Annotated in this window: 60 protein-coding genes and 1 riboswitch (2 of these 61 cut by a window edge); of the genes, 13 read left to right on the forward strand and 47 right to left on the reverse strand. The window is 38.2% G+C overall.

All coding sequences use genetic code 11. The annotated features are described in order from the left end of the window. The 4 genes from H561_RS0111495 to H561_RS0111510 form a co-directional block, all read right to left on the reverse strand. Positions 1 to 926, reverse strand: partial view of a homocysteine S-methyltransferase family protein gene (locus H561_RS0111495; RefSeq protein WP_027387145.1) — the 5' portion only. It extends 94 nt beyond the left edge of the window; 926 of the gene's 1,020 nt are visible here — the first part of the coding sequence; its start codon is at positions 924 to 926; its stop codon lies off the left edge, out of view. A gap of 62 nt (positions 927 to 988) precedes the next feature. After that, positions 989 to 2,149 (reverse strand): O-succinylhomoserine sulfhydrylase, encoded by a 1,161-nt coding sequence (locus H561_RS0111500; protein WP_027387146.1) that lies wholly within the window; start codon positions 2,147 to 2,149, stop codon positions 989 to 991. Between the two features lie 104 nt (positions 2,150 to 2,253). Further along, positions 2,254 to 3,795 (reverse strand): ACT domain-containing protein, encoded by a 1,542-nt coding sequence (locus H561_RS0111505; RefSeq protein WP_027387147.1) that lies wholly within the window; start codon positions 3,793 to 3,795, stop codon positions 2,254 to 2,256. Positions 3,796 to 3,797: 2 nt separating this feature from the next. Further along, positions 3,798 to 4,736, reverse strand: coding sequence for an alpha/beta fold hydrolase (locus H561_RS0111510; protein WP_027387148.1), 939 nt, complete (start codon positions 4,734 to 4,736; stop codon positions 3,798 to 3,800). A 61-nt stretch (positions 4,737 to 4,797) separates the two neighbouring features. Further along, positions 4,798 to 4,906: riboswitch (SAM riboswitch) on the reverse strand. 187 nt (positions 4,907 to 5,093) lie between these two features. Between H561_RS0111510 and H561_RS0111515 the strand changes: the two genes are divergently transcribed. Together H561_RS0111515 and H561_RS0111520 are read left to right on the forward strand one after the other, a co-directional pair. Then, positions 5,094 to 7,706, forward strand: coding sequence for an MGH1-like glycoside hydrolase domain-containing protein (locus tag H561_RS0111515; protein WP_027387149.1), 2,613 nt, complete (start codon positions 5,094 to 5,096; stop codon positions 7,704 to 7,706). Positions 7,707 to 7,947: 241 nt separating this feature from the next. Then, positions 7,948 to 9,627, forward strand: a complete 1,680-nt coding sequence (locus tag H561_RS0111520; RefSeq protein ID WP_081411658.1) for a T9SS type A sorting domain-containing protein — start codon at positions 7,948 to 7,950, stop codon at positions 9,625 to 9,627. An 81-nt stretch (positions 9,628 to 9,708) separates the two neighbouring features. Here H561_RS0111520 and H561_RS0111525 read toward each other — a convergent pair whose 3' ends face one another. From H561_RS0111525 to H561_RS0111560, 8 genes are all read right to left on the reverse strand, one after another. After that, complete coding sequence (locus H561_RS0111525) at positions 9,709 to 10,134, reverse strand: OsmC family protein (RefSeq protein WP_027387151.1); 426 nt, start codon at positions 10,132 to 10,134, stop codon at positions 9,709 to 9,711. 15 nt (positions 10,135 to 10,149) lie between these two features. Beyond that, positions 10,150 to 10,647 (reverse strand): YegJ family protein, encoded by a 498-nt coding sequence (locus tag H561_RS0111530; RefSeq protein WP_027387152.1) that lies wholly within the window; start codon positions 10,645 to 10,647, stop codon positions 10,150 to 10,152. Positions 10,648 to 10,654: 7 nt separating this feature from the next. Beyond that, positions 10,655 to 11,977 (reverse strand): DUF58 domain-containing protein, encoded by a 1,323-nt coding sequence (locus tag H561_RS0111535; protein WP_027387153.1) that lies wholly within the window; start codon positions 11,975 to 11,977, stop codon positions 10,655 to 10,657. A 71-nt stretch (positions 11,978 to 12,048) separates the two neighbouring features. Continuing rightward, complete coding sequence (locus H561_RS0111540; RefSeq protein WP_027387154.1) at positions 12,049 to 13,080, reverse strand: AAA family ATPase; 1,032 nt, start codon at positions 13,078 to 13,080, stop codon at positions 12,049 to 12,051. An 83-nt stretch (positions 13,081 to 13,163) separates the two neighbouring features. After that, positions 13,164 to 14,318 (reverse strand): hypothetical protein, encoded by a 1,155-nt coding sequence (locus tag H561_RS0111545; RefSeq protein WP_027387155.1) that lies wholly within the window; start codon positions 14,316 to 14,318, stop codon positions 13,164 to 13,166. A 2-nt stretch (positions 14,319 to 14,320) separates the two neighbouring features. Next, a complete protein-coding gene (locus tag H561_RS0111550) occupies positions 14,321 to 15,121 on the reverse strand; it encodes a DUF4129 domain-containing protein (protein ID WP_027387156.1) in 801 nt (266 codons plus the stop codon). Continuing rightward, complete coding sequence (locus H561_RS0111555; protein WP_027387157.1) at positions 15,114 to 16,076, reverse strand: DUF4013 domain-containing protein; 963 nt, start codon at positions 16,074 to 16,076, stop codon at positions 15,114 to 15,116. Before H561_RS0111555 ends, H561_RS0111550 begins: the two co-directional genes overlap by 8 nt. Then, positions 16,060 to 17,043 (reverse strand): stage II sporulation protein M, encoded by a 984-nt coding sequence (locus tag H561_RS0111560; RefSeq protein ID WP_027387158.1) that lies wholly within the window; start codon positions 17,041 to 17,043, stop codon positions 16,060 to 16,062. Before H561_RS0111560 ends, H561_RS0111555 begins: the two co-directional genes overlap by 17 nt. Before the next feature lie 26 nt (positions 17,044 to 17,069). Between H561_RS0111560 and H561_RS0111565 the strand changes: the two genes are divergently transcribed. Further along, positions 17,070 to 17,819 carry an RDD family protein gene (locus H561_RS0111565; RefSeq protein ID WP_027387159.1) on the forward strand — a complete coding sequence of 250 codons (750 nt, stop codon included), beginning with the start codon at positions 17,070 to 17,072 and terminating at the stop codon, positions 17,817 to 17,819. 152 nt (positions 17,820 to 17,971) lie between these two features. Further along, the gene (locus H561_RS0111570; protein ID WP_027387160.1) at positions 17,972 to 18,262 is read left to right on the forward strand and encodes a GNAT family N-acetyltransferase; all 291 of its coding nucleotides are present in this window, start codon (positions 17,972 to 17,974) and stop codon (positions 18,260 to 18,262) included. A 73-nt stretch (positions 18,263 to 18,335) separates the two neighbouring features. Here H561_RS0111570 and H561_RS23960 read toward each other — a convergent pair whose 3' ends face one another. The 6 genes from H561_RS23960 to smpB all read right to left on the reverse strand — a co-directional run bounded on the left by H561_RS23960 (position 18,336) and on the right by smpB (position 23,338). Beyond that, a complete protein-coding gene (locus H561_RS23960) occupies positions 18,336 to 18,515 on the reverse strand; it encodes a hypothetical protein (RefSeq protein WP_155845784.1) in 180 nt (59 codons plus the stop codon). A gap of 115 nt (positions 18,516 to 18,630) precedes the next feature. Then, the gene (locus H561_RS0111580; RefSeq protein ID WP_027387162.1) at positions 18,631 to 19,602 is read right to left on the reverse strand and encodes a glycosyltransferase family protein; all 972 of its coding nucleotides are present in this window, start codon (positions 19,600 to 19,602) and stop codon (positions 18,631 to 18,633) included. Beyond that, positions 19,599 to 20,426 (reverse strand): UDP-2,3-diacylglucosamine diphosphatase, encoded by an 828-nt coding sequence (locus H561_RS0111585; protein ID WP_027387163.1) that lies wholly within the window; start codon positions 20,424 to 20,426, stop codon positions 19,599 to 19,601. Before H561_RS0111585 ends, H561_RS0111580 begins: the two co-directional genes overlap by 4 nt. Before the next feature lie 55 nt (positions 20,427 to 20,481). Further along, positions 20,482 to 21,222: a YebC/PmpR family DNA-binding transcriptional regulator gene (locus tag H561_RS0111590; protein ID WP_027387164.1), complete on the reverse strand. Its 741-nt coding sequence runs from the start codon at positions 21,220 to 21,222 to the stop codon at positions 20,482 to 20,484. A gap of 92 nt (positions 21,223 to 21,314) precedes the next feature. Then, positions 21,315 to 22,802 carry an OmpA family protein gene (locus tag H561_RS0111595; RefSeq protein ID WP_027387165.1) on the reverse strand — a complete coding sequence of 496 codons (1,488 nt, stop codon included), beginning with the start codon at positions 22,800 to 22,802 and terminating at the stop codon, positions 21,315 to 21,317. A 77-nt stretch (positions 22,803 to 22,879) separates the two neighbouring features. Further along, positions 22,880 to 23,338 (reverse strand): SsrA-binding protein SmpB, encoded by a 459-nt coding sequence (gene smpB / locus H561_RS0111600; RefSeq protein ID WP_027387166.1) that lies wholly within the window; start codon positions 23,336 to 23,338, stop codon positions 22,880 to 22,882. Positions 23,339 to 23,453: 115 nt separating this feature from the next. On the opposite strand from smpB, the gene H561_RS0111605 reads away from it, so the two are divergent. Beyond that, positions 23,454 to 25,076 carry an ABC-F family ATP-binding cassette domain-containing protein gene (locus H561_RS0111605; protein ID WP_027387167.1) on the forward strand — a complete coding sequence of 541 codons (1,623 nt, stop codon included), beginning with the start codon at positions 23,454 to 23,456 and terminating at the stop codon, positions 25,074 to 25,076. A 77-nt stretch (positions 25,077 to 25,153) separates the two neighbouring features. On the opposite strand, the gene H561_RS0111610 is transcribed toward H561_RS0111605, so the two are convergent. Then, complete coding sequence (locus H561_RS0111610) at positions 25,154 to 25,969, reverse strand: M48 family metalloprotease (protein WP_027387168.1); 816 nt, start codon at positions 25,967 to 25,969, stop codon at positions 25,154 to 25,156. Between the two features lie 111 nt (positions 25,970 to 26,080). Here H561_RS0111610 and recJ point away from each other — a divergent pair, with 111 nt between their 5' ends. The 6 genes from recJ (at position 26,081) to H561_RS0111640 (ending at position 33,377) form a co-directional block, all read left to right on the forward strand. Continuing rightward, a complete protein-coding gene (gene recJ, locus H561_RS0111615) occupies positions 26,081 to 27,793 on the forward strand; it encodes a single-stranded-DNA-specific exonuclease RecJ (protein WP_027387169.1) in 1,713 nt (570 codons plus the stop codon). Positions 27,794 to 27,827: 34 nt separating this feature from the next. Continuing rightward, on the forward strand, positions 27,828 to 28,409 hold the full coding sequence (gene nadD / locus H561_RS0111620; RefSeq protein WP_027387170.1) for a nicotinate (nicotinamide) nucleotide adenylyltransferase: 582 nt from the start codon (positions 27,828 to 27,830) through the stop codon (positions 28,407 to 28,409). 5 nt (positions 28,410 to 28,414) lie between these two features. Then, positions 28,415 to 29,218: a hypothetical protein gene (locus H561_RS0111625; RefSeq protein WP_155845785.1), complete on the forward strand. Its 804-nt coding sequence runs from the start codon at positions 28,415 to 28,417 to the stop codon at positions 29,216 to 29,218. A 6-nt stretch (positions 29,219 to 29,224) separates the two neighbouring features. Then, on the forward strand, positions 29,225 to 29,563 hold the full coding sequence (locus H561_RS0111630) for a DUF3817 domain-containing protein (protein ID WP_027387172.1): 339 nt from the start codon (positions 29,225 to 29,227) through the stop codon (positions 29,561 to 29,563). Positions 29,564 to 30,095: 532 nt separating this feature from the next. Further along, on the forward strand, positions 30,096 to 32,366 hold the full coding sequence (locus H561_RS0111635) for a TonB-dependent receptor domain-containing protein (protein ID WP_027387173.1): 2,271 nt from the start codon (positions 30,096 to 30,098) through the stop codon (positions 32,364 to 32,366). A 162-nt stretch (positions 32,367 to 32,528) separates the two neighbouring features. Further along, positions 32,529 to 33,377, forward strand: a complete 849-nt coding sequence (locus H561_RS0111640) for an alpha/beta hydrolase (RefSeq protein WP_027387174.1) — start codon at positions 32,529 to 32,531, stop codon at positions 33,375 to 33,377. 50 nt (positions 33,378 to 33,427) lie between these two features. Here H561_RS0111640 and H561_RS22405 read toward each other — a convergent pair whose 3' ends face one another. The 12 genes from H561_RS22405 to H561_RS0111700 form a co-directional block, all read right to left on the reverse strand. Next, entirely contained in the window at positions 33,428 to 34,642 is a 1,215-nt protein-coding gene (locus H561_RS22405; protein ID WP_051349364.1) for a serine hydrolase domain-containing protein, read from the reverse strand. Positions 34,643 to 34,813: 171 nt separating this feature from the next. Beyond that, complete coding sequence (locus H561_RS0111650) at positions 34,814 to 36,571, reverse strand: discoidin domain-containing protein (protein ID WP_027387175.1); 1,758 nt, start codon at positions 36,569 to 36,571, stop codon at positions 34,814 to 34,816. Between the two features lie 29 nt (positions 36,572 to 36,600). Beyond that, a complete protein-coding gene (locus H561_RS0111655; protein ID WP_027387176.1) occupies positions 36,601 to 37,626 on the reverse strand; it encodes a hypothetical protein in 1,026 nt (341 codons plus the stop codon). Then, positions 37,623 to 39,107, reverse strand: coding sequence for a flavin monoamine oxidase family protein (locus H561_RS0111660; RefSeq protein WP_228372261.1), 1,485 nt, complete (start codon positions 39,105 to 39,107; stop codon positions 37,623 to 37,625). The genes H561_RS0111655 and H561_RS0111660 overlap by 4 nt, the downstream gene beginning before the upstream one ends. A 79-nt stretch (positions 39,108 to 39,186) precedes the next feature. Beyond that, complete coding sequence (locus H561_RS0111665) at positions 39,187 to 40,701, reverse strand: polyamine aminopropyltransferase (RefSeq protein WP_027387178.1); 1,515 nt, start codon at positions 40,699 to 40,701, stop codon at positions 39,187 to 39,189. Then, positions 40,694 to 40,909, reverse strand: a complete 216-nt coding sequence (locus tag H561_RS0111670; RefSeq protein WP_027387179.1) for a DUF350 domain-containing protein — start codon at positions 40,907 to 40,909, stop codon at positions 40,694 to 40,696. The genes H561_RS0111665 and H561_RS0111670 overlap by 8 nt, the downstream gene beginning before the upstream one ends. Before the next feature lie 12 nt (positions 40,910 to 40,921). Next, positions 40,922 to 41,122: a hypothetical protein gene (locus tag H561_RS0111675; protein WP_027387180.1), complete on the reverse strand. Its 201-nt coding sequence runs from the start codon at positions 41,120 to 41,122 to the stop codon at positions 40,922 to 40,924. Then, positions 41,122 to 42,384: a DUF4178 domain-containing protein gene (locus H561_RS0111680; protein ID WP_027387181.1), complete on the reverse strand. Its 1,263-nt coding sequence runs from the start codon at positions 42,382 to 42,384 to the stop codon at positions 41,122 to 41,124. Before H561_RS0111680 ends, H561_RS0111675 begins: the two co-directional genes overlap by 1 nt. Continuing rightward, the gene (locus H561_RS0111685; RefSeq protein WP_027387182.1) at positions 42,385 to 42,744 is read right to left on the reverse strand and encodes an S-adenosylmethionine decarboxylase family protein; all 360 of its coding nucleotides are present in this window, start codon (positions 42,742 to 42,744) and stop codon (positions 42,385 to 42,387) included. Positions 42,745 to 42,765: 21 nt separating this feature from the next. Then, positions 42,766 to 43,689, reverse strand: coding sequence for a citrulline utilization hydrolase CtlX (gene ctlX, locus H561_RS0111690; protein WP_027387183.1), 924 nt, complete (start codon positions 43,687 to 43,689; stop codon positions 42,766 to 42,768). Between the two features lie 12 nt (positions 43,690 to 43,701). Continuing rightward, a complete protein-coding gene (locus tag H561_RS0111695; protein WP_027387184.1) occupies positions 43,702 to 44,373 on the reverse strand; it encodes a CPBP family intramembrane glutamic endopeptidase in 672 nt (223 codons plus the stop codon). 13 nt (positions 44,374 to 44,386) lie between these two features. Next, complete coding sequence (locus H561_RS0111700; protein ID WP_027387185.1) at positions 44,387 to 45,301, reverse strand: dimethylarginine dimethylaminohydrolase family protein; 915 nt, start codon at positions 45,299 to 45,301, stop codon at positions 44,387 to 44,389. A 296-nt stretch (positions 45,302 to 45,597) separates the two neighbouring features. Between H561_RS0111700 and H561_RS23965 the strand changes: the two genes are divergently transcribed. Continuing rightward, entirely contained in the window at positions 45,598 to 45,759 is a 162-nt protein-coding gene (locus H561_RS23965; protein ID WP_155845786.1) for a hypothetical protein, read from the forward strand. Positions 45,760 to 45,939: 180 nt separating this feature from the next. On the opposite strand, the gene H561_RS0111710 is transcribed toward H561_RS23965, so the two are convergent. The 7 genes from H561_RS0111710 to H561_RS0111745 all read right to left on the reverse strand — a co-directional run bounded on the left by H561_RS0111710 (position 45,940) and on the right by H561_RS0111745 (position 52,513). Further along, positions 45,940 to 47,229: a citrate synthase gene (locus tag H561_RS0111710; RefSeq protein WP_027387186.1), complete on the reverse strand. Its 1,290-nt coding sequence runs from the start codon at positions 47,227 to 47,229 to the stop codon at positions 45,940 to 45,942. 89 nt (positions 47,230 to 47,318) lie between these two features. Then, entirely contained in the window at positions 47,319 to 48,611 is a 1,293-nt protein-coding gene (gene eno / locus H561_RS0111715) for a phosphopyruvate hydratase (protein WP_027387187.1), read from the reverse strand. 385 nt (positions 48,612 to 48,996) lie between these two features. Further along, entirely contained in the window at positions 48,997 to 49,518 is a 522-nt protein-coding gene (locus H561_RS0111725) for a hypothetical protein (RefSeq protein WP_155845787.1), read from the reverse strand. Between the two features lie 227 nt (positions 49,519 to 49,745). Further along, positions 49,746 to 50,438, reverse strand: a complete 693-nt coding sequence (locus H561_RS0111730; protein ID WP_228372262.1) for a sensor histidine kinase — start codon at positions 50,436 to 50,438, stop codon at positions 49,746 to 49,748. A gap of 88 nt (positions 50,439 to 50,526) precedes the next feature. After that, positions 50,527 to 51,174: a hypothetical protein gene (locus H561_RS0111735; RefSeq protein WP_027387190.1), complete on the reverse strand. Its 648-nt coding sequence runs from the start codon at positions 51,172 to 51,174 to the stop codon at positions 50,527 to 50,529. Beyond that, positions 51,174 to 51,875 carry a hypothetical protein gene (locus H561_RS0111740; protein ID WP_027387191.1) on the reverse strand — a complete coding sequence of 234 codons (702 nt, stop codon included), beginning with the start codon at positions 51,873 to 51,875 and terminating at the stop codon, positions 51,174 to 51,176. The genes H561_RS0111735 and H561_RS0111740 overlap by 1 nt, the downstream gene beginning before the upstream one ends. Positions 51,876 to 51,880: 5 nt before the next feature. Then, a complete protein-coding gene (locus H561_RS0111745; protein WP_027387192.1) occupies positions 51,881 to 52,513 on the reverse strand; it encodes a response regulator in 633 nt (210 codons plus the stop codon). A 168-nt stretch (positions 52,514 to 52,681) separates the two neighbouring features. Between H561_RS0111745 and H561_RS0111755 the strand changes: the two genes are divergently transcribed. Beyond that, positions 52,682 to 53,101 carry a hypothetical protein gene (locus H561_RS0111755; protein ID WP_027387193.1) on the forward strand — a complete coding sequence of 140 codons (420 nt, stop codon included), beginning with the start codon at positions 52,682 to 52,684 and terminating at the stop codon, positions 53,099 to 53,101. 67 nt (positions 53,102 to 53,168) lie between these two features. Here H561_RS0111755 and H561_RS0111760 read toward each other — a convergent pair whose 3' ends face one another. From H561_RS0111760 to secY, 9 genes are all read right to left on the reverse strand, one after another. Then, entirely contained in the window at positions 53,169 to 53,993 is an 825-nt protein-coding gene (locus H561_RS0111760) for an N-acetylmuramoyl-L-alanine amidase (protein ID WP_027387194.1), read from the reverse strand. Positions 53,994 to 54,113: 120 nt separating this feature from the next. Next, positions 54,114 to 54,629, reverse strand: a complete 516-nt coding sequence (gene rplQ / locus H561_RS0111765) for a 50S ribosomal protein L17 (RefSeq protein ID WP_027387195.1) — start codon at positions 54,627 to 54,629, stop codon at positions 54,114 to 54,116. A gap of 6 nt (positions 54,630 to 54,635) precedes the next feature. Further along, positions 54,636 to 55,631 (reverse strand): DNA-directed RNA polymerase subunit alpha, encoded by a 996-nt coding sequence (locus H561_RS0111770; RefSeq protein ID WP_027387196.1) that lies wholly within the window; start codon positions 55,629 to 55,631, stop codon positions 54,636 to 54,638. A gap of 33 nt (positions 55,632 to 55,664) precedes the next feature. Beyond that, complete coding sequence (gene rpsD / locus H561_RS0111775) at positions 55,665 to 56,273, reverse strand: 30S ribosomal protein S4 (RefSeq protein WP_027387197.1); 609 nt, start codon at positions 56,271 to 56,273, stop codon at positions 55,665 to 55,667. 19 nt (positions 56,274 to 56,292) lie between these two features. Further along, positions 56,293 to 56,682 carry a 30S ribosomal protein S11 gene (gene rpsK, locus H561_RS0111780; protein ID WP_027387198.1) on the reverse strand — a complete coding sequence of 130 codons (390 nt, stop codon included), beginning with the start codon at positions 56,680 to 56,682 and terminating at the stop codon, positions 56,293 to 56,295. A 12-nt stretch (positions 56,683 to 56,694) separates the two neighbouring features. Further along, positions 56,695 to 57,072, reverse strand: coding sequence for a 30S ribosomal protein S13 (rpsM, locus tag H561_RS0111785; RefSeq protein ID WP_007839478.1), 378 nt, complete (start codon positions 57,070 to 57,072; stop codon positions 56,695 to 56,697). A gap of 9 nt (positions 57,073 to 57,081) precedes the next feature. Continuing rightward, positions 57,082 to 57,198: a 50S ribosomal protein L36 gene (gene rpmJ / locus H561_RS23640; protein WP_007839480.1), complete on the reverse strand. Its 117-nt coding sequence runs from the start codon at positions 57,196 to 57,198 to the stop codon at positions 57,082 to 57,084. 62 nt (positions 57,199 to 57,260) lie between these two features. After that, positions 57,261 to 57,476, reverse strand: a complete 216-nt coding sequence (gene infA, locus H561_RS0111790; protein ID WP_027387199.1) for a translation initiation factor IF-1 — start codon at positions 57,474 to 57,476, stop codon at positions 57,261 to 57,263. A 3-nt stretch (positions 57,477 to 57,479) separates the two neighbouring features. Next, positions 57,480 to 57,671, reverse strand: partial view of a preprotein translocase subunit SecY gene (secY, locus tag H561_RS0111795; protein WP_027387200.1) — the 3' portion only. Its footprint extends 1,188 nt past the window's final position; 192 of the gene's 1,380 nt are visible here — the last part of the coding sequence; the start codon falls outside the window, past its right edge; its stop codon occupies positions 57,480 to 57,482.

The following is a 57,671-nucleotide window of genomic DNA, read 5'->3' on the forward strand; positions in this document are numbered from 1 at the left end:
CAACCTCCGATGATGTTAATCAGTCCCTTCTCAACATATTCCCGGATCTGCTCCGCCATAAATTCCGGGGACTCGTCATATTGACCGAAGGCATTCGGCAAACCTGCATTCGGGTATGCCGAAACATAAAATTCTGAATTATGGGCCAAAGTTTCCAGATATGGTGTGAGCTGATTGGCTCCCAAAGCACAGTTAAATCCAACGCTTAATAAATTCAAGTGTGATACGGAAATTAAAAACGCTTCTGCCGTCTGTCCGCTCAGTGTTCTTCCTGAAGCATCGGTAATGGTTCCGGAAACCATAATCGGAATTTCGATTCCTCTTTCTTCCTGAATTTCATCGATGGCAAATAAAGCGGCTTTCGCATTCAAGGTATCGAAAATGGTCTCCACTAAAAGAATATCTGAACCCCCGTCTAACAATGCCTCGCACTGTTGTTTGTAAGCTACCCTCAAATCTTCGAAAGTGATGGCCCGGTAACCAGGATCGTTAACATCCGGGCTCAGGCTTGCCGTTCTGTTCGTCGGGCCGATGGAACCGGCGACAAATCGTGGCTTATCAGGATTCTTTTCGGTATATTCATCACAGGCTTTGCGGGCAATTTTTGCTGACTCGTAATTCAGTTCATACACCAGATCTTCCATGTGATAATCAGCCATGGCAATGGTGGTTCCCGAAAATGTATTGGTCTCAATGATATCAGCACCGGCTTCGAGATATTTTTTATGTACTTCTTCGATGGCATGGGGCTGGGTCAATGACAATAAATCATTGTTTCCTTTGACAGGGTGCTCCCAGTTTTTGAAACGTTCGCTACGGTAATCTTCTTCCTCAAATTTATAACGCTGCAGCATCGTCCCCATGGCTCCGTCGAGAATTAAAATTCTTTCGGATAGTGCTTTGTATAATTGTTCTGAATTTTTCATTTTTAATTTGATCTTAATTTTGACTGTAGTCTTATCAGGTTTTTGAACCTTGAAAAGATCCATTATTCCAATGCCTGCTTCAAATCTGCAATGATATCTTCCACATTTTCCAAACCTACGGAACAGCGGACTAAACCCGCAGTAATACCCACTTCATTCCTTTCTTCCTCTGTTAATTTTGAATGAGTGGTTGAAGCCGGATGTGTCACAATGGTTCTGGTATCGCCCAGATTTGCAGATAATGAGCACATTTTTATTTTATTCAAGAAATTCCTTCCGCCTTCAATGCCTCCTTTTATTTCAAAGGCGACGATATTTCCTCCCAGTTTCATCTGCTTTTTGGCAATTTCATAGCCCAGATGAGAGGGTAAAAATGGGTACTTCACCAATTCTACATTCGGTTGGCCTTCTAAAAATTCTGCTACTTTCAACGCATTTTCACAATGTTTTTCTACACGCACGGCTAATGTTTCCAAACTTTTGGACAACACCCAGGCATTGAAAGGAGACATGGCCGGACCCGTATTTCTTGCGAAAAGATAAATTTCCCTGATCAGGTCTTCTCTTCCGACTGCTATCCCGCCTAATACCCTTCCTTGTCCGTCAATCAGTTTTGTTGCAGAATGCACGACAATATCCGCTCCATATTTAACCGGTTGCTGAAGATAAGGCGTTGCAAAACAATTGTCTACAATGAATATCAGGTTGTGATTTTTAGCGATTTTTCCGAAAAATTCCAGATCCAATACTTCAATGGCAGGATTGGTCGGGGTCTCAAGGTATAGGATTTTTGTGTCCGGCCGGATATATTGTTCTACATTTTCTGCATCTTCAGCTTTGAAATAGCTGGTCTGAATATTCCATTTCGGGAAATATTTGGTAAACAGCGTATGTGTAGAACCGAAAACCGACTGACAGCTCACGATATGGTCGCCCGCATTCAATAAAGCCGCAAAGGTTGAATATATGGCCGCCATTCCTGTTGCAAAAGCATATCCTGCTTCTGCTCCCTCCATTTTTGTAATTTTATCTGTAAATTCCGTTACATTCGGATTTGAAAAACGGCTGTACAGGTTCTTGGGTTTTTCTTCGGCAAAGCTCGCCCGCATATCTTCGGCATCTTCAAAAACAAAGCTTGAAGTTAAAAACAGCGGTGTTGAATGCTCGTCAAACTGGGTTCTTTCAGTCTGCGTCCGTATAGCAAGGGTTTCAAAATTTTCCATAAAAATTAAATTTAATATAACAATGTATCAGTTTAGCAGTTCACCAATTCATGGTATCATTTTTTGATTTTTACAATGATACATTGTTATATTGTTACATTTATTTATTTTGTTTCACTGAGTCTTAAAATATCTCCGAAAACACCTCTTGCGGTAACCTGGGCTCCGGCTCCGGCTCCCATAATAACGATCGGATGCTCTCCATAGCTTTCAGTGTAAATCTCGAAGATTGAATCTGAGCCCTTCAGCTGCCCTAAGGCTGAACCTGCGGGGACAGAAATCAGCTGTACATCCAGTTCGCCTTTGTCCTGCTGCAGATCTCCGTGCAGGTCACCGACATATCTCAATACATGGCCAGGCTCCTGGGTTCCTTTAATTTTCTGATATTCTTCATTCAATTCTTCAAGTCTTGTAAGAAATTCCGGTTTGGAAACGGAAAGTAAATGCTCCGGCACCAGATTCTGGATTCTGATATCATCAAATTCATTGATCAGGTCTAATTCCCGGGCTAAAATCAGCAGCTTTCGGGCAACATCATTTCCTGACAGGTCTTCTCTCGGGTCCGGCTCAGTATATCCTTTTTCCAGTGCTTCATTGATAATGACAGAAAACCGATCATCCCTCAAAGAAAAATTATTGAAAACGTAACTTAAAGTTCCTGAAAACACCCCTTTGATCCTCGTGATATTCTCACCTGAAAGATGTAAAAGCTTAATGGTATCAATCAGCGGCAGACCTGCGCCCACATTGGTTTCATATAAGTACCGCCTGTTGTTTTTGTTTAAGGTATACCTCAGTTTACGGTATTCCTCAATCGGAAGGGTATTGAAAATTTTATTGGAAGACACCAGGTCAAAACCATTTTCTGCCAGCGCATGATAGTTTTTTACAAAGTCTTTGCTTGCCGTGTTGTCTACCACAATCAGGTTTTCCAGCTGGTTTTCTTTTGAAAACCTGATCAGGGTATCGATATTTGAAGGACTTTCAGCAGTCAGCACCTCATCATTCCAGTTGTTTCCGAACCCTTTTTTACTGAAGGCAATTTTTCTGGAGTTGGCTACTGCCACAACTTTAAGATCGATATTTTTACGTCTTTTAATTTCTTCCGAAGATTCCAGAACCTGTTTTATCAATGTTTTCCCAACGTTCCCATGACCGATGATGGCTAAATGCACCGTTTTCGGTGTTTTATAAATTTCGGATTCAATGATATTTTTTGCTTTTTCGCTTTGTGAAGAGGTCACCACAATGTTCACTCTTTTTTCACTGGCTATCTGATTGAGCAGCAATGGGAACACATTATTCCTGGCCAATTCCGACAGGACTTTATTAAAATCCTCTGCAACAAACCCTAATACCGATACATTATTAATACTGTAGATCTGAGAAACTTTCCCGGATTTCCGTTCTGCCTCAAATTCATCAATCAGGCAGTTGACTGCTTTTTCAGAATCGCTTTCCTGCACCAGAATAGACAATCCGTTTTCAATAGCCTGCTGGGAAATTACCCCGACACTGATCCGCGCCAAGGTAAGCGCTTTGAAAATCCTTCCGTCAATCCCGATTTCCCCCAGGAAATCTTCTCCTTCAAACTTAATGATGGACCTGTTTTTTAAAAATTTTATTTCGTTGGCACTGTTCTTCATCTTTACAAAATATTTTTAATGATCGTATTTAATTGTTCATATTCCATCAGGAAGGCATCATGCCCGTGTATGGACTGTATTTCATGATAAAATACCCGGTTTTTATTCTTTTTCAGGTTCCCGCAGCACATCCGGATTTCTGAAACCGGAAAAAACAGATCGGTATCCACTCCAATCAGATGGATGTCTGCTTCTATCCTGTTCAATCTGTCTTCATCAGCATTGATATTCATCAGCAAATGGTTCATCAGCCGGTATGCTTTCAGACTAAATCTTTCGTTTAATGCATTTCCATGATAAATCAGCCAGTCTTCGGATGCCAGCCGTTGTTTTTCATTATTGTATGTATTCTGAAACCGGTCATTCAGAGACTGGGGTGTCCTGTAACACAGCATGGCATGGATCCTGGCCTTTTGCAGAGGTTCATCGTTCTGATTCAATAAAAATTTTTGAACCAGGCACTGGGCATGAAGCCAGTCGTGGGTTTTATAATCACAGGCAACTGGAATGAAAATTTCAGCAAGTCCTGGATTTTTCGCCAGCATTTCCCATCCGATCCCACCTCCCAGAGATCCTCCGATTATGGCATATAAACGCGTAACTCCTAATATTTCCAAGCTTTTTAAAAAGATATTGGCTATATCCGAAGACGTAAAATCTTCATATTCATCCAATAAAAAACCATCATAGCCGTTTCCTGGAATATTGAAGCACAGAACGGTGTACTTATTGGTATCAATGATGCGGTTTTCGCCGATCAGATTTTTCCACCAGCCTTTTTCTCCGGCCACGTCTGAATTTCCGGTTAACGCATGGTTAATTAAAATAAGAGGTGCTGAAAAGAGGGCTTTTCCGAAAAGCTGATAGCTTAACGGAATATGATATTCCTTTTGAGAATCGGTATGGTACGAAAAATGAATATGGTTCAGTTCTGTTTTCAATTCTATTATGCTTTATAATACAATTGAAAATGCCACGAGAATGGCTGAAAGAAATTTCAGTAAGTTATCTGTCCAGAAATAAATCTGGTAGAACGTAGCACCTTCTTTGCTTGCACAAAGGGTTGCTAAGGTTTCATAGGGTCTAATCCCTCAACCTTTCTTGATAACATTTTCAATATGCGAATGAACGAATGGTGCAAAGATAGAACATTTTTTTAAATATGCATATAAATTTAATTTAATATAACAAACCCTTATCAATAAAGGATTTTAAAAGTTATATTATTAATAATTCAAATGTAAGAAGTTGGAGTTTTTTCTTAAAAAAACTAACTTCGTATGGAAAACAGGTGAGATATGAGTGCAGAAAAACAAAGATTACAGGATAGCAACTGGAAGAACTGGGGACCTTATGTAAGTAACCGGCAATGGGGAAATGTTAGAGAGGACTACAGTTCAAACGGCGACGCATGGAATTTCGCCAATCATAACAATGCAGAAAGCTACGCCTACCGTTGGGGTGAAGAGGGAATTGCGGGGATTTCAGATGCAAAGCAGCTTTTCTGCTTCGCGCTCTCTTTCTGGAATAAGAAAGATAAAATCGTTAAAGAGCGCTTCTTCGGGCTCAGCAACCCTCAGGGAAACCATGGGGAAGATATCAAGGAAATTTTTTACTACCTGGATAATACGCCTACGCACAGTTATATGAAAATGCTGTATAAATATCCCATCAATGAATTTCCTTATGACGATATCCGTGCTGAAAATGCAAGACGCAGCAAAAAACAGCCTGAGTATGAAATTTTTGACACCGGAATTTTCGACCATGATGAATATTTCGATATTTTTATTGAATATGCCAAAGCAGATCACGATGATTTTCTGATACGGGTAACGGTGTGTAACCGAAGCGAGGCAGATGCACCTATCATTGTGGCCCCCACCGTATGGTTCAGAAATAACTGGAAATGGGGCTACAACACCTATAAAGGACAGACCAATGCTTCTCATGAAGGATGTATCAATATTAACCATGACAGCGTTCCCGTCAAAAAGCTTTATTCGAGAAACATGAATGCTGAAAGTGCTTTTTGTGATAATGAAACAAACAATCCGAAATTACGCGGAGCACCCTATCCCGGCAACACTTATTTCAAAGACGGCATCAATGATTACATTATTTACGGAAGCAATACCGTCAACCCTGAAAAAAGAGGGACAAAGGCTTCGTTTTTAATTGATGAAACTATTAAAGCAAGCCAATCAAAAACATTTGATTTCAGATTATCGCCCCACGAGTCGGATAAGCCTTTCCAGGATTTCGACAAAATACTGGAAACAAGAATTGAAGAAGCCAATGAGTTCTATAGCGAGGTGCAGAATGATGTGGAAAGTGAAGATGAAAGAAATGTTCAAAGACAGGCTTTTGCAGGATTGTTATGGAACAAACAGTTTTACCATTATAATGTCGAAAAATGGCTGAAAGGAGACCCCAACTACGAAGCGCCGAGGGACTTTAATAATTACGTAAGAAATACGGAGTGGAATCATCTTCATAATAAAGATATTATTTCAATGCCCGATAAATGGGAATATCCGTGGTATGCAACATGGGACCTGGCCTTTCACTGTGTGCCGTTAGCCATCATCGATGCAGAATTCGCAAAAGGGCAGCTTCTGCTATTAACCAAAGAATGGTATATGCATCCCAACGGGCAGCTGCCGGCCTATGAATGGAATTTAAGCGATGTTAATCCGCCTGTTCATGCATGGTCATGCTTCCGGGTCTTTAAAATTGATGAAAAGCAGAATGGGAAACCTGATCTTTTATTCCTGGAAAAAGTGTTCCAGAAGTTACTTTTAAATTTTACCTGGTGGGTTAACCGAAAGGATAAAAACGGCAAAAATATTTTCGGAGGAGGCTTCCTTGGGCTTGATAACATCGGGGCTTTTGACCGGAACATGATATTAAAAGACGGGCAGCACCTGGAGCAGGCCGACGGAACCAGCTGGATGGCCATGTATGCACTGAATATGATGCGGATTGCCATGGAACTTGCCCAGTACTATCCGGTGTATGAAGATATGGCCATTAAGTTTTTCGAGCATTATCTTTATATTGCCGAAGCCATGGAAAACCTGGGTGACGGCACCAAAGGACTGTGGAATGAGGAAGACGGCTTTTTCTATGACGTTTTACAGCTGGGTGACGGCGACAGCGTTTCACTGAAACTCAGAAGTATCGTGGGATTGATTCCTATGTTTGCCGTAGAAATTATCGACCATCACCTGCTCGATAAAATGCCTAATTTCATGGAAAGAATGGAATGGGTCCTTAAAAACAAACCTGAACTGACCAAACTGGTGTCCCACTGGGAAGAAGAAGGCCAGGGAAGAAAACACCTGATGAGCATTCTGCGTAAGAACAGGCTTTCAAAAGTATTATCAAGGATGCTTGACGAAAAAGAATTCCTGAGCGATTACGGAATCCGGGCGATGTCTAAAGTGTATGAGGAAAATCCATTTGTTTTCTCGGTGCACGGGACTGAGAACGTGGTATATTACACTCCAGCAGAAAGTGACAGCCGGATGTTCGGAGGGAACAGCAACTGGAGAGGGCCGATCTGGTTTCCGATTAATTTCTTAATTGTAGAAAGCCTGCAAAGGTTCCATTTTTACTATGGCAACAGCCTTAAGGTCGAACTGCCTACCGGAAGCGGCGATAAGAAAAATCTCGATGAGGTGGCACAGAATATCAGCAACAGGCTGTGTTCTATTTTCCTTAAGGATGAAGTAGGCCAACGGCCTTTTAACGGGGGCAACTCCAAATTCAATTATGATGATAATTTTAAAGATTATATTACCTTTTTTGAATATTTCCACGGCGACAACGGCCGGGGTGTAGGGGCTTCCCACCAGACCGGCTGGACAGCAACCGTTGCAAAACTGATGAAGCCCAGATTAGGATAACATCATAAAATCATATTCACTTCAACCTCTATAAGCCTCTTTATCAAGAGGCTTTTTCCTATCTGTCACGCAATAACATTTATCAGATTAAGAGAAAGGAATTCGCTCTAACTGAATTTCAATTAGCACTACGGCATTGTTTCTATAATTTAAGTAAAAATTAAATATCAAAATTCAAATTTCATTAATGTATTATTAATTTATTCCCTATATTAGCATAATAAATCTAATAATTAAATTTATGAAAAGAAAATTACTACCTCTTACCGCTGTGGTATTTGCAGCAATGTTTACCAACCAGTTTAATGCTCAGGAATATCAACCAATGCAGATTCAGGGCGGATTTAACGCTGATGTTATCGCTAACGGAGTCGGTGCGGCTGCATCTTCTACCAATAATGATGTAGATGGAGTAAGCTATGCATTTATCTCGCGTGATTTTCAATTGACATCAAGCAGTACTCCGCTTACCTATGGACTTCCTGTCAACGGAATTATTAATTCTGCGGTTTCTTCTACATCCGGATTATCTTACAAGATGGCTTCTTACAGCTCCAACAATTCACTGAGGCTTTTAGCTGCAGGGGATAACGGTACTCTTATGTTCACCACGCCTCTTTCCGTAAACAGCTTATATATACTGGCTACTGGAGGAAGCGGAGCCTGTACGGTGGACGTAGATGTAAATTTTACAGATAATACTTCGCAAACCTTTACAGGGATCAGCATTTCAGACTGGTATGGCGGAAGCAGTTATGCTGTACAGGGAATCGGAAGGATAAATATTACAAACAATAACCTGGAGTCAGGAAGCGGTACCAATCCCAGATTATATCAGATTCCTTTAGCAGTAGACCCTGCCAACCTATCCAAAAGCGTTAAAAGCGTAACCGTGACCAAAACAGGAACCGGAGGAATCCCTAATATCTTTGCCGTTTCTGCAGACGCTTATAATGCATGCGGATCTCCGTCCAATCTTACATACACTTCTACCATGACAGGTGCGACTGTAAACTGGGATGCTTCTGCAAGTGCACCGTCTTCAGGGTATCAGTATTATTACAGCACCTCACCTGCTGCGCCTACCGCAACAACCGTTCCTACGGGAAGCGTTCCGGCAGGGACCACTTCGGTAACGCTAAATAGTCTTGCTACGGGGGAAACCTATTATTTCTGGGTGAGAGCCAACTGCGGATCCGGCCAGAGCTTCTGGAAAATGAAAGAGATAGCGACGGGACAGATTTCCTCAACTTATACCCTCGGGGATATCAATACGATGTTTAATAATACAAGTGTCACCACTTCATCGACAACCAACTGCCCGGGAAGCCTTAGCATTACCGTTCCGGCTGGATATAAAATAAAATCAACGGCTGTATCTTACAATATGTCAACGGCCGGTAACGGCTGGATGACTGAACAGAGAAGTCTGCTTGCCTGTACAACCAACGGCAATACGGAAGCTGCAGTATCTTCGGGATCAGGATCAAACACCGGAACATTTTCTTACAACAGGACCGGCCTTACTTTAGCAAATGATCTTACGGGAACAGTTGACTTTGAAATGAGAGCATGGAGAACATATGGAGGCTCTGACTGCAGTGCAGCTTACAATAAAGTGGATAACGGCACTTTCACTGTAACAGTAACACTTCAACCTTTGGTTCTGGCTACCAGTGAAGTCAATGCAAAAGAAAAAGAAAGAATTGCTTATCCGAATCCGTTTATTGACACTTTACATATTGAAAAACCGGAAAATGTAAAAAGAGCAGTGATAACGGATCTTTCGGGAGTTATCGTAACAACAGTAGAAAATCCATCTTCTGAATTATTCCTGGGAGGAGTAAAATCGGGAATGTATATCTTAACTTTAACCATGAAAGACGGTTCTGTAAAAAGCATGAAAACAATTAAAAGGTAAATTAATACACCTATTCATATTAAAAAATGCGGATAAAAATTGATTTTTATCCGCATTTTACTTTTTTATTAAGATTGACTTTTATGACTGAACGATTTCTCCGTTCACATAAACATCATATCTTATTTCAACATTCGGTTCCAGTGTCTTTGACACAGAACAATACTTTTCAAAAGACAGCTGTGTCGCTTTCTGTGCTTTTTTAGGGTCAATATTTCCTTCCAATAGAAATTTAACTTTAATTGATTTGAAAGGCTTAGCTTCATCCACCGGAATCCTTTCTCCTTCCACCTCGGCTTTAAACCCTGTAATTTCCTGCCGTTGTTTTTTCAGGATAGAAACCACATCAATGCCGCTGCATCCTGCCACCGCCATCAGAACACTTTCCATCGGTGAGACTCCTCTTGCACCAAGTTCAGAAGTATTATCCAAAAGAATTGAATTTCCATGAGCATTGGTACATTCAAATAAATAATGGTCGTTGATTCTGTTGAGTGTTATTTTCATTTAACTGATATTTGTTTATTCATAAATTAATCCTTCCGCATCCATTTCCTTTTTTTCTTCAGGAGTCATATGATTCCTAAGGACTTTGATGGTATATCCTCCTTTGACCAAATTTTTATCCTGATACATCCAGTCACTCAGCCTTTCAGGAGAAATCTTAACTGAATCACCAAGTTTAACCTCCGCCACATCAACCGGAACATTCTGAACAATCCCGTAATATCCGCCTTCCTTAGATTGCAAATCACCGATCCAGATATGCTCGCCTCCGCCGTCTGATGTATCAAATTTTTGCTTTATACTAAAATTGGAATAGTCAGGATTATCATTATTGAATGCTGTCTGGAAATCAGAAAAAGTTTCTTTAGCCTTTTTAATAGCTGCATTCATTTCCTGGTCTGAGTTCTGAACATACAGAACATCCCGCTCTCCTGTCCTTTTTAATTTCTGTTCTTTATCCTGGCAGCTTATCACCAGAAACGACAAAAGGCATATGCTTATTACTTTTTTCATCTTAAAATTATAAAATCCCTCTTGCTTTGATCTCCAGGTATTTATTGATCACATCAATACTTAAATTTTCAGGCAGGGTATAAACTGTATAAATCCCATATTTACGAAGCTCCTGGATGATCAGTTTTTTCTCAAACTCAAACTTTTCTGCAATAATTTCATCATAGATTTCCTGCATGCTTTCAGGATTTTTATGGATGATTGTCTGAAGCTCTGCATTCTTAAAGAAAACCACAACCAATAGATGATTTTTAGCGATCCCGCGCAGATATTTCAACTGACGGTTCAGTCCGTCCAAAGTTTCAAAATTGGTAAATAATAGAATTAAACTTCTCTGGTTTAATGAATACTTTACATCCTGATATAATCTGTTGAAATCACTTTCAAAAAAGTCGGTTTTAATATTGTAGAGGGTTTCGGAGATTTTTTTAAGCTGCCCCGATTTATTTTCTGCGGCAATCTTATTTTCTGTTTTTTTGGAAAAGGTCATCATTCCCGCTCGGTCACCTTTTTTCAGGATAATATGCGACAGTGCCATGGTTGCATTGATGGAATAGTCCAGCAGGCTCAATCCTTTAAAGGGCATTTTCATCGTTCTTCCGGTATCGATCAGCATAAAAATCCGCTGTGATTTCTCATCCTGAAACTGGTTGACCATTAGCCGGTTGGTCTTGGAGGTCGCTTTCCAGTTAATGGTTCTGATATCGTCTCCGGGAACATAGTCTTTGATCTGCTCAAATTCCATCGTATGCCCCAGCTTTCTTATTTTTTTAATCCCGCCCAGCAGAAATTCGCTCTGAAGCGCCATCAGCTCATATTTTCTCAAATGAATAAATGAGGGATATGACGGCAGGGCAGCATCTTTCTGGAATGTAAACCTTTTCGAAACGAAGGCTAAAGGCGATGAAACATATACATTCAGGTTCCCGAAATGATATTCCCCCCGCTCTCTCGGCTCTAAGATATACTGGAAAAAATTATTTTTCCCTGATTCAATCTGTTTTTCAATTAAAAAGTCCCTCTTCTGGAACTGGAACGGAATTTCATCGATGATTCTGGCATTAATTGTAAAACTGTAGTTATTCTTAATATCAATTTTCACCGGGTTTTCATCACCGTTCGACAGTTTTTCCGGTAAAATCCTCTGGGCCGATATGCCATCCTTCTGATTAAAAACAAAAAGATAATCTACCATGGTCGCTAAAAAACATAACAGTAAAAGGACATGTGCCGCTATCATCAGGACCGGAAAGAAAAATGCAAAAACATACAGAACCCCCACTCCGATGAGTGCGAAAAAAAAGCGTGTATTGATGTATAGGTTTTTCATTGGCAATAATCGGTAAGCAATAGGCAGTAAGCTAAAAAATATAGTTGACAGTTCTTAACCGACATTTATTTCTATCTCGGAATTTCTATTCCCTCTAAAATCTGTCTGATGATTTCGTCTGCGGTTAAACCTTCCATTTCTCTCTCCGGTGATACAATCACCCGGTGCCTCAATACGGCATAACTCGCTTCTTTAATGTCTTCAGGCGTTACAAAATCCCTTCCTCTTAAGGCGGCAAATGCTTTGGAAGCGGTTAACAATGCCAGGCTTGCTCTAGGAGAAGCGCCCAAGTACAGGAACTGGTTTTCTCTGGTATTGACAATGATCTTCGCAATATATTCGATCAGCTGGGTCTCAACAATGATTTCTTTTACCAGATGCTGGTAGTTCTTCAGCTGCTGGGACGTAATCACTTTACTGACGCCTTCTGTCTTATCTTCTTTCTTGCTTTCGTGCTGGTTTTTAATGATGGTGATTTCATTTTCAAGAGTCGGATAGCCTACATTTATCTTGAACAGGAAACGGTCCAGCTGGGCTTCAGGAAGCCTGTAGGTTCCTTCATGCTCAATAGGATTCTGAGTGGCAACCACCAGAAAAGGCTCATCCATGGTATATTGCGTCCCGTCCATCGTAATCTGTCTTTCTTCCATTACTTCAAACAAGGCAGCCTGGGTTTTCGCCGGTGACCTGTTGATCTCATCGATCAGAATAAAATTGGAAAAAATAGGTCCCTGTTTAAACTCGAATTCTGAATTCTTTACATTGAAAATCGATGTTCCCAAAATATCCGAAGGCATCAGATCCGGTGTAAACTGAATCCTGCTGAATCCTACATCAATTGTTTTAGCCAGCAATTTTGCGGTAATCGTTTTGGCAACTCCGGGAACCCCTTCGATCAAGACGTGGCCATTCGATAATAAGGCGGCCAAAAGATGCTCCACCATGTTTTCCTGGCCTACGATTACTTTGGCTATTTCAGACTTCACTTTATCCAGGCTTGCCCGGAGCTCGATCATATCAATTCTCGACTCAAACTGTTCTTCTTTTTTGTCAAGATTAATAGAACTCAGCTTCTCTGTATTTTGGTTTTCAATATTTTCCATACTTTTATTTAATTTAACAATACAACAGTGTATCAATTTACCAATTAAAAATTTTTACATTATTATATTCAGGTCGTTACATCTCAAATTATCTGATCAAGCAGTTTATTCATTTTCGCCAGGTCCTCTTTCATGACGGCAGCATAAGGGTCCAGTGCTTTTTTGATGAAATGAGTCGCTTCGCTGATCATCTCCATCGGTTTTCCGGTTTTGAGCTGAAGTTTCTTTTCAAATTCTTCATCCAGCTTCTGGGTATCAATAAGAAGGTCCATCCTTACTTTGTTCAGGAAATACTGGGCTTTTTTCGCCATCATATCATGGAAATCACCTTCCTGTAAATATAAATTCCCGATACTTTTCACAAAATCTACCGAGGTATTCTTTAACGGCTCTACTATCGGAACAATACGCTGTTTCCTTTTTGCATTGAAGAAAATGAATAAAACCAACCCGCCTAGAAATATCCACCAGGCATATTTCAGTGCAGGATTCGAAAGGATAAATCTCAGGAAAAACTGCGAAGTTTTAGAGCTGCTTTTCACAAACCAGACCGTTTCCCTGTCGTCAAGGTACGAAAAAACATCCTGCGCATACTGCACGCTTCCGCGTTTCAGCAGGTAGTAATTGGTAATAAAAAGAGGCTCGCAGTGAACGTATATACTTCCTTTCCCAAACTTGACCTTAATAAAATTCGCCTGGTCTGTATTATTTTTTTCAACGGTTTTCCCTAAAACTTCTACGCCGGGTTTGACGAATGTGAAGCCTTTTCCTGACGGAAACTTATCCAGTTTAATAAAATCATTCTGATATTTGGTATCGGTAAGTTTTAATACATTTTCGTCTTCAAAAGAGATCTTGGAGTCGTAGTACCCGATGCTGTCTGAAATATCTTTCGGAACATCAGTGACAATCACCATGGCATCAGAACCGCTGGAAACCTGACTCAGGATTTTATTCCACGATTGTTTGTCAAGACCATTTTCAATGACTAAAATATTATGCGGCTTCTTTTTATTCCGGTTGTAATAGTCGTAAGGCGTCTGGTCAATTCTTTTTACTTTATTTTTAAAAAGATCGTTGATTTCGTTAGTAAAGACAAATAATCCGAACGGCGATTTCTGATTGGTATCAAAATTTTTCCTCCAGTCCGTACGCTCCGTTTTATTGACTTCAAACAACGCCAGAATAATCATCACAACAATGAAAATCACAGCATATATTTTGAAAGTTTTATTCATGATTACGGTTTAAAGGATTGATACTGGTTTTTAAATTTCAGATAGCTCTCTTCAGTGATGCTTAATTCTCCATACCAGACATAGTCAAAAATATACGAAAGATTATAGAATTCATTTTTCAGATGGGGAGCTTTCAGTTCTGCCACATAATCTTTATTGGTTTTTTCCGGGTTCCACGCAATCAGCTTTTTATCACTCAGCTTTTTTAAGGTAAACAGAAACTGATATCTTACGGCTGAACGGAAGTCACCGGATCTTTCAAACTGCAGAATACTTTCAGGGAAATTGATCTCATGGATATTTTCGTGCAGCTCTTCGTCCCTGATATTCACTTTCTTGTTTTTCTTTCCAAAAAATAAATTCCCTTCTTTTCCTATGAGATACCTGATAATAAAATACAGCAGGAAACCTACCAAAAGAATCGCAAACAGGCGGATCAGCACTTCGGCAATACTCCCTGATTTTGCAAACACGGTTTCACCGAAAATGCTTTCAATGATTTTGTAAACTTTCTGCATCAGCTTATCCCAGAAAGACATCCTGGGTTTTATAGTAGTATAGTCAAATTCTTTCTCCTTGTATCTTGACGGTATATTTTCTTTGAATTTTTTCGGATACAGTTCATTTTCCGTCACCGGATTTTTAGACAAAACAGAATCTGCACGGTACATATTTTTGTAATGTCCCGTATTTAACGAATCGATATACACCTCATCGAATGGCTCCGGCGGATCGTCATCTGTCTGCGCATAGGTATATCCGGCAGAGAAAAAAATCAGTAAGAAAAAAAGGATTTTATTCATTGATTCCAATGGTTTCTATTTCTGCCAGCTCCACTTTCTGGTGAAGATCTGTTCTGCTGTCATAATACATCAATCCCGAATTGATGTATAAAACATTCATCAGCAGCATGGAAAGTAATGAAGAAATTCCGTAAAGAAAAAATATCAGTATCCCGAAATTTCCTGTCATAGGGTTTTGCTCAAACTGGGCATCAGGAGCCGTAGTCGTTAGTTTTGTCATGAACAAGATCAAAGGAATGGCTGAAAATACTCCGCTCACGATATAAAACAGAATTCCCATAACAATGGTTGAGCCCCAGTATTTCCAGTACGGAGAGCTTTCTCTTCCGTTTGTATAGGAAAACTGAGCCCTTATCGCATAACTCAGACTTTCAAAAAAGCCTCTCTTCCCATTAAAATAATCATAGCACAGGAATGTAATGATGTTAAACAGGGTAGGAGCAACAAAAAGAATCAGTACAATTCCGATCAGGATAATGATCAGGAAGTAGGAAAACCCGAAAATAACGGTCGCAACCGGCATAACCAAAAAGGTCAACCCGAAATAAGCAGTGATCACTTTCTTCCAGTTAGCTTTGAAATCACTTATGATATCATCTGTTTTTACATCTTTGCTTCCTTCTGCAATTCTTCTCATATAAAAAACGGGGAAAAGAAAGTTAATCGTCATTAAAGCTGTGTAAAGAATGAACAGCAGAATTCCTGAAATAATGAACAGCCCGAGATTATCGGTAAAATACTGCTCAAGATAATAGCTTTCCCCACTCATATTCGAGCCGAAAAGCACTCCGAAAAATTCTCTGAACCCTAAGATAATGACTATGACCATCAAAATCAGCAATAAGCCGTTCAGGAGAATAAAATTTTTAAAATAATTTTTACCGTATACTTTAAAAAAAGCGAAACTGTCGCTGATAAAAGTTCCGAAATCCCTTTTTTTATATAATTGCATCATTGATCTGGTTATTAATTTTTTTATTGACAATTGAAGGATACAGGAGATAATAAAATCCTATGACCGCTAAAGATCCGAAGATAATGATCAGGTTTAAAAATAACGGCATCTTCAGTGCATGTCTTGTCACATACCCCTCGATAATTCCGGCACAGACCGTAAACGGAACGGTGCTTAAAAAGATCTTAAAGGAATCCCTGAATCCGTTTTTAAATGAGTTAAATCTTGAAAAAGTTTTAGGAAATAAAATGGATGCCCCTAAAATCAATCCGCACATGGCTTCCACCACCATGGAAAATATTTCGAAAACGCCGTGAAGCCAGATTCCCCTGGCACTATCCTTCAAAGCCCCGTAATCATAGAAGAAATATTGGAAAGCTCCCAGCATCACGCTGTTGGATAAAAGCGCCCATAAAGTCCCCACACCTCCGAAGATTCCATAGATATAGAGCTTGGCCCCCACTCCGATATTGTTGAATATAATTCCGATGGTAGTTCCCCAGGTTGAACCGCTCTGGTATATGCCTACCGCATTTCCGGATTTGATATTTTCTATGGTCTGATTGACATAGTCTTTCCCTAATATGATATTGGCAAAATCCTTATCATATATCGCAGAAAGCACTCCGATCAGGGTAAACAAAGTAAAAAAGAGAAAAGCGTAGGCTAAATACCTTCTGTACTGATAGACCAGCAAAGGTACTTCTGTACTGAAAAAATAAAGAATCCGGTTTTCCTCTACCCTTTTTGTTTTATAGATTTTCTGGAATATCTGTGCAGACAAATGATTCAGGTAAACGGTCGTATTGCTTTTCGGGTAATACGTCTGGGCGAAAGAAAGATCATTGACCAGGTTAATGTACAGCGACGAAAGGTCATCAGGATTTTTTTTAATTTTACCCTGGATAACCTGCTCGATTCCCAACCATTTTTCTTTATTTTGTTTAATAAAATAAACTTCTCTCATATTGTAAGGCTAAAATAATAAAAATTATGTCTCAAATCGCGATTAATACCTCACAAAATGTAAATATTAATTTCAGCACGGCCAGTGTGGGAGACCGGATGATTGCGTTCATCCTCGATCTTCTGATCAAAATCGCATATGGAATTGTCGTTTTTTACATTTTTTTTAAAGTGCTTGATATGGGCTATATACTAAACGGACTTGATCAGTGGTCGGTTATGGCCGTGTTTATCATTCTTCTTTTTCCCATAGTGATCTACCCCGTCGTTCTTGAAAGCCTGATGGAAGGGCAGACTCCCGGTAAAAAGGTAATGAAGATCCGTGTGGTAAAAATAGACGGTTATCAGGCCGGTCTGGGAGATTATATGATCCGGTGGGTATTCAGGATTATTGATACTTCTTTTGCAGGAGTCATCGGCTTGGTCTCTATGGTCGTTTCAAAAAACAACCAGCGCCTGGGAGATATGGCAGCCGGGACAGCAGTCATTTCTTTAAAAAACAACATCAACATTTCGCATACGATTTTAGAAAATATTCACGAAAGCTACCTCCCTACTTTTCCTCAGGTTATTGCTTTAAGCGACAATGATATGAGAATTATCAAAGACAATTATTTAAAGGCGTTAAGGGTTGATGACCGGCAGATTATCAATAAGCTTTCGGATAAGATCAAAAGCATCTTAAAGGTAGATATTGATGCGACAAAAATGACCGAAAGACAATTTATCGGGGTTGTGATTAAAGATTACAACTATTATACCGGCAAGGATAACTGATATACATCCAACATTTAAATGTCGCTTTTTAAGAATGTGACAGCAAGGTAATATTTTATATTTTACATTGGAGAATTAGCCTTAACGCTCCTAATCCTGTTCAACACCGCATCGGTGTGGTTTTTGTATTTTAATTCTGTAAATATTAACATATGAAATTTGAAAATAATAAATCAGGAAACGGCGGAGTCATTACATTAAGTAATGAACTGAAAGAAGTGGGAAGGCTTACCTATACCATTTTTCCGGAAGACAGCAGGCTGGTTATTTCTTTCGTTCTGGTCCATCGTGAGTTTGAGGGACGGGGAATGGGAAAATTTTTAGTTGAGGAAGCCATCAGGTTTGCAAGAGAAAACAGCTGGAAAGTCTATCCTCACTGTTCTTACGCCAGGGCTGTAATGCGCAGAATGAATGATGTAGAAGATGTTTTTTTAAATAACTGAGAATACTAATACTATTTACTTTATACATCCATCAGGAAAGACCGTCAAAAGCGGTCTTCCTGATGGATAAATTTTATTTAGGCAGGACCGGCCCTCCCGGACACTGCACCCCATTGCAATTAACAAATCCGCATGGAGGTAACTTTGGATCACAGCATGAAATAACACAGGGAGGATTTTTATCTCCTGCATACAGATTTTTCAACTCATTTTTAGACAGAATTTTAAATTCTGGAATTTCTGATCTTTTCATTTTAATTAATTTTTTGGTGTTAATAAAATCTTAGTTTTATTATAGTAAATATAATAATTCTTTGTTGATAATATTAATATCTGAAAAATTACGCATAAAAAAAGAATCAGTCCTGTTAAAAATTTAAGACCTCATTGACAAGAATTTCTTCAATATTGTCCGGATAGTTAACTTTAAGGTGCTGCCCGGACGCTACCCACTTTTGTATTTCCTCTAAATTCAGGACCTTGGAATTCGGGATTCCCATTTTATCCAGCGCACAGGCATTGCATTCCTGTTCATATTGATTATGAATAGGAATGACAAACAGTTTCTTATTCATAAAAAGAGCTTCAGCAGGAGTTTCAAACCCGGCACTGCATAAAATCCCTTCACAGCCTTCAAAAGCCTTCAGGTATTGAACCTCATCAATCGGAAAGATTTCAACATTGAAATCTTTATACTGAATTTTGCTGTATCCGGAGAAAATCTTCCAGTCTACATGAATCTGCTTTAAGATTTTAATGATATTTTCATCGGCAAAGCTTGGTAAGTAAACAATATAAAACCCTTTTTTTTCAGGGCAGAGGTTTCTTATTTTTTTTCTGATCACAGGCTTTTTAATCTGTGGATGATAGTTGTCAAAATGAAAACCTATTCTTTTGCTACTCGGCACGTAATATTTCAGCACCAGCTCTCCGAAAAAATCTTTCTTTTCAGGTTTCGGGGTTTCTTTAAATAACATCGAAGCCTGATGGCTTAATTCAATCATCGGATGCTTGTTAAGCTTACATGCCCAACCTGTTAAAGGCTCATAATCATTAATGATCAGATCATAGCCCGAGAGCTCAATTTCTTTGATGACTTTAGCCGCTTCCAGAAAACGATTGCCTGTGAGTGTTTTTCTATAGGATAAACCTCCTTTTTTGTTATAAAGCAGGGAAACGCCTTTGTGCTGGAAATTTACATCAAAATCAGCTTTTAATTGAGACTGATGCCCACTGATCAAAGTATCGACTAAAGCATGTTTTTTAAGGAGAGGAACTATTTCCTGTGCCCGGGCTATGTGGCCGTTTCCTGTCCCCTGAAAAGCGTATAGGATTTTCATATCGTGAAATTGGTTACCATTTTTAAAAGCTCGGTATTGTCCACTTCCTGAATTTCCTCTGCTTCTTCATCTTTAAGCAGATGTTTATGATCTTCGTAATAAAAAATTTTCCATTCTTTATTATGATATTCAAGGGCAGAAAGATTTTCAATCCAGTCGCCGGAATTTAAATAGGTACAGGAGCCTTTTTTATTAATCACTTCACGGATCTGAGGCTGATGGATATGTCCGCAGATGACATAATCATAATGATTGTCAATGGCCAGTTCAGAAGCAGTCAGTTCAAAATCACCGATGTATTTTACCGCTTTTTTCACATTGTTTTTGATTTTTTTTGAAAATGAATATTTCTCTTTACCCATTTTATCTAAAAACCAGTTCACAACATTATTGATGACAATCAGAAGGTCATAGCCCTTCCCACCCAGTTTTGCAATCCATTTTGAATGCTGAACCGATGCATCAAAAACATCGCCGTGGAAGATCCATGTCTTTTTGCTGTTAATTTCGAGGCAGATTTTATTGCAGACTTTGAGTTTACCCAGCTGAAAATCGGTAAACTTCCGGAACATCTCGTCATGATTTCCGGTGATGTAATACACCTCCGTATTTTTGGTAGCCAATGAAAGGATCTTTTTGATCACTTTCAGATGGTTCTTAGGGAAGTAAGACTTTTTGAATTGCCAGATATCAATAATATCACCATTCAAAACTAAAGTTTCAGGCTGTATAGAATTAAGATACCGGAGCAATTCTTTAGCCTTACATCCGTAAGTTCCTAAATGAACATCCGAAATAACAACTAATTCAACGTTTCTTTTCATAATTTATACAAAGAAACCAATTGAAAATTAACTGTATATGAATGCTATATTATTTTTATAAAGAGTTCATCAGCTCTTCACTGATTTCCATGTTGTGGTAGACGTTCTGTACATCATCATCTTCTTCGAAGCGCTCAAGCATTTTCATATTGGCCTTAAACTGCTCTTCGTTCACTTCTTTCGTATTGTTAGGAATTCTCTGAAGTTCCGCACTTTTCGCTTCAATTCCCAGTTCATCCAGTTTATGGGAAAGAGAACCGAAATCTTCAAATGCTGTAGTGATCATGACCTCCTCTTCATCTTTTTCTACATCTTCTGCGCCGCCGTCGATCATTTCCATTTCAAAATCTTCCCAATCCATTTTAATCTGGGCTAAATCAAGCGTAAAGATCCCCTTCCTGTCAAAGATAAATGCCAGTTCACCGTTCTTTCCCAGGTTACCGTCAAACTTATTGAAAATGGCTCTTACATTGGCTACCGTTCTGGTGGTATTATTGGTAGTACATTCTACAAAAAACGCAACACCACCTTGTCCGTAACCTTCGTAGTTGATTTCTTCATAGTTTTCAGCATCTGCACCACTTGCCTTCTTGATCGCTCTTTCTACGTTATCTTTAGGCATATTCGCTCCTTTTGCATTTTGAATGCATCTCCTTAAGGCAGGATTTGCTTCTACATCAGGTCCACCTGCTTTTACCGCGAGTGCGATATCTTTACCTATTTTAGAGAATGTTTTGGCCATCTTATCCCATCGGGCCATTTTAGACGCTTTTCTATATTCGAATGCTCTTCCCATTTTAAATTTTAATTTTCAACAAAATTAATTAAAAGTCAACGAAAAAAAAATACCCTCAGAAAACTGAGGGTATTATATTTAGAAAAATTTAATTATTTTCTTTTTTTAGCTGGAGCTTTTTTCTTAGCTGGAGCTTTCTTTTTAACTTTTACTGGAGCCGGATCTTCATAGTCTCTCTTTTTAAGAGATTCCCACTGAGCCGCATCTTCAATAGCTGTTACCACTACTTTTCTGTCAACTTGTCTTTCAGCATCAGAAGCCTTTTCAGGAACTGTAGCTTTAGCCTCACCAACACCGATAGATTTAAGAGCATTAGCATCTACCCCTCTTGCATCTAAAGCAGCAACTACAGCAGCAGCTCTTTGTCTAGATAATTTAAGGTTATAAGCTTCAGCACCTTTAGCATCAGTTCTACCTTCTAACAAGTAGTTACCTCCGTCTTTTTTGATTAACTCAGCAGCATTATCTAAAGCTCCTTTAGACTCAGCTTTGATAGTCGCTTTATTGAAATCAAAGAATACACTGCCAAAGGTAGTTTGTAATTCTTCAGCAGTTTTAACTTTAGGCTTAGGACATCCGTTGTATTCTGGAAGACCTGGAACCGTAGGACAAGCATCATCTTTATCTAAGATACCATCACCGTCAGTATCTGGCCAAGGACAACCGTTGTTTTCAGCAGGACCTGCAACTGTAGGACAAGCATCATCTTTATCGATTACACCGTCACCATCAGTATCTGGCCAAGGACAACCGTTGTTTTCAACCGGACCAGCAACATCTGGACATTGGTCATCTTTATCTGGAACTCCGTCACCGTCAGTATCAGGACATCCTTGGAATTCCGGTAAACCTGGGGTATCTGGACATAAATCATCTTTATCTAAGATACCATCCTTATCTCTGTCTCTGTTCCCGAATCTGAAGTTAAGGGAAGCAGAAGCCTGCCAGAAGTTCGCAACATTAGATTTATCAGCTGGAGTAGATACATAGTCTCCCTGAACTCCTAAACCGAAGTTTTTAGTCAACCAGAAGTTAACACCGGCACCTGCTGCAACTGTAAAGAAGTTAGCTTTACCGTTCTCGTTACCGTTTTCTCCGTTAGAAACCATGTTGCCATTAGCATCCATTCTCGGGAAAGTAAGAGAAGTATAGTCATGTCTCAAATAGTTAGCACCTACTCTTAAATACGGATCGAACCAAGATTCTTCATCCCATAAAAGCCCTGCAGCTTTAGCCTGGAAACCAAGACCTGTCATCAACATGAATTCTTTACCCATGTTAAATCTCTTGTTCTCAACGTTTCCTACAGTAGTCTGCCAGTCAATAACCAAACCTTTACCGATGTTTCTTGCCACTGTAAGTTTGGATAATGGTGGAGTGATAGAGAAGTTGTTCATATTGAACATGGTCTTCGTCAAATTTTTAGCAGCAAAAGTATTACTGAAATTACTTCCCTGTGCCAAGTGGTTTTCCGCATGAGCACCAACCCCGATTAACCACGGATTGTTGGTAGTCTGAGCGAACACAGTAGAAGCAACAGTAAGTGCCAATGCTGAAATTCCTAATTTTAGATTTTTCATAGAATTAAATGATTAAATAATTGATAATGCAAAATAAATATAATTTTTCTTTATAAACAAAGTTTTTAAGATGATTTTTAACTTTTCTTTAATATTCTGTCGAGGGTCCGTTTATTTTCTCTATCTTTTATGCTTTCCCTTTTATCATAGAGCTTTTTACCCCTTCCCAAAGCTATTAAAACCTTCGCTTTCCCCCCGTCATTGATGTACAGTTTTAAAGGGATAATTGTATTTCCGGCATCCTTTAACTTCTTTTCAAGTTTCTGCAGTTCTTTTTTGTGCAAGAGCAATTTCCGTTCCCTTTTTGTTTTATGATTATAAAATGTCCCCAGCTTATACTCATCAATCATCATGTTGATAATGTACAATTCCCCATCAATAAACTGACAGAATGACTCTGCAATAGATGCTTTTGAAGAACGTAAGGATTTGATTTCCGTACCGGTTAAAACCATACCCGCTTCCACCTCCTCAATAATTTCATATTCAAACCGGGCCCTTCTGTTTACTATACTGACTGTCTTTTCAATCTTCATCTTGAATTTCTTTTATGAAATATATAAAAAATACCCCACATTAAAAACTTGAATATTACATTATTACGAAATACCCAAATTCTTTTCGTATTTTTGCGCCAAATTTACAAACTATATGTTAACAGTATCTAACTTATCTTTACAATTCGGGAAAAGAATTCTTTTTGATGATGTAAACATCATGTTTACCAAAGGAAACTGCTACGGAATCATCGGAGCAAATGGTGCAGGAAAGTCTACATTCCTTAAAATACTAACAGGAAAGCAGGATCCGACGACAGGACATGTATCTCTGGAACCAGGGAAAAGAATGTCGGTTTTGGAGCAGGATCACTTTGCCTATGACCAATATACTGTTCTGGAAACCGTTTTAAGAGGAAATACAAAATTATTTGAAATAAAAGAAGAGATGGACGCTTTGTATGCCAAAGAAGATTTCTCTGATGAAGATGGCATCAAAGCAGGTGAACTTGGTGTAGTTTATGATGAAATGGGGGGCTGGAACTCAGAATCTGATGCCCAGACGATGCTTTCTAACGTAGGCATCAAAGACGGTATGCACTGGCAGATGATGAGCGAACTTGAAAATCAGGACAAAGTAAAAGTCCTTCTGGCTCAGGCGCTTTTTGGAAATCCTGATGTACTGATCCTGGATGAACCTACGAATGACCTTGACATCGAAACGATTGCCTGGCTGGAAAACTTCCTTGCAGATTATGAAAATACAGTAATTGTCGTATCTCACGACCGTCACTTCCTGGATACGGTATGTACGCACATCGGAGATTTAGATTATGCTAAATTAAACCTGTACACGGGTAACTATTCTTTCTGGTATCAGGCTTCTCAGTTAGCGACAAGACAAAGGGCTCAGGCTAACAAGAAAGCTGAAGAGAAGAAAAAGGAACTTCAGGATTTCATCGCACGATTCAGTTCAAACGTTGCCAAAGCCAAGCAGGCAACAGCAAGAAAGAAAATGATCGATAAATTGAACATCGATGACATCAAGCCATCTTCAAGGAGATATCCGGCCATCATTTTTGAAATGGAAAGAGAAGCGGGAGATCAGATCCTGGATGTAAAAGGTCTTGAAAAAACGAAAGACGGCGAACTGTTATTTTCAAATATTGATTTGAACCTTAAAAAAGGTGATAAAGTGGCTGTACTTTCCAAAAACTCATTGGCGATCACCGAGTTTTTTGAAATTTTAGCAGGAAACAGCGCAGCAGACAAAGGAAGTGTTGCATGGGGCGTTACGACCAATCAGTCTCACATGCCTTTAGACAATACAAAATTCTTCCAGGAAGACATCAGCCTGGTAGATTGGTTAAGACAATTCACGAAAAATGATGAAGAGCGCCATGAAGAATTCATGAGAGGATTTTTGGGAAGGATGCTTTTTTCAGGGGATGAAGCCTTAAAATCCTGTAAGGTGCTTTCAGGAGGTGAAAAGATGAGATGTATGTTCAGCAGAATGATGCTTCAGAAAGCCAACGTTCTTTTATTGGATGAGCCTACCAATCACTTGGATCTTGAAAGTATCACGACATTGAACAATTCATTGTCAAATTTCAGAGGCAACCTTCTGTTATCATCCCATGACCACGAAATGCTTTCAACGGTCTGTAACAGAATCATTGAACTGACTCCACAAGGAATTATCGACAGGGAAACGGCCTATGACGATTATCTTGCTGATAAAAAAGTAAAGGAATTAAGAGAGAAAATGTATTCGTAAGACTTCATTTTACTGATCATAAAAAAATCCTCAGGCTAAACAGTCTGAGGATTTTTATTTGAATAGATAAATATCAATTATTTTGTCAGCTTTGAGGTTGGCAGGCTAACTGTTCCCGGATCTTTCCACAATCCGTCTTTTTCAGCTTTCTTTTTAATGGCTTCCGCCCGTTTATTGCTGTCCGGGTGAGAATTAAACATTTTCTGAAATCCTGACTGTGCAGCACCGCCTTCAGATAGCAATGCTAATTTTTTAAATGCCGTATACGCTCCTACCACATTGTAATTATTGGCTTTCATAAAATCGTAAGAATAAGTATCCGCTTCAGACTCCTGTTTTTTACTGTGGGAAGCATCCAGGAAAGCATTGGCCATTTTTCCTACCTGACTGTCATTAAGGGTAGCCACCGTTGATGAAGCTGAAGATGCCGCATCCAGTGCTGCTGCTTTCAGATACGCTGTTTTCATCGCATCTTTGGTGTCCTGATTTTTAACGTGTCCGATTTCATGGCCGATCACAGCCAGTAACTCGCTGTCTGTCATGATATCCATCAATGAGGAAAATACACGCACACTGCCGTCAGCACAGGCAAAAGCATTGATATCTTTTACTTTGTACACCTTGTAATTAAGGTTAAGGCCGTCCTGAGTTTTGTGTTTTCCGAAAAGCTTGTTAAGCCTTACGGTATAGGGATCTTTAGCACCTGCCACAGCATTATTCTTATCCATCCACTCTACGGATTCTTTGGATAATCTGATGGCATCCTGATTGGTAAAAGTCAAAGCTTTGGCACCGCTGGAAACAACACTTGCCGCTTTCCCAAGATTGATTTTTTGTGCATCTGCGAAATGCATCGCCCCGATTAACATCAGGCAGACTGTAATTTTTTTCATAATTTTTATTTCGAATTTGAATCGTGAAGATAACTATTTTTTTAACAATCTTAAAATCAAATCTTAAGGTAAGGATTTCAGAATGCTGTTTTTTTTCCCTATTTTTGTGAAATGAGTCAAAAATGGATTTACAAGCCTGAACCCGATGAAGAGATTGTGGATGGACTAAGTTCGTCACTTGGTTTTGGAACCTTTGAATCTAAGCTTCTTGTAATGAGAGGAATTGACAATTATCAAAAGGCCAGAGAATTTTTTAAACCGAACCTTACTGACATCCACAACCCGTTTTTAATGGCAGATATGCAGAAAGCTGTAGAACGGATTGCCAATGCTATTGAAAACGGTGAAAAAATAATGGTATACGGCGATTATGATGTGGACGGCACCACGGCCGTTGCCCTGATGTACTTATACCTAAGCAAAATTGTCCAGAAAAAATACCTTGATTTTTATATTCCCGACAGAAATTCCGAAGGGTACGGTATTTCTACTGAAGGTATTGATTTTGCCAAAGAAAACGGCTTTTCATTAATCATCGCCCTGGATTGCGGAATCAAGGCCCTGGATATGATTAATTATGCCAAAAGTCTGGCTGTTGATTTCGTTATCTGCGACCACCATTTACCCGGTGAAGAAATTCCGGAAGCTGTTGCGGTTCTGGACCCGAAAAGGCGCGATTGCCGCTATCCCTTTAAAGAACTTTCAGGATGCGGTGTCGGTTTTAAATTATGCCAGGGCCTGAATACCATCTATAAGCTTCCCGAAGCGGAACTGTTTGAACTGACGGATCTCCTTGCCATTTCTATTGCTGCGGATATCGTATCCATGACCGGCGAAAACAGGGTTCTGGCAAAACTGGGCTTAAAAACACTGAGGAAAACAAGGAACCTGGGATTGAGATTATTGATCCCCGATGACAAGCTTTCTCATTTTGAAATATCCAACATTGTCTTTGAAATCGCTCCGAAGATCAACGCAGCCGGAAGAATTTCCCACGGGAAAGCTGCCGTTGAGCTGATGGTTTCGGATAACCTGAAACATGCCCATCAGATCGTAGGTGACATTATGGACCTTAATGATGAAAGGCGTGAGCTGGATATGAACTCTACCCTTTCAGCCCTTAATCAGGTAATAGAATCCCAGCAGGAAACAAAATATACAACCATTGTATACCATCCAGAATGGAACAAGGGTGTTATCGGCATTGTTGCATCACGACTGATTGAAACCTACTATAAGCCTACTTTGGTTTTTACAGACGGAAACAACGGTGAAATGGTAGCTTCTGCAAGATCCGTATCTGATTTTGACGTGCACGAGGCTTTGGATCTGTGTTCCGAATATTTTCTGAAATTCGGGGGGCACCATGCAGCGGCCGGACTTTCAATGGAAAAAGACAAGTTCAGTGCTTTTAAGGAAAAGTTTGAAAAAATTGTTTCCGAAAAAATCAAGGAGCATCAGAAGGAACCCTGTATCACGATAGATTCTGAAATTAAGATCGATGAAATCAACCGGGAATTTATTAACTTCCACCGGAAATTAGCTCCTTTTGGCCCTCATAATATGAAACCTATCCTGGCACTGACCAATCAAAAGCTTTCGGGCTATATCAAAACGATGGGGAAGGACAACAACCACCTGAAGTTTTATATCAGACAGGAATCTACAGGCAGAAATATTGAATGTGTAGGCTTTAAACTTGGGCAGTTTGCCGATGATTTCAGGAATAAACATTTTGATCTGGTATTCACACTGGAAGAAAACCACTGGAAAGGCAATGTAACGCATTACCTGAATATTAAAGATGTAAAATTCAGGGATTAGATTATTTGCCTGTTAAATTTATGCTTCAATAACAATGAAAAAAATCGGCTTATTCTTCGGTTCCTTTAATCCTATCCATATCGGACATTTAATTCTGGCTAATTATATTCTGGAAAATTCAGATATGGATGAACTCTGGTTTGTAGTAAGCCCTCAGAATCCCTTTAAAGACAAAAAATCTTTATTAAAAGATCATAACCGGCTGGATATGGTGCAGCTTGCCGTTAAGAACTATCCGAAAATGAGAGCTTCAAATGTAGAATTTTCGCTTCCGCAACCCAGCTATACGATCGATACCCTGACTTATCTTCGTGAAAAATTTCCTGATCACTCTTTCAGCCTTATTATGGGTGAAGATAATCTGGTGAGCCTGACTAAATGGAAAAATTCGGAAACCTTAATTAAAAATCACCACATCATCGTATATCCAAGAGTTTTTGAAAACGGGAAAGATTCACATTATCTTCAGCATGAAAATATTTCTCTGATCAAAGCTCCTGTCATTGAACTTTCTGCAACTGAAATCCGCAGCATGATCAAAACCGGGAAAAATGTACGCCCCATGCTCCCGCCGGAAGTTTTTGATTATCTGGACGGCAGCAGTTTTTACAAATAATGAGGATGAGATTCTATTTAACTTTATTCTGTTTCTGTGTACAGTTTTTTGCTTTCGGACAAATTGTATCACAGGAGGACTCGATTAACACGGTAAGAGAAACGGAGGCTAAAAAGCGATTAAAGGAAAGACTGGAATATTACAGTGAACGTTGCAAAACCGATTCTTTACGAGCAGTTAATGATTCTAAGACTGAGAATAAATTCTACATCAACGTCGCTGCTCCTTCCAGAGATCTATTTATACCTTCTGAAGAATTAAAAGAAATTCTAAAAAAACATCATATAGTATGGGGTGGAGAATGGATGGGCAGTGATGTTGGAGGTTATGCTCCCAACTCATGTTACTATGCATATATGACAAAATTTACCGCAGAAAAGCTTGGGAAGCATTTCATTGATAATCTTGTAAAAAAATCTGTTTCAGAATATGTCAAAAAGCACCCGGAAAAAATTTTTGATGAAGATGAACATACGGAATGGAAATACAAAGGAACTCACACGGACTTTGAAGGAAAAGATCTTTTAAATAAAGACTTCTCAGAAAACTTCATTTATCCTGAAGCATATGATTACAGAAAAAATACATATACATCTCAGACGATAGTCATAATAAGTCTTGACAATACAGGAAAATTTTTAGGATTTGAAAAATTTTATCATCATATTTACAATGAAAATAATGAAAAATATATACCCTATTTTGAAAAAGAAATTAAAAAATTCGTGAAATCCAGTAAATTTGAACCTTTAAAATATAAAGGATATCCTGTAAAATCTAAAATTGGATTAAGATTTTTTTATAAATAAATACATATGGATTTCATCGAAAAATTTTTCTCAAAATATCCACAGGAAAAAAATATCAAATGGTTTAAGCAGATCTGCCTGGCTGAAGCCGTTTCGTGGTTCTTCTTATTCACAGCCATGATCTGGATCCGTACGGATCCTGAAAATATTTTTCCGATTGTTTACATCAGTACGGTCGGTAGTATTCATGGATTATTTTTCACTCTTTACCTATTGTTTTTACCCGCAATAAGAAAAATCTATACTTGGGATGATGAAGATTTTGTCTTCGCGCTGATGTCAGCATTTTTTCCTTTTGCCACCATCTGGGTGGATAAAAAACTTGCCCGGTTCGACAGGGAATAGTTATTTTAAATAGCCTTCAACTCTTCTTTGCCATACATTTCGAATTCTTTCTAGTCTGTATTCCAGCTGCAGCCTCTTATTGATAAAATTTGAGGCGATAAAACCTGTTGAACAATACTTAATAAAATTGCTAAGGCAGATTCATTCCTTGTTTCTCAAATTACTGTTATTTAATTTTTAAGTTAATATCCTTCCAATCAGTTTATTCTAATTTACTTTTTATATAATCTTTCTCTTCTCTTTTATCCCTAAATTTTTATACCGTCCAGAATTATGGACAAAATTTTTAAAAATTCATATCAATTCTACTTGATGATGTAACAAAATCCAGGTCTGAATTGTCTGAATAAATAGCAGGAACTAAAGAAGCAAAAAATTTAATCTGAAATTTTACAAACTGGGAATCAGTTTATTAAACTAAATTTAAAAATATTTTAAGTACTTTGTATTGCATGATACTAAATTTATTATATATCTTTGCAATGTAAAATAATAACAGATACAAGCTATTAAACTTTCTAAACTTACTATTATGAAAACTCAAATACTTATTGCAGCTATATTTTTCAGCGGACTAACCTTCGCACAGGAAAAAAAACAAGATTCTGTAAAAACAAAAAGCATAGAAGGCGTAACACTGACCAAACAGGTTTTCAAAAAACAAAGTGACCGTTTTGTATATGATGTTGCGGCTTCACCGGTTGCTAAAGGAAATACAACTTTTGATCTTCTGAAACAGACTCCCCTACTGTCTACAACGGATGATAAAGCCTTAAAGATTGCCGGAAAAAATAACGCGCTGATCTACATCAACGGAAGAAAAACCAATATGGATGCAGAATCTTTAACGCAGTTCTTAAAAAACACTCCTGCGGAAAACATCCAGAAAATTGAAGTGATTACCGTTCCGGGAAGTGAGTATCAGGTAGAATCTTCTGACGGAATCATCAACATCGTCCTGAAAAAGAAAATGAGTGACGGTACCAGCGGAAATATGAGAATGTCTAATAGCCAGAATAAATACAATGCGAGCCAGGCCAGTTTCTCTGTGAATTACAGAAAGAATAAGCTGGGTATCAATGCTAATTTAAGCGGCGGTGAGAATATCAATCCGCAGGCGTATGTATTGAAAAACGGAATCGGTGATATAAAAAATGAATCGGTAGGTAATATCGATGACCCCAATAAAAATTTGGGAGGCTACTTAAATATTGATTATCAATTAACTGAAAAAAGCAACCTGGCACTTTCATGGAATTCGTGGGCCAATAAAAGCTACAACTCTACGATTGATTTATTAAATACATTAACCAAGCCTAATGATAAAGGAATCATTGAAACAACCTATACACGAACAAAAAATAAGGAAGATGCAAGAAATTACAACAACTCTGTCAATCTGAACTATGAAATAAAGCTGGATTCTTTAGGAAGTAAATTCAATGCGAATGCAGCGTATCTTATTTATAAAAGATTTCAGTATTCTGATAACAATACCCTGATGTCTGATATAGCTGGTAGTACAAGCGGGTTTTCGAGAACAAAAACAAAAATTACTCAGAGCATCCCGCAGATTGTGAATAACTTTTCCGGAACTGTAGATTACATTCAGAAATTTAAAAATGATTTCACCTTTTCTGCCGGAGGTAATTTTAATAAAACCAAAACGGATAATGATACCAAAAATTATAATTTCGCTTACAATACAAGTGGCAGCCTAACCAGTACCAAACCAGATTTTAATCATTTTATCTATGATGAAAACATTTATGGAGTTTACGTTACTTTTGAAAAGAAATTTTCCGATAAATTTTCCGGTAAGGTTGGAGCGAGATATGAAATTACCAACAGTCTGGGAACTGCAGACAGCCCAACTAATGAAATTCCCGAACAGCAGCATCAGAGAATAGAAAGAAATTACAATAACCTGTTACCTTATTTAAGTTTCAATTATGCGATTAATGATAAGAATAATCTTTCGTATTCATTTTCAAGCAGAATGAGAAGACCAAGCTTCTGGGAACTGAATCCTGTAAGAAATATTATTACAGAAGACAATTACACTCAGAACAACCCATTCGTAAAGGCATCTTCTACCTATAATCAGGAACTGACTTATATGTATAAAAACTCTTATTTCCTGATCTTAAACCATACTTATGAGAAAGATCAGATCACTCAGGTTCCTCTACAGATGAAATATACGGATAAGAACCAGGTAGAAAGAGTAAAACTTGCTTATATCCGTACAAATTTCGGAGACAAACAGGAAATGTCTGCGATGTTAGGAATTCAGAAATCTTTTTTCAAGCAATATCTGACTTTGAATTTCAATGCAGGAGTTCAGCACAATATCAACAACGGAACTTTGAATACAGACCCTACAACAGGACAGGTTTTCGACACCTATGTTAATAACAGAAAATCGTCGAGTTTTATCGTTACCAGCAACAACACGATCCGTTTAGACAAAAAGAAAACATGGTTCCTGGGAGTAAATTACTTCTATGTTGACAAACAGCAAATTGAATTGGGAATGTTGAAAGACCTGATGAGTTTAGACCTAAGCATCAAGAAAAACTGGAACGAATGGACCTTTGCCGTGAATGTAAACGACGTTTTAAGAACCAATATTGTAGAAATCGAGGATTATCAGGATAACGGAAACTATAATTATATAAAAAACGACCAGTTCAGAAGAAATATGACCGTAAGCATTACGTACAATTTCGGAAACAGCAAAGTGAAAAAAGTAAGGGACATTGAGGCGGCTTCAGATGCCATCAAGAACAGGACGAGATAAATCAATCAATCATTTCTTCATATATTATTTTGTTATCTACCTGCTGAGTCATCAGCGGGTTTTTTTATTTTAAAATCTTTACTTCAGCTTATCAATAAAACAAGCACAATAATTGCATCCATAGTGCTGATTAAAATATTCTTTCGATTATACAAAGTACAGATGAAAAACTTTATAAATATTTTGCCAATACTGCTTGTGCTGCTTTTTACAGGCTGCCGACAGAAAACCATAGGTCTGAATAAAGATTCTTCTTTTACAATAGAAAAAGAGGTTGCATACGGAACAGAACCTGATCAGGAATTGGACCTTTATACTCCGGAAAAACCAGCCGGAAAAGATGTTTTTATTATCATTCACGGCGGCGGATGGCGTGGAGGTAATAAATCCCAGCTCACCTTTTTCACCTATTCCTTAATGAAAAAATTTCCTGATAATATTTTTGTCAATATAAATTACCGCCTGGCTTCTTCCAGCCGTTTCGCTCTTCCCAGCCAAACTGACGACATTAAAAGTGTCATAACTTATGTAGAAAAAAGATTAAAATTCAAACCTCGTTATATTCTTCTCGGAAACAGCGCAGGCGGCCATTTATCGATGCTGTATGCCTATCATTTTAATCAGAATAAGAATATAAAAGCCGTTGTCAATATCGTTGGCCCGGCGGATCTGAATGATCCGGGATTTAAAAATTATGACGATTATGCCTTCGTAGAAAAAAATCTGGTTGATCCTAAAATCATTAAAAACAATATTTCATTAATGAATTCTGGAAGTCCGGCCTATTGGATTAATGAAACCTCAGCCCCTACGCTTTCATTTTACGGGACCCAGGACCGTGTTGTTCCTTTATCACAAAAAAGGATTTTAGATTCAGTTTTACTTAAAAACAACGTGTATCATGAATCTTATGAATTTAACGGAACGCATACGTCATGGGAAAATCAACCGAATTCTACTTTGTTAATTGATAAGATTGATCTGTTTCTGAAAAATATCGCTAAAAAATAAACGCTCTGATTTTCTCAAAGCGTTTTATTTTATATGGCAGTCTACTTTAATTAATATCCCAAGGTCCGTTTAGCTTCAATGGCAGCAGAACTTAGAGTCGAAATACATTTATTCAGGTTATTTCCCCTTAAGTCCCAGAAAGGCAGTAAAACAATGACGGAAACATCAGATTTAGGATCGTATGCCATCATTGACAGATACCCTTCTGTTGCCCCGTTGTGACCGTAACCGATTCCCTGGAAATAGGAACAGCCCAGGCCATATCCATTAGTGGTTTTAGATCCTGTGTTTGTTCTCATCAATTCCGCACTTGAAGCATACAATACGTTTTCACCTTTCATGATACTTCTGATGTATTGTGACAACATCAGCATGGTTCCCTGTCCGTTGCCTTCTCCGATATGTGCACTGGCATTGATAAGATCTGTAATTTCTTCATGATCATCATATTTGATAAGCCCCTTTACGTAAGGCGAAGGCAGCTGTTTGTCGGAAGCCAGTTCAGGGAATCTGACACCAAGGGGTTTCTGCGTACCCGGACCGACAATTTTATCGTACATAAAGTCGCGGTAGGTTTTAGTGGAATTGGTTTTCTGGGAATATACCCGTGCAATAATCTCACTTAAAATCGTATAACCTGTATTGGAATAATGATAAACGGTATTTGGAGAACCGTACGTAAGGTTATGTTCTGTCAGAACTCTTGCATAATCTGAGGCCGAAAACTGGAAATCCGGGTTTGTTGCCAGCATGTTTTCTGCATAGGTCTCCCCTCCTACACTATACTGGTCTTTATCATTGGTCAGATCATAGATTCCTGCATGATGCTGTAAAATCTGGCGAATGGTGATTTCATTTTTGTGAGGAAAATTCCAGCTTGCAGCGTCCGGTGTGTAAGGAACAGTCGTTCCCGGAATATTGGTTGTAATTTTATCGTCAAGCTTCAGCCAGCCATCCTGCATCATTTTTAAAATGGCTGTGGAAGTGAAGTTTTTTGTATTGCTTGCCAACCGGAAATAGGTATCCGGAGTCACCGCAGTGCCATTTGCCCCTTTTACCGTACTGAAATAGGTGCCTTTTGGCGAAACGATATAAACGCTCAGGGAAGGAACATCGGTACCCAGGCTGTTCTGAAGGCTGGCATGAACATTTTTTACGACAGCATCCATCTCAACCTGGTAATTTTTTTCGGTTTCATCATCACTGCAACCCGAAAAAATAAACGGAAGAAACAACGACAGAGACAAAAACTTGAGTTTTTTCATAGTATATTATTTAGATATATTTTCTGTTGCTAATTTCGGTAATTTTTAGACATCGTTCTATGAACTGAAGTGATGAATCAGATATTTATTTTTACCCTCATGCTTTCTTCCTTAAAATCCATTATAAAAGAAAACCCTCGGAGCTTCTGAGGGTTTATTTGTCATCTACTGTTATTCAGATTTAAAAACTTCCGTCCGTTCTGAAACGCCATTCGCATTGAAAGCTTCGATCTGGAAATAATAAGCATCTGTCCTGTCGGCTCCGGTAAAGAAATATTCATTCTTTCCGTACACCATGATGCTTCCGTATAATTTATCCGGAGATTTCCCCCAATAGATTACATATCCGTCGGCATCGGAATTCTGCTGCCATTTCATCCAGATGCTTCTTCTTTCGCCGTATTTTTTAGGATCGGCTCTCAACGGCACGAAATTCTGAACCTTTGCAGGAACTGCTCCGGCACCTTTCCCGAAAACCCTGAAACCGCTCAATGCAAATTTCCCGGTCGGCATCTTTAGATTTTCCATTTTCAGGAACCTTGCTTTAGCAGGTTTTTCCAATTCAACATAGTCATGAGGAACGTCTTTTGTGTTTTTGCTTTTATCAACAATAACCTTCCATTTCTTACCGTCATTTGAGCCGTAAATTTTATACCGGTGCATTTTACCCAGCGTTTTTCCCATAAACTCGACATCCTGATCCGCATAATTGATCTGAATCGCATTAATGGCAGAAACTTTTCCCAGATCTGTCTGGAACCATTCCCCTGAATTCCCGGTTTTCGCACTCCAGTAAGTTTTAATATCTTCGTCCACGGCATAGTTGGGATTATATCCGCCCAACGTTGAAGAAACCTGAACCGGTTTATTATAATTCAACAGCATCCAGCCGGCAAAAAGTCCTTTTGAAAAATCCTTTCCCTGCGCAAACTGCGGAAGATAGGTCGGATAATCACCGTAAGCAGTATTACAGTACATCACATCGTCTTTATCAAATCCGGCCGGCCAGATCCCCAGCCTTCTTTCAAAATTATTTTTGGTAGAGATAAAAATCGTTGAAACGTGCCACCAGTTTTTATAATTATCCTCAAATGTTGCTCCGTGCCCGGCTCCCCTGGCAAAGCCGCCGGGCTTGTAAGAAAACGGATTGTGCTGCTGGTATTCAAATCCCTCCAGAGCATTATTGCTCACATAAACCCCGTCTGAATATCCGCTGAATTCTGTAGCCGGCGCACCGTACTGCATATAATATTTCCCGTTATGCTTGGTCATCCATGCCCCTTCCACAAAAGGCTGCAGGAAAACATTGTCATTATATTCACCGAATCTTTCCCAGCCATGGTCTTCCGGTTTTAACCTTAAAATCGGCTTTACAAAACCTTCAGACTGCAATGTTTTTGTTTTGACTTCGGTTCCCAACAGCGGCCATTCGTTGCTCGAACCCCAGTAGAGATACAGCTTATTTTTATCTTCATCATAGTGAAAGGCAGGATCCCAGGCACCTACTTTTAAGGTATCAACCGCAATTTTCCAGTCGCCTTTTGTAGGGTTTGTGCTTTTCCAGATCGGGAAATCCTGTTCCCAGGTTGATCCGAAAACATATAGAGTATCTTTCATTGCCCAGACTGCCGGAGCATTCAGATCATGAATGTATTTTTTATCTCTGAGGAATTTTCTCTTGACAAATTTCCAGTCAAGCATATCATCACTGTACCAGTACCCTTCCTGATTGGTAGAGAACAGGAACAGCTTATTTTTGAAATTGACGATCACGGGATCGGCGGTAGCCCGGTGCTTGCCCTGTTTTGAGAAAACCTCAAACGGCGTATAGCCGTAATCGATATTGATTGGGTTACAGAAGGTCTTTTGCTGAGCATTTAAGCTGAATATTCCCAACAAAATCATGAATGAAAGAAGGTATCTCTGCATGTTCATCTATTTTAACTTATAGAGCAAAATTAATCAACTTTTTTGGGTTTCCTCCAAATAAAACCATCCAGTAAGTAATGGGTGAGCTGCGGAACGACCAATAAAGGAACCAAGAACTGAAACCAATCGACAGATACATTCAGATTCAGTGAAAAATGTTCATTCCAGACTAAAATTTCCCATAAAAATTCTTCAAAAAATGCAAAACCCAGAAGAGCAGCAATAAATAAAAATATCCCGGAAGTAGATCTGAAAACTGAAAGCCTGTTTAATTTTTGAGCGTCTTTCTGTTTGATTTCCCTGATATAAATCAAAGCGACATACGGAATCCCGTGTGAAATGACGTTTAAAAAAGTAAACACCAAATCACTGTTAAAATAAACAATCCCGAAATACCAGGAAAGGTAAGTTCCCGTAATCAAAGCGATCTTAGGAATATTGACCTGCTTGGTTTTAAAAACATCAACTGAGGTTTTGACTATCCAGACTGATACAATAGTGAGATATAAAACAGAAATAAACCCTGTATAATCCGGTAGATTCTTAAACCAGTCAAATTCATTTTCGACAAACCATGTAAAAGCTCTCGGCGTTTTAAACCAATACAGCATCGGGAAAACCGTTGCTGAATAAATGGCAGCCTCATCTATTCTTTTGCTCCAGCTATCCGGTTCAAAACGAGCATAAATCCGCATAAAACCATATTGCTGCCTGATAAAATGGAATACGGCAATCAAAGCCAGAACCGACCAGAACATGAGGCTTCCGAGCTGATATAAAATTAAACCCAAAAACCAGCTTAAAGCGGGAATTCCATAATACAGCAGTTTCCTTTTCTGAAGTTCTTCTTTAACGAAATAGGTTTTAAACAAAGTTGAATATACATGGGCCACATCCACAAAAACAATAAGAAACAGCCAAGTGTAAAAGGAATACTTATTTTCCAGGCCCTGAATATCTTTCTGAAAAAGGAAAATCATCAGCAAGATTACAAAGGGCGGTGATAAAATAAACCAGCTGTCTGTTTTTGCATTATGGATCCACGGTTGTTTCATAACATCATCTTTCCTGCGGTTCTCAATCCCTGATAAAAGGCCTCTTCAAATATAGAAATCCCTGATAAATCGGTATGGGCGAAGAATATTTTCCGGCCGATTGATTGCTTTGCTTCAGGCTTTCCGAAAATCTGTCCCGGAACTGGAGCGATCATGGCGTGACCAATTTTGTGAAACTGCATTTCAACAATAAAATCTTCAATCAAAGGATGGGCTTTTTTCAGATCGTCCAAAACAAGATGCCGAAGCTCGCTTTCCTTCATAGCATATAATTGCCTTCTCGCTTTTTTACAGTCATCGGTTGAAAAACTCCTGTAATAAGTAATTACCTTTTCACCCATAATCTGATTGACATTTTGATGCTGATCGTAAATATAACCCAAACCTTCAGAACGGTAAATTACATTATCCCAGGCCAGTTCCTCATCGCCTCCAAATTCATTTTTGAGCGTAAGGGTTGTTAAAAGCCACGGGACATAATTAAAATCTTTCACCTTCCGATCACTGAAAATCCTCTCATTAACAAACTGCGGAACGGCAAAAAGAACTTTTTCAGCAATGATCTTTTTAGTCTTTTTCTGAACATTATCAAAGCTTAAAACTTCAACATGGTTTTCCTTTGATTTTACATCAAAAACCAGGTGCTGCGTTAAATTTTTCCCTTCCGCATATTTTAAAAAATGCTTGGTTAGCCTCGCATTTCCTTCCGGCCAGGTAAACACCTGATCTTTATATTTTCTGCTCCAGTTGTTTTTTCTTCCGGCAAAATAATGGATGCCCGCCCAGGCTGAAACATACCCGATGCCCAAGCCGTAATCATCACGGCAGGAATAATCCATCAGCCAGAGTAATTCTTCTGATTTAAAATTTTGCTGATGAAGCCAGTCTTTAAAAATAATTTTTTCCAGGTGTAAAACCTCATCTTCTTTACTTGAATCTTCTACCGGAATAGCGAAAAAATACTTTCCTGATGAATCTTTTTTACTGCGGAAATGATCCATCATATTAAAAAACCGGTTCAGCTCTTTCTGAACTTCGTCAGAAACTCCTTTTTGGGGAACGATATCGTTCTGCCATGAATTTTTAAAAAACAACCGTTCCTGTTGAGGAAAAGTCATCTGATATTCATCTAAAACCGGTTCGCCGTTTTCATCATCCCCCTGATAAATTCCGCACTCTTTAAGGAATTCAATAATTTCTGTATTTTCCTTGTTGGGCAAAGGGAGATAATGCGCCCCTAAAGGGAATTTTGAGAATTGGTTTTGTCCGTTTGATGAATTTCCGCCTATCTGATTTTCCATTTCCAGCAGCAGATAATCATGTTCCTGGTTTTGATGAAGGTGACGGCATGCAGAAAGCCCTGAAATTCCCCCGCCGACAATCAGGTATTTGATATGGATTTCTTCTGTAGGTTCAGGGAAATCTTTAGCCCAAAGTTTGTGCCCGAGAACATGATTGGTCCCGGTGATCTTAAGCAGCAAACTTTTCCCTTTTTTACTGCAGTATTGCAAAAACGGAATCATTAAGCTCCCTAAAAAGATTGTTTTCAGAAACTCTTTTCTACTGTACTTTCCCCCACTCTTCATCGAAATAACGTACTAAAATTTGATTATCCAGCCGGTTGACCTCGATATCTTTGGTTTTCATGTCTTTGGTGAAATAAGACAGCTGTGAAAAATTGTAATCGTAGAATTTCAGACCGGGAATTTTCCGGTAAACCTTATGATTGACAGGCTCAAAGGAAGCCATCGAAAACCCCCATTCCCCGAATGACGGAACATAAGTATGATATGCTGAAGTAAAGGGGAAAATCTGATGAATGGTTTTTTCGATACACCAGAAAGATTTGGGCGCAAAATAAGGGGAAGTGGTCTGTACCACAATTTTTGTATCGGTAGTGGTCAGCCGTTCCAGCTCTTTATAAAACTGCAGAGAATAGAGCTTTCCTAAACTGTAGTTAGACGGATCCGGAAAATCGATGATAATGACCCCGAATTTCCGGGTATTTTCCTTAACCCAGATGTAAGCATCTTTATTGATGATGTTTAATTTAGGACTTGATAGAGAGTTTTGATTCAGTTCCCGCATGGTCTGGTTATTTTTGAAAAAATTTGTCATTTCACCGTCAAGATCCACCAAAGTAATGTGTTTAACCTCTTTATATTTTAATACTTCACGCACAGCAAAGCCATCGCCTCCGCCAAGGATCAGCACATTGCTGATATCTTTCGCCATTGACATTGCCGGGTGCACCAGCGCTTCATGATACCGGTATTCGTCTATAGAGGAAAACTGCAAGTTGTTGTTTAAATACAAACGGAACTCGCGGTTATTTCTGGTCAGCACGATTCTCTGATAAGGGGAACTTTTTGTATAGACTACATTTTCACCGTATAATTTTTCTTCGGAATAAGATAAAATTTTATCTGAAAAAATAAAGAGGGCGAGTAAAAAGATAAAGGCTCCGATGGCTTTTACTTTTAAAGAAACCGGTTTTGACAATTCTTTTTTAAGATAAAAACATAAGAAAATAGCTATCGAAATATTAATCAGTCCAAAAAACAAAGGGGTCTTTACAATTCCTAAATTAGGAATCAGTACCAACGGAAACAGAATAGATGCCAGTAAAGCTCCGATATAATCGAAAGCGAAGACATTGGAGACCAGATCCTTGAACTGAACCCGGTCTTTCAGGATGTTCATCAGCAGCGGAATTTCCACTCCGACCAGACAACCCGTGAAAAATACAAAAAGGTATAAAACCGCCTCGAAATGTGCTAGTGTATTGAACAGAATGAATAGAACAACCGAACTGATTCCTCCGATAATGCCGACCATGATTTCTATTTCCACAAATTTATCGATAAGATTTCCTTTGATGAATTTGGCAAAATAAGAACCCACACCCATTGAAAACAGATATACCCCGATGATGAAAGAAAACTGTTTTACCGAATCTCCTAAAAGATAGCTTGCCAGAGCACCGGCCACCAATTCGTAAATCAGTCCACACGTAGCAATGACAAACACCGAAAACATTAACAGCAACTCAAGAGGAATCCTCTTCTTATCCATGAATGGCTCCGCTTATAATAATTGAAATCCCGATAATGAATGCCCCGAAAATGATCGCCAATGCCACATTTTTATTCTGTGCAATCTCATGCCATGTTTTTTCCGGTGTTAATTTTTCGATGATAACATAACAAACCAGCAAAATAGCGATTCCTAGAAAAGAATAAATCACTGAGTTGATTACCGGCAGAAAATTGATCTGATCCATAATTTATATTTTTTATTTGTGATAGTATCTGTAATATCCGACTCCCGAAGAATGATGCCTTCGGGTAGTCCCGTCCTGATATTTTTCTGTTTTTTCGCAGTCGCAGAACTGGTTTCCTTCAAAAGTAAGATAGGTAAACCAGCTGATGAAAAAAACTCCGATAAGGCACAGCAGCCAGTTTTCTTTTATATAATTCAGTAGATTGGTCATCATCAAGTCTGTGGATAAGGTGAATTGGAACTGTTATTCCATTTTGATTGTTCAAATATTTTTCTTCCGAAATAGCATACAGCTACAAACGCTGTTAAAAGCACCATGATGATTCCGAAATTCCAGAAGGAAACGGGGAGCCATTCTGCTTTTATTTTGACAGATTTATTTTCAGAAGCGATTGAACTATTTGCCGAGCTAGAGACTACCGGAGCTTCCTGCTTTTCTGCAGAAATCAAAAAATGGTATTTTCCGGGAGCCACCCCACAGAAATTGAATGCCTCGTCTGTACTTCCCTCGCTCCAGTTTTCCCCGCCTTCATAGCCGTGATATTCTTCCACATCTTTCGAAGCATAAACTATTTCACTGGTTTTTTCATTCACCAAGCTTAAGCCTACACTGGCCCAGGAATTACTGACATTGGAAGAAATCTCTACTTTTAAAGGAGCAGAGCCACCGGACAAATCAAAGCTTTTGCTCACCAGTTCCTTATCTTTTACTTCTGTAAAGCTGATTTCCTGTTCAAAAACCAGTGCGTTAGATCTTGAAGCCATTACGTACAGCTGGATCAGACAAATGATCAAAGCTGCCACCCCCATACTATTGAGGGTCTGTTTGAAATTAAAGTAGAAAGGCTGCACAATCCCGATTCCTGACTGATTGGGGAGGACAGGAATATGAAAAGCTCTTTTTACCGTATATTTTGAAATATGCCTGCCAAAGAAGAATTCATTTGAACTGCCGGACTGTTCCTGAGAAATCATTTGGTCAGCGTTGACATATTCCCGGTAGGTGGTAAGTCCGAAATTTAATTTATCCTCGAAAAACCCTGCCGCTGCATAAATGGTACATTCTGTCGTTTCATACCAGCGGTAATTCCTGCCGTTCAGTTCTGCCGCTTTCATATCGAATATTTTTTTCACTCCGGTTCCAATGACCGGCTCCAGAAAAACCCAATGACCGTCACTTTCGCTCAAAAAAGCATCTTTCCCGCTTTTATCTTTTAAATAATATTCCCTCCAGAAAATATTGGATCCATACTTCCTGATAATAATTCCTGTAACGGTATATTCGGTGTGATAAATCATTCCCTTTTGTCCGACTTTCAGGACAACATGTTCAACCGGCTTTTTTATCCTGGCTTTCTCGGAAAGGTTTTTCTGAGCATTGATAAGACTTGAACACGCCGTGCAGACATATTCCCGTACGGGAAACGTAAGTTCATGTTTATTTTCAGTTTTACAGATGGGGCAAACGTAATGCATTTATCTATAAATTTTGTGTTTCTGAATGGTTTTAGCTTTAAAATACTCTATCACCTCATCGGCAATTTTTTCAACTTTATCGGTATTGTCCTGCATATAATTACACAGGAAAACATCAAAAGTGAGTTGTTTGAATTCCGGCCAGGTGTGGATGCAGAGGTGGGATTCTTTAAGGCAAACGGCCGAAGTAAAGCTCCGGTTTTCGAAAATATGATTGGTGATGCCTACAATTTCCACCTCTTTTGCAGCGAGGCTGTTCCGGGTAAAGGCCAGAAAGCCTTCGCTGTCCGACAGCAGATCTTCCGACTCCGTTTCCAAAGTCAGAAGAATATGTAAACCTTTACTGGTTGGTGATTCCAATGGATTAGTTTTTTAGAATAATTATTTTTTCGGTAAGAAAACTTCGGCCAGCATACAGCGGGCGCTGCCTCCTCCGTTGACTTCAATGGTATTAAGGTCTGAATAAATGATTTCGCAGTATTTTTCTATCGCAGAGATCTGTTCCGTATTCAGAGACCGGTAAGCGGTTTCGCTCATAACCAGGAATTTTTCACCGTCCTTATTGTGTACCTGGAGCATATTTCCGGCGAACTGCTGCATCTGTTCTTCCGAGATTTCAATAATTTCCTTTCCTGAATTTTTGATCGTTTCAGCAACCTTGTTTCTTTCCAGTTCATTATCAATACAGTCAAGGCAAATCACTACAAACCTATCGGCCACACACATCATGACATTGGTATGGTAAATCGGCAGCCTTTCTTCCCCAACCGTCTGAAACGAATGGAAAACAACAGGGGTAAACCCGTATTTTTCACAAAACTCCCTGAACAGATTTTCATCCAACCGTAAAGAAACCGAACCATACGCCAATCTGTTATCGTGATCAAAAATCATGCTTCCCGTTCCTTCCAGGAAATGGCCCTGTGTTTCAGGAAAAGACCAGTCGTCAATTTCCGTCACTTCGAATCCCTGATCTTTGATGCTTTCGATGATATCATCCCTCCTTTCCACCCTTCTGTTGGATGCGAACATCGGATACAATACCACTTTGCCGTCATTATGGAAACTCACCCAGTTGTTCGGGAAAATAGAATCCGGCGTATGGGGATCTAAGGTATCTTTAACCGTAATCACGTTAATGCCCTTGCTCCTTAATTTCTCGACAAACATCCTGAACTCTGTCAAAGCTTTGATCTGGGTATCAAAACCTTTCTGTTCTATCTGAAAATAATTGTTTTTTGCTGTTTCTGCATTAAAACCGAATGCGATCGGCTCTATCATTAAAACGGTATCTGTAGTCTGCATGTGTTTAATTTTTTATAAAATAATATTGAATCCTGAATAGAAATCTGTCAGTCTGTAGTAGCTCAGTGTCAGGAAAACAGTATCAACCAAGCCATGGACAATAATATTGATCCAGATGTTTTTGAATTTCAAATATATGAATCCGAAAGCCAGCCCGAATAAAAACGTCATAACCAGTCCTGAAATCCCTTGGTATAAATGCGGCAGCGAAAACATCACGGCACTTAACAGGACAATCACCATCTGATTTTTCCCGAACCATCTTTTAAGCTGTGAAAAAGCAAAACCGCGGAATAAAAGCTCTTCACCGATCGCAGCACTGATCCACATATTAAAAAGCCATTTAAAATATTTCCGGGGATTTCCTTCAATGACTTTAAATGAAGAATAATCTGCAGGCTCATTAAAAATTTTACTGACCAGTGGCTGAAAAACAAAATCCATAGAAAGTTCCAGCACAAGGTAACAAACCAATATGATTTTAAGTTCCGAAAATCCTATTTTCTTAAAATTAAGATTTTTCAGGTTTCCATCCTGCAGATAAGTAAATAAAAGAATACCTGCAATAATTACACAAAATGTATACGGAAAATGCGTAAAAGGATTATAAATCAATGAAAATATTATTGCCAAAAGCAGCAATGCAGCCCATTTATTGTCAAGTAAAGCTTTTAAATCTGTCATTCCTCCTGTTTAATTAATCTCTTACCAAAGGCATGGTAGAGCACCGTAACAATCCTCCCATTTTCGAAATCTCCCGGTAAGGGATTTCCTCTACCGTCATACCCCATTCATTCCTCAGATGATTATTCATCCTCATAAAAGCCTGATCCGAAACTACAATTTCAGGAGAAATGGAAAAGATATTCGGGAACATTTCAAACATTTCCTCATCTGTCACATGGAAACAGTTTTCTCCCCCGAAAATATCGATGATCAGATGATAATCGCTTTCGTCCACAAATCCGTTCTTATAAATAATGCATTTATCTTCTCCTACAGGATTGAAAGTACAGTCCAGATGCAGAATCCCTTCGTACGGAATTCTGTCATTCTTCTTCAGTTCAAGATCGATGATCCTTTTTTTAGGGAAATATTCTTTGAGTATTTCGATGGCATATTCATTGGTCCTTGCCGTTTTATAGTTCCTGTAATCTTCACTGAAGCAGGTCCCGATGAATAGAAAATTATCCCAGACAATCACATCTCCTCCTTCAATATGTGCCGTTTCCGGAAGGTTGATAATATCCCTCCATTTTACTTTTTCAAAAATAGTTTTGTAAGCATCCTGCTCATCGGCCCTGTCTGCTATGACATTAGAGATAATCATTTTATCGTCAATCACAAAAGCCACATCTCTTGCAAACACCTGATTGTAGTTTTCAATAATGCTCGGGCGGAGTACCTCTACATCATATTTTTTTAAAACTGCCTCGAAAGCATTCATTTCATTAATAATCTCTGATTCTTTGGGATAGATTTTATTTTCGATGGAATGGTAGGATTTGGCATCGTAACTTTCCTCAAGGGTAGGAATCCCTCCTATGGAATTAGGCTGCCCTAAAACTACTGATTTAAGCCTTCCTGTTTCGTTTTTTATATTTAGTTTCATAAAGAGTTATGCAATATTGCAAATATAAGTAAAGGACTGTATCTGGGAAACTTTTAGCCTGCTTTTAGGAATGTAATTCGTCTGCATTCTGAGAATACCGTATCCTGCAGTTCCTTAATAATGTATATCCGATAAATACTAAATTTTTATTGCTGTTAAAATTCTATTAACAGATAATCTATCCAAGGAGTAATATTTATATCAAAAATATGATGAAGTAGCTTTAGATTTCATATATTAGTGAAATATTAAAGCAAAAATTAATATTAAATTACTAACAATCAAACATCAAAATCATGAACAAGAAAAATTCCGTGCTGAAAAATGCACACAAACTAAGCAGAGAAAACCAGAAAACGATTATCGGCGGCGTTCATAATGCCGGACGAAGATGCTGTGAATGGGATGATTCAGGCCAATGCTACATCTGGACCTGTGACCGATGCCAGTGCCCATAAATTAAAGAAGACCAATGATCACCTTCATGTAATGTAATGAAAGTGGTATTAAGCAAAATATAATACACAACACTCTAAGGCTATGCATCAGTTCTCTGAATAACCTCAGGATAAAAATTATTACAATAAAAAATCCCAAAGCAAGCTTTGGGATTTTCAAGTATATAATAGTAATACGGTTTATGACCTGTTTACCATATCAATATAGTCTCTTTTCTGAGCTCCCTGGTAAACCTGTCTCGGTCTTCCGATAGGGTCTCCTTTCAATCTCATTTCTTTCCACTGGGCAATCCATCCCGGAAGTCTTCCCAATGCAAACATTACGGTGAACATTTCTGTAGGGATTCCTAACGCTCTGTAGATAATTCCTGAATAGAAATCTACATTCGGATATAGTTTTCTTTCAATGAAGTACTCATCTTCAAGGGCTACTTTTTCCAACTGCATGGCAATATCAAGTGCCTTATCTTCAATTCCTAATGCACTTAACAAATCGTCAGCTGCTTTTTTGATAATTTTCGCTCTCGGGTCGAAGTTTTTGTACACTCTGTGTCCGAAGCCCATCAAACGGAAACTGTCATTTTTATCTTTTGCTTTTTCAACCCACTTGTTAACATCTCCACCATCTTTTTCAATCAATTCAAGCATTTCGATAACGGCCTGGTTGGCCCCTCCGTGAAGCGGACCCCAAAGTGCAGAAATACCTGCAGAAACTGAAGCGAAAAGACCTGTGTGGGCAGAACCAACCATTCTTACCGTAGAAGTAGAACAGTTTTGCTCGTGATCTGCATGAAGGATTAATAATTTATCTAAAGCTCCAACGACCACAGGATTGATTTCGAAATCGGCATTCGGTTGTCTGAAAGCCATTTTGTAGAAGTTTTCCACATAGTTCAGGTTGTTATCTCCGTGATTTAACGGTAACCCTAATGTTTTTCTATAGGTCCAGGCAGCAAGGTGTGCAAATTTAGCAATCAGCAGTTCTGCTGCAAGGTCCATTTCCTCTTTAGAATTAACGTTAACCGCTTTTGGATTAAATGCCGTTAAAGCAGATGTTAAAGAAGATAAAACGCCCATTGGATGAGCAGAACGAGGAAAGGCATCGATGATTTTTTTCATCTCTTCTGCTACGAAGTTATATTTTTTGATATTGCCTTCGAAGGTATTGAATTGGTCTGAAGTAGGTAAGTCACCGTGTAATAAAAGATACATTACTTCTGTGAAATTGGATTTATCCGCGATCTGCTCAATCGGATATCCTCTGTAGAACAATTCTCCCTTGTCACCATCTAAATAAGTGATTTCGCTGAGCGTAGCTCCGGTGTTTTTGTATCCTAAGTCTAAAGTGATTAACCCTGTCTGGTCTCTTAATTTTGAAATATCGATTCCTCTGTCTCCGATAGTACTATCTACGATAGGATATTCATATGAATTACCATCGTAATTCAATATTACTTTGTTGTCTGACATTATTTAATTTATTTTTTTTAAATATACTACTTCTTACAAAATACGGCAAACAAAAAATTTCGCTTGCCGTTATTTATAAATTCGATTAATTATCTTTTGATTTTAAAAGCATCCAAGCCCGGGAAAACCGCCGTTTCGCCTAAAGCTTCTTCAATTCTTAACAGCTGGTTGTATTTTGCCATCCTGTCTGATCTTGAAGCAGAACCGGTCTTGATCTGACCACAGTTCATGGCTACGGCTAAATCTGCAATGGTAGAGTCTTCAGTCTCCCCTGATCTGTGAGACATCACCGAAGTGAATTTGTTATGCTGAGCCATCTGTACCGCTGCCATGGTTTCAGAAAGGGAACCGATCTGGTTTACTTTCACAAGAATTGAATTGGCAATGCCTTCGTCAACCCCTCTTTTTAACCTCTCAACATTGGTTACGAATAAATCATCCCCAACCAGCTGTACTCTGTCTCCGATTTTATCGGTCAGCATTTTCCAGCCTTCCCAGTCATTTTCCTGCATCCCGTCTTCGATAGAGATGATCGGATATTTATTGGCCAGTTCAGCCAAATAAGAAACTTGTTCGCTGCTTGTAAACTGAGCCGCATCCGGAGTCTGGAATTTTCTGTAATCGTACACTCCGTCTTTATAGAATTCTGAAGCGGCACAGTCTAATGCGATCATGACATCATCACCCGGCTTGTATCCTGCTTTTTCAATTGCCTGAAGCAAAGTGTCCAAAGCATCCTCAGTTCCGGAGAATGTCGGGGCAAAACCACCTTCGTCACCTACTGCCGTAGAAAGCCCTCTTGAATGAAGAATCGCTTTCAGGTTATGGAAAATCTCAGTCCCTTTTCTCAAAGCATGAGAAAAAGAATCTGCCTTTACCGGCATTACCATAAATTCCTGAAACGCAATCGGTGCATCTGAATGAGAACCCCCGTTGATTACGTTCATCATCGGAACAGGAAGTGTGTTGGCATTCACCCCTCCGACATATTTGTATAAAGGCATTTTCAATTCAGCAGCAGCAGCTTTTGCAGCAGCTAACGAAACACCAAGAATTGCATTAGCACCTAGGCTTCCTTTGTTGCTTGTCCCGTCTAAATCAATCATAATCTGATCGATAAGGTTCTGATCAAAAACAGGAAGACCCACCAATTCAGGTGAAATTACTTCTCTTACATTTTCTACAGCCTTGGAAACCCCTTTTCCCATCCATTCTGAACCGCCGTCACGCAATTCAACGGCTTCATGCTCACCGGTAGATGCTCCGGAAGGAACGGCAGCGCGCCCCATGGCACCACTCTCGGTGAATACATCTACTTCAACTGTAGGATTTCCTCTTGAATCCAAAATCTGTCTCGCTTCTATGTAAGAAATGTAACTCATTGTTCTTTTTTATAGTTTAGACAAATTTAATGAATTTTTAAAATGCTGTGCTATTTACAGGGTATTTTATGGTATGATTGTGAGTTAAATTTTAGTTAATATTGAGATTGTGATGATTATTATTATTCAAGAAATGATATTTAATTATTTCCAGTAACTGAAGTATTTGATTTTGTACTAATTGAGAAAATTGAATATCCTAAACCTATTGAATACCAAGATCTACCCTGATAAATCCAGTCATTTTGATTTCTTTGTGAAATTTTATCCCATCCCATAAAGAAACCAAATTGGATTTTACTAAAATCAAAGACAATTCCTGTGGCATGAGTAAGAGCAATAACGTCTATAGGTTCCTGTAAATAATTATTGGTTGTATATGAATCTAACGACTAATTCCAATATTATATAAAAAATTAATAAAAAAGGGTCTATAATTAGAAATTCTTTGTCTTATTCCTGCACTAATACCTAACTGAACATCCTTTGAAAACTCAAATCCCATTTTTTGACCATTCAAAGTAATACTTGGGCGAATTTTGATGGGTATAATTGTAACACCTGCAGTTATAGAAGTTCCTGTAAACCATAAATTTCTATTATTATTAGGAAAAAATCCAGTACTATATCTTCTTTGTGTCTTAGCATCAAAATCTTTGCTTTTCACCATAAAAAATGCAATACTTTCATTAGAGTGTTTTGCTGTTTCATTTTGTGCATAATTATATTTTATTTTTTCTTCAGTTTCTCTAAAAATCCAAAACTTAATAATAGAGCCATCTTCTGTTTTAGATATAAGATCAAATCTTACACCTTCTCTCATTGTAATGAGTATCTGTAATCTTCTTACAATCCAAATTTGCACATTTATAGATAAGAACAGGTTTTGTAAAAATATAACTTTCATTTCCAACATTTATTACGTCATTCTCATCTTGGGCTAAACAAAAAAATGATTTAAATAAAACCAACATTGTAAAAATAATTTTAGTTTTCATAGCTGTAATTTTTAAATTTATATACTTCAAAGTTCCCTTTAAAACAGATTCATGTCAATTACCCAAACGGGTAATTCTCACAACAAAAAACAGCACCATTAAAAATGATGATGCTGTATTTAAGTTGAAAAATTAGTTATAAATCGATTCGGAAAAAAAGATGGGTCCCGTTTTCGGTTGTCACTTCGCAATGCCCTTTCTGTTCTTTCATTCTCGCTTTCATGTTCCGAAGCCCGTTTCCTTCGGGTTTGTTATGATGGATCCCAATTCCGTTATCCGAAACTTTCATCATGAATTCTTTATCTTTCTGCATAAACGAGAGTTCTAGTTGATTTGACTGGCTGTGTTTGTAAGCATTATTAAGGGCTTCCTTTAAACATAAGAATAAATTCCGCCTTTGTTCTGTAGTGATGACCGTTTCAAAAATTATATTTTCATCCTCCATACTCAGCTGAATATTTGTTTTCTTAAGAAAATTCCGGGTATATATTTTAGAATAATCTATAAAGCTTCCTAAGGTATCATTTCCTGAATTCAGGCTCCAGAGCATTTCCCTCATCGAAAGATTCATTTCTTCTGAAGTTTTCAGCAGTTCATTGATATCGCTTTTTAAATCATCATCTTCGGCGCGTTGTTTTAAAAATTCTGCCTGAAGTTTTAGTGCCGAAATTCCCGCTCCAAGATCATCGTGCATGTCATGGGAAATTCTTTCACGTTCCTTTTCTATTGATTTTTGTTTTTCTAATTCCTTCTGGAGGAGCTGGTTCTGGTGTTCGGATTCTTTGAGTTGATTTTCTTTGATGTAGAGGAGTTGTTTTCGGTTGTACATAAGGACAACAAAGATTATGAATACTACAAAAAATAACATTACTATTGTGATGATAATGTAAGTTAATTTTATCTCATTCAGATTTTCATTACTCATCATAATTTTTTTTATATTTTAATAATGAAATAAAAAATGAAACATAAAAAAGAATGTTGATGACAAAAAAGAATGATTGAGAAACAATTAAAGTTTTGTTATCAACTTCATTAAATAAATATCTTGGAATAATTCTTAAAATAAAAAAAACTCCCCAAAATAACAGTCCACAAGAAACCCAAAATTTAGGATCATCCATTATAATTTTTTCACTCGGATGTTTTAGCTTTCCATAAAACCAAATAAGGCTATAAATTATGTATATTAATGAAAATGAAATCCCTATAGTTTGATTAACTTCTTGATAATTTTTAAAAATAAAACTCAAAAAAATAATTATAAAGATTATAAAAACAGCCGTATTTAGCTTTATTACAAAACTATTTTGATTTCGATTAAAATAAAAAAGAAAAAATAATGGACAAAACAAGATATAAATATTATACAAAAATCCAAACTTTGCACTGCTTCCAAAATATATTTGAAATATTAGCATCAGGAATTCGAGTATAAAACTTGCTCCTAAATAAAAACATAAAAAATCCTGTTGTCTCCCTCCTTTTTTTAAATACAAAAAAAAAGAAAAGGATACAACAAGAAATAAAACCAGCAAATAGGCCAACTGTGAGCTAGTATACATTACGGTTGCATATTTCCAACATTAAAAAAGGCGATTTTCTCTTGTGTTTGAGGATTTTTACAATTTGCTCTGTCAATTTGAAGAATAAGATTAAGTCTATATTTTCCTTCATTAAAAGGATCTGATTTTGCAGCACATATTAACTGGCTTTTAGATTCAAATCTCAGAAAATTTCCCAAAATATTTTCATAATGAAAAGTAATATATTGAGTATACATAGTTGCTTCAGTATCAAAACCCTGATTGTTGTACAACTCTCTGAAGTTTTCAATATAGCTTTTTGCGTCATTTGCAGAAATTTCCGACAACTTTCCGTTACTAAGCTTCCATAATTTTTCATTTTCGCGAAAATTTATATCCTCATGATCATTTTGTTCATCTATGTTAAACCTAAATAAAAGACTTATTTCACTTGTATTTTTGATAAAATATATATGAATACATTCACTTGTAAGAACATTAGCTGTAATAATTGGTTGCATCTGTTCAATGAAAAATGATGAAGGCATCACTAAAGAAGCAAAATTGCTCATACTATTTACTTCATCCTCTTTTTCTTTCCTAGTAATTTCTTGGTCAAAAAAATCTTTAGACTTTCTTTTTTTGTTATTTATGAGATCATTACATTCTCCTTCCAAAATATCTTTAATGAGTTTAAGCTTCATTTCTGCACAGCTTATTTCTTGTTCAAAATTTTCCATGTTTCTTAGTTTTTAAAATAATTAAATTTATTAATAGCCTCCACTTTGTTGTTGACGTGGAGTTTTCTGTAGATGTTTCCGACGTGTTTTTTTACCGTGTCAATGCTGATGCATTTTTTATCGGCGATTTCTTTGTAGAGCAAGCCTTGGGATAGAAGTTCCAATATTTCTTTTTCGCGGCCAGTGAGTTCGTCGAACCCTTGTATTTGGGGAAGCTTTCTTTCAAAATGGCTGAGAACTTTCCGGGCGATCGAGAAGCTCATCGGGGCGCCGCCGTTGCAGACATCACGGATTGAGGAAAGGATCTTATCCATACTTTCACCTTTTACAAGGTATCCTATGGCTCCGGCCTTTAAGGAATTGAACACTTTATCATCATCTTCAAAACTGGTACACATAATGAAGTGTGTGTTTAACATCTTCACTTTCAGTTTTTCAATGATTTCAATTCCGAGCATGTCCTGCAGCTGGATATCCATCATGACAACATCCGGAGAAAGGCCAGAAAGATCTGCCAGTGCATCCTTACCATTAAAAAACTGGGCAACAACGTTCATGTCATCCTGATAGTTGATGACTTTTTTCAACGCATTGTTGTAGTTCTTTTCGTCTTCTACGATGGCTATGGAAATGCTCATGTTCAGTTCTGTTTAAGACAAATGTCAGGAAAAAACAAAGCAGAATCAATTACCCTTTTGTGTAATTTGTTAAGTTTTGAGTTCAGGTTATTGTTTTGGTTTTTGTTTTTACTAAATTTAGTAAAAAATAATATATTTCCCAGTAAACAATTTATAAAAATAAAAATCATGAAAAAGACACTTGTCATAATGGGTTCCATACTCATTTTATCAACCGTAAGCTGTAAGAAAAATGAAGAAGGGAATAAAGCTGTATTGAAGTCGGATAATGCGGGAACAGTCCTGGCTGATAACGGCAAAACAGATTCCACCATTCATTATGAAACTGATGTCAACGGAAAGAAATACATAAAAACGGATTATGTATATAAAGCTACTGACGGAAGCCTTGCCAAAGTGGTTTTTAATTATGAAGAAAAAACCATGAGCGTCAGGAGCAACAACAAAACATTTATCCTGAATAAGGTAGAATCCAAAGGCAATGAAACCACTTACGAAAAAATGGATATGAAAGCGACTGTAAAAGGAGACAGCCTGATTTTAGATCAGGGAAATAATATTGTAGAACTTGTAAAAACAAAAATTTAAACAGGGAAAAGCCTTCAGAACAATCTCGTCTGAAGGCTTTTTACATTGCGACTATATTTATCATTTATTACAATTTTTTAAGCAGAGCCCCGCTGACCCAGCCATACAGAGGCTCCCCACCTTTAACAGGTGGTTTAAGAACATAAACATAGAACCATCCGGATTTACTTTTGACAAATTCAACCTCCGTGTTTACCGGCAGCGTGGTAATGATCCCGAACGCAGTTCCCGCACCTGTTCTCAGATTGGTATTGTTTTCCGTTATTTTATAGATATCTGCCGTATCATCCTGCCTTCCGAACAGTTTTGCCCTGAAACTTTCGATCGGGAAAGCAGGGCCCGGATCATTTTTCCGGAACGGTGCAATATCGTCATGGCCCAGAATATCTTTAATATCATAAGTTTCCATCAACAGTTTGCAGACTCTGAAACAGGAGTCAATCTGTTTTTCCGTAAAGTTATGCCAGAACGAAATACTTTTTTCGTGTTTATGTCTGGCTTCCACCACTACCTCTTTGGGATATTCTTTCCCGAACCATGAATAAAACAGGTCATTTACTTTAGTAAGCCTTCCGGGATTATCAAGCTCAATCCCTATTGAAAAATTATTGAACCCCGACCGTTCTGCCCATCTGCTTACGCCGGCATGCCAGGCTTTCCTGTTGAATTCAACCAGTTGGGTAATCTTCCCTTCTCTGTCAATAACAATATGAGCAGAGGCTTTCGCTTCAGGATCTCTGAACAATGCCACAGAACTCTCGGCGCTCCGGCCTGCCGTAAAATGGATGATCACTGTATCCGGGGTCATTTCACCTCCTTTGTTTAGCGTTGATGTAAAACCGATTGATTCGGCAGGAAGTGTTTTGGATAATTTCTGGTTTACAATTTTCATGACGGTAACTTTTAGTAAAACAATTTTATGCATTTTAAAGATACAAATCAATCACCTTTTAGGGTACAAAAAAACCGTTCAGAAATTTGAACGGTTTTTTATTTTATATCTGAATGAATATTATTCTTCAGTTTTTTCCTCTGCAGAATCAGCAGTTGGTTCAGCAGTTTTTTCTTCTGCTGCAGGAGCTTCAGCAACTACAGCTTCTTTTTTAGCCGTTGTAGCTCTTCTGCTTCTTCTGGTCGTCTTTTTCTCTTCAGCATTAGGATTGTAAAGTTCATTGAAATCAACAAGCTCGATAAGAGCCATATCAGCAGCATCACCTTGTCTGAAACCAGTCTTGATGATTCTTGTATATCCGCCGTTTCTTTCTGCGATTTTAGGAGCTACTGATCTGAAAAGTTCAGTAACCGCCTCTTTACTTTGAAGATATGAAAAAACAATTCTTCTATTGTGTGTAGTATCTTCTTTTGCCTTTGTTAATAGAGGTTCAACATATACTCTTAAAGCTTTCGCTTTAGCTACAGTAGTGTTGATTCTTTTATGCTCAATTAGAGAACAAGCCATATTAGAAAGTAAAGCACTTCTATGAGAAGCTGTTCTTCCTAAGTGATTGAATTTTTTACCGTGTCTCATTATTAATTATTTATCAGCGTCTAACTTATATTTTGCAACGTCGAAACCGAAGTTAAGACCTTTTGAATGCACTAATTCTTCTAGTTCTGTCAAAGATTTTTTACCAAAATTTCTGAATTTCATCAAATCAGACTTACTGTAAGAAACCAATTCTCCAAGGGTTTCCACTTCAGCCGCTTTCAGACAGTTCAGGGCTCTTACGGAAAGATCCATGTCTGCTAATTTAGACTTCAGGAGTTGTCTTGTGTGAAGTGTTTCTTCATCGTATTGAATAGATGCTTTTACCGCTTCCGTCTCAAGGGTGATTCTCTCATCAGAGAATAACATGAAATGATAAATCAATATCTTGGAAGCTTCTGTTAAAGCGTTTTGAGGACTGATGGAACCATCAGTTTCAATATCTAATACAAGTTTTTCGTAGTCTGTTTTTTGCTCTACACGATAATTTTCAATGCTGTATTGTACTTTCTTGATTGGCGTAAAAATAGAGTCAATGGCAATAGTACCGATTGGAGCATTGTTTGACTTATTTAATTCAGAAGGAACATATCCTCTTCCTTTTTCTATATTGAAAGTAATTTCGAAAGTTACATCACTGTTCAGGTTGCAGATCACAAGTTCCGGGTTCAGCACCTGGAAACCGTTGATTGACTTTCCTAAATCACCAGCAGTAATAACCGTCTGCCCCGAAACCTTAGCGATCACCTGTTCGTTAGTCTGGTTTTCTGCCGTAGATTTTAATCTTACCTGCTTAAGGTTAAGAATAATTTCGGTAACATCTTCGATTACTCCTGAAATAGTTGAAAATTCGTGCTCTACACCTTCTATTTTGATAGATGAAATAGCATAACCTTCCAGAGAAGAAAGCAATACTCTTCTCAAAGCATTACCGATTGTAAGCCCGAAACCTTGTTCAAGTGGTCTGAATTCAAATTGACCTCTAAATTGATCAGAGTTAAGTAAAATTACTTTATCGGGTTTTATGAATTGTAAAATTGCCATATTATTGGGTTGAGCAAAAATTTGATTAAAAAATTATTTAGAGTAAAGTTCGACAATAAGCTGTTCCTTGATGTCCTCCGGAATCTGGATTCTCTCAGGAGCAGAAACGAAGGTACCTTCTTTCTTCTCATCGTTGAATTGTAACCACTCATAATTTGCTTTGGAAGCCAATGCATCAGTAACCACTTCAAGAGACTTAGACTTTTCTCTTACGGCGATTACATCACCCGCTTTAAGCAAATAAGACGGAATATTTACCAGCTCCCCATTTACAGTAATATGTCTGTGAGAAACCAATTGTCTAGCAGCAGATCTGGTTTTACCAAACCCTAATCTGTATACTACGTTATCCAGTCTGGACTCGCAAAGTTGTAATAACACTTCACCAGTTACCCCTTTGCTTCTGTGTGCTTTTTCGAATAGGTTAGCAAACTGTCTTTCTAAAATACCGTAAGTATATTTAGCTTTCTGCTTCTCCATCAACTGAACAGCATATTCAGATTTCTTTGCTCCTCTTCTTTTATTAACGCCATGTTGTCCCGGCGGTTGGTTTTTTCTTTTCTCGAAGTTTTTGTCATCTCCGTAGATTGCAGCACCAAACTTTCTAGCAATCTTTGTTTTAGGTCCAATATATCTTGCCATAATGGGTAAATTCTAAAAATTAAACTCTTCTTCTTTTTGGTGGTCTACATCCATTATGCGGCATAGGAGTCACATCAATGATTTCGCTAACTTCAATTCCTGAATTGTGAATTGTTCTGATGGCAGATTCTCTACCTGCACCAGGACCTTTCACATACACCTTTACTCTTCTTAATCCAGCTTCATGAGCAACATTAGAGCAATTTTCAGCTGCCATCTGAGCAGCAAATGGAGTATTCTTTTTAGAACCTCTGAAACCCATTTTACCGGCAGACGCCCAAGAGATAACTTCTCCGCTTTTATTTGTTAAAGAAATGATGATGTTATTGAAAGAAGCCTGAATATGCGCTTCTCCAATAGCTTCAACTTTTACTTTTCTTTTTTTAACTACTTTAGTTTGTTTTGCCATAATTCCTAACGATTATTTACTAGCTTTTTTCTTGTTAGCAACAGTTTTTCTCTTTCCTTTACGGGTTCTCGAGTTGTTTTTCGTTCTCTGGCCTCTTAAAGGTAGTCCTAGTCTGTGACGTATTCCTCGTTGGCATCCTATGTCCATTAATCGCTTAATGTTCAATTGCACTTCAGATCTCAATTCTCCTTCCACTTTTACGTTTTCTGAGATATAGGTTCTGATGGCAGCCAATTCATCGTCATTCCATTCGTTGACTTTCTTGTCTTCGCTGATACCGGCAGCTTTAAGGATTTCTGAAGATGTACTTCTTCCGACTCCGTAGATGTAAGTTAAACCGATAACACCTCTTTTGTTTTTTGGTAAATCAATACCTGAAATTCTCGCCATAATTTAATGTTAGCCTTGTCTTTGTTTAAATTTTGGGTTTTTCTTGTTGATTACGAACAGTACACCTTTTCTGCGTACGATCTTGCAATCAGCACTTCTTTTTTTAATTGATGCTCTTACTTTCATTTTGATAGTATTTATTTTTTAACAATAGCCAAACGGAACATACATTCCGTTTGGCATTTTGTTTAATATCTAAACGTAATCCTCCCTTTTGATAAATCATAAGGAGACATTTCTAATTTTACCTTATCTCCGGGTAAAAGTTTAATATAATGCATTCTCATTTTACCGGAAATGTGAGCGATAAGCATATGCCCATTTTCCAGCTCTACACGGAACTGAGCGTTCGAAAGTGCTTCCGTTATAACGCCGTCTTGTTCAATATGTTTTTGTTTTGCCATAAATTAATATCCAGTCGTTCTTGATAATTTAGACTGCATTAAGCCATCATAATGATGATTCAGCAGATAAGTATTAATCTGTTGAACAGTATCTAAAATTACTCCAACCATAATCAATAATGATGTCCCCCCGAAAAATAGGGCGAACGCATCTGTCTGAACAAAGCTTCCATGCACAATTGCCGGAAGGACTGC

Source organism: Chryseobacterium gregarium DSM 19109, from assembly GCF_000430845.1.
Taxonomy (GTDB): Bacteria; Bacteroidota; Bacteroidia; order Flavobacteriales; family Weeksellaceae; genus Chryseobacterium; species Chryseobacterium gregarium.

Coding starts and splice junctions, on each gene's coding strand:
- H561_RS0111500 (WP_027387146.1), bottom strand. CDS start 2,149: ATGGAAAATTTTGAAACCCTTGCTATACGGACGCAGACTGAAAGAACC.
- H561_RS0111505 (WP_027387147.1), bottom strand. CDS start 3,795: ATGAAGAACAGTGCCAACGAAATAAAATTTTTAAAAAACAGGTCCATC.
- H561_RS0111515 (WP_027387149.1), top strand. CDS start 5,094: ATGAGTGCAGAAAAACAAAGATTACAGGATAGCAACTGGAAGAACTGG.
- H561_RS0111520 (WP_081411658.1), top strand. CDS start 7,948: ATGAAAAGAAAATTACTACCTCTTACCGCTGTGGTATTTGCAGCAATG.
- H561_RS0111525 (WP_027387151.1), bottom strand. CDS start 10,134: ATGAAAATAACACTCAACAGAATCAACGACCATTATTTATTTGAATGT.
- H561_RS0111530 (WP_027387152.1), bottom strand. CDS start 10,647: ATGAAAAAAGTAATAAGCATATGCCTTTTGTCGTTTCTGGTGATAAGC.
- H561_RS0111535 (WP_027387153.1), bottom strand. CDS start 11,977: ATGAAAAACCTATACATCAATACACGCTTTTTTTTCGCACTCATCGGA.
- H561_RS0111540 (WP_027387154.1), bottom strand. CDS start 13,080: ATGGAAAATATTGAAAACCAAAATACAGAGAAGCTGAGTTCTATTAAT.
- H561_RS0111545 (WP_027387155.1), bottom strand. CDS start 14,318: ATGAATAAAACTTTCAAAATATATGCTGTGATTTTCATTGTTGTGATG.
- H561_RS0111550 (WP_027387156.1), bottom strand. CDS start 15,121: ATGAATAAAATCCTTTTTTTCTTACTGATTTTTTTCTCTGCCGGATAT.
- H561_RS0111555 (WP_027387157.1), bottom strand. CDS start 16,076: ATGATGCAATTATATAAAAAAAGGGATTTCGGAACTTTTATCAGCGAC.
- H561_RS0111560 (WP_027387158.1), bottom strand. CDS start 17,043: ATGAGAGAAGTTTATTTTATTAAACAAAATAAAGAAAAATGGTTGGGA.
- H561_RS0111565 (WP_027387159.1), top strand. CDS start 17,070: ATGTCTCAAATCGCGATTAATACCTCACAAAATGTAAATATTAATTTC.
- H561_RS0111570 (WP_027387160.1), top strand. CDS start 17,972: ATGAAATTTGAAAATAATAAATCAGGAAACGGCGGAGTCATTACATTA.
- H561_RS23960 (WP_155845784.1), bottom strand. CDS start 18,515: ATGAAAAGATCAGAAATTCCAGAATTTAAAATTCTGTCTAAAAATGAG.
- H561_RS0111580 (WP_027387162.1), bottom strand. CDS start 19,602: ATGAAAATCCTATACGCTTTTCAGGGGACAGGAAACGGCCACATAGCC.
- H561_RS0111585 (WP_027387163.1), bottom strand. CDS start 20,426: ATGAAAAGAAACGTTGAATTAGTTGTTATTTCGGATGTTCATTTAGGA.
- H561_RS0111590 (WP_027387164.1), bottom strand. CDS start 21,222: ATGGGAAGAGCATTCGAATATAGAAAAGCGTCTAAAATGGCCCGATGG.
- H561_RS0111595 (WP_027387165.1), bottom strand. CDS start 22,802: ATGAAAAATCTAAAATTAGGAATTTCAGCATTGGCACTTACTGTTGCT.
- smpB (WP_027387166.1), bottom strand. CDS start 23,338: ATGAAGATTGAAAAGACAGTCAGTATAGTAAACAGAAGGGCCCGGTTT.
- H561_RS0111605 (WP_027387167.1), top strand. CDS start 23,454: ATGTTAACAGTATCTAACTTATCTTTACAATTCGGGAAAAGAATTCTT.
- H561_RS0111610 (WP_027387168.1), bottom strand. CDS start 25,969: ATGAAAAAAATTACAGTCTGCCTGATGTTAATCGGGGCGATGCATTTC.
- recJ (WP_027387169.1), top strand. CDS start 26,081: ATGAGTCAAAAATGGATTTACAAGCCTGAACCCGATGAAGAGATTGTG.
- nadD (WP_027387170.1), top strand. CDS start 27,828: ATGAAAAAAATCGGCTTATTCTTCGGTTCCTTTAATCCTATCCATATC.
- H561_RS0111625 (WP_155845785.1), top strand. CDS start 28,415: ATGAGATTCTATTTAACTTTATTCTGTTTCTGTGTACAGTTTTTTGCT.
- H561_RS0111630 (WP_027387172.1), top strand. CDS start 29,225: ATGGATTTCATCGAAAAATTTTTCTCAAAATATCCACAGGAAAAAAAT.
- H561_RS0111635 (WP_027387173.1), top strand. CDS start 30,096: ATGAAAACTCAAATACTTATTGCAGCTATATTTTTCAGCGGACTAACC.
- H561_RS0111640 (WP_027387174.1), top strand. CDS start 32,529: ATGAAAAACTTTATAAATATTTTGCCAATACTGCTTGTGCTGCTTTTT.
- H561_RS22405 (WP_051349364.1), bottom strand. CDS start 34,642: ATGAAAAAACTCAAGTTTTTGTCTCTGTCGTTGTTTCTTCCGTTTATT.
- H561_RS0111650 (WP_027387175.1), bottom strand. CDS start 36,571: ATGCAGAGATACCTTCTTTCATTCATGATTTTGTTGGGAATATTCAGC.
- H561_RS0111655 (WP_027387176.1), bottom strand. CDS start 37,626: ATGAAACAACCGTGGATCCATAATGCAAAAACAGACAGCTGGTTTATT.
- H561_RS0111665 (WP_027387178.1), bottom strand. CDS start 40,701: ATGGATAAGAAGAGGATTCCTCTTGAGTTGCTGTTAATGTTTTCGGTG.
- H561_RS0111670 (WP_027387179.1), bottom strand. CDS start 40,909: ATGGATCAGATCAATTTTCTGCCGGTAATCAACTCAGTGATTTATTCT.
- H561_RS0111675 (WP_027387180.1), bottom strand. CDS start 41,122: ATGATGACCAATCTACTGAATTATATAAAAGAAAACTGGCTGCTGTGC.
- H561_RS0111680 (WP_027387181.1), bottom strand. CDS start 42,384: ATGCATTACGTTTGCCCCATCTGTAAAACTGAAAATAAACATGAACTT.
- ctlX (WP_027387183.1), bottom strand. CDS start 43,689: ATGCAGACTACAGATACCGTTTTAATGATAGAGCCGATCGCATTCGGT.
- H561_RS0111695 (WP_027387184.1), bottom strand. CDS start 44,373: ATGACAGATTTAAAAGCTTTACTTGACAATAAATGGGCTGCATTGCTG.
- H561_RS0111700 (WP_027387185.1), bottom strand. CDS start 45,301: ATGAAACTAAATATAAAAAACGAAACAGGAAGGCTTAAATCAGTAGTT.
- H561_RS23965 (WP_155845786.1), top strand. CDS start 45,598: ATGAACAAGAAAAATTCCGTGCTGAAAAATGCACACAAACTAAGCAGA.
- H561_RS0111710 (WP_027387186.1), bottom strand. CDS start 47,229: ATGTCAGACAACAAAGTAATATTGAATTACGATGGTAATTCATATGAA.
- eno (WP_027387187.1), bottom strand. CDS start 48,611: ATGAGTTACATTTCTTACATAGAAGCGAGACAGATTTTGGATTCAAGA.
- H561_RS0111725 (WP_155845787.1), bottom strand. CDS start 49,518: ATGAAAGTTATATTTTTACAAAACCTGTTCTTATCTATAAATGTGCAA.
- H561_RS0111730 (WP_228372262.1), bottom strand. CDS start 50,438: ATGTACAACCGAAAACAACTCCTCTACATCAAAGAAAATCAACTCAAA.
- H561_RS0111735 (WP_027387190.1), bottom strand. CDS start 51,174: ATGTATACTAGCTCACAGTTGGCCTATTTGCTGGTTTTATTTCTTGTT.
- H561_RS0111740 (WP_027387191.1), bottom strand. CDS start 51,875: ATGGAAAATTTTGAACAAGAAATAAGCTGTGCAGAAATGAAGCTTAAA.
- H561_RS0111745 (WP_027387192.1), bottom strand. CDS start 52,513: ATGAGCATTTCCATAGCCATCGTAGAAGACGAAAAGAACTACAACAAT.
- H561_RS0111755 (WP_027387193.1), top strand. CDS start 52,682: ATGAAAAAGACACTTGTCATAATGGGTTCCATACTCATTTTATCAACC.
- H561_RS0111760 (WP_027387194.1), bottom strand. CDS start 53,993: ATGAAAATTGTAAACCAGAAATTATCCAAAACACTTCCTGCCGAATCA.
- rplQ (WP_027387195.1), bottom strand. CDS start 54,629: ATGAGACACGGTAAAAAATTCAATCACTTAGGAAGAACAGCTTCTCAT.
- H561_RS0111770 (WP_027387196.1), bottom strand. CDS start 55,631: ATGGCAATTTTACAATTCATAAAACCCGATAAAGTAATTTTACTTAAC.
- rpsD (WP_027387197.1), bottom strand. CDS start 56,273: ATGGCAAGATATATTGGACCTAAAACAAAGATTGCTAGAAAGTTTGGT.
- rpsK (WP_027387198.1), bottom strand. CDS start 56,682: ATGGCAAAACAAACTAAAGTAGTTAAAAAAAGAAAAGTAAAAGTTGAA.
- rpsM (WP_007839478.1), bottom strand. CDS start 57,072: ATGGCGAGAATTTCAGGTATTGATTTACCAAAAAACAAAAGAGGTGTT.
- rpmJ (WP_007839480.1), bottom strand. CDS start 57,198: ATGAAAGTAAGAGCATCAATTAAAAAAAGAAGTGCTGATTGCAAGATC.
- infA (WP_027387199.1), bottom strand. CDS start 57,476: ATGGCAAAACAAAAACATATTGAACAAGACGGCGTTATAACGGAAGCA.